Below are 48442 nucleotides of genomic sequence, written 5' to 3'. Positions count from 1 at the left end.
ATCTGGGCCGCGGTCGGCGGCCGCGGCTCGCTGGTCGGCCCCATCATCGGCGCCTTCTCGGTGAACGGCTTGAAGAGCTGGTTCACCGGCGCCTTCCCCGATCTCTGGCTGTATGCGCTGGGCCTGATCTTCATCCTGGTGACGCTGTTCATGCCGCAGGGGATCCTGGGGCTGGCAAGCAATCTGAAAAACAAACTGAAAAGCAAGCCGGAACGCCAATCCGAGCCTGAAGCCAGCAGCAAGGAGGCGACATGAGTCAGCGCATCAGCCCCATCTACGATCCGGCGCAGCCGTCGGAAAACGTCGACAACACCCGCCATGCCGACTACGGCACCTCGTATGCGCGCATCAAGCCGGAAGGCGTCGACACTACCCACGGCGCCATCCTCTATCTGGAAAACATTACGGTATCGTTTGACGGCTTCAAGGCGCTGAACAATCTCAACCTGGATATTTCGGTGGGCGAACTGCGCTGCATCATCGGTCCTAACGGCGCCGGCAAGACCACCATGATGGACGTCATCACCGGCAAGACCCGCCCGACCGCCGGCACCGCCTTCTTCGGCCAGAGCATCGACCTGACCAGGCTGACCGAGTACGACATCGCCCACGCCGGCATCGGCCGCAAGTTCCAGCGGCCGACGGTGTTCGAACAGCACACCGTGTTCGAGAACCTGGAGCTGGCGATGAAGATGGACAAGCGGGTCAAGACCACCTTGTTTTCACGCCTGAGTTCGGAACATGTCGACAAGATCGACGCCTGCCTGCGCCTGATCCGCCTCAACGGCAACGAACGGCGGCTGGCCGGCCTGCTGTCGCACGGGCAGAAGCAATGGCTGGAAATCGGCATGCTGCTGATGCAGGAACCGCAGTTGCTGCTGCTGGACGAACCGGTAGCCGGCATGTCGGATGCGGAAACGGCGCGCACCGCGGAACTGCTCAACGAATTGCGCGGCAAGCATTCGATCATGGTGGTCGAGCACGACATGGGCTTTGTCGCCGAGATCGCCCAGCAGGGCAAGGTCACGGTGCTGCACGAAGGCTCGGTGCTGGCAGCAGGCAAGATGTCGGAAGTCCAGGCCGACGAACGGGTAATCGAAGTCTATCTTGGGCGCTAGAACAACATGTTAAACGTTGACCAACTGAATCAGTACTACGGCTCCTCGCACACTCTGCGCGGCATTTCGCTGTCGCTGGAAAAAGGCAAATGCCTGGCCCTGCTTGGCCGCAACGGCGTCGGCAAAACCACCTTGCTGAAATGCCTGATGGGGGTGCTACCGAGCGCCAGCGGCAAGATCATGCTGGAAGACCGCGACATTACCAGCCTGAAGCCGCATCAGCGCGCTGCTCTGGGGATTGCCTATGTGCCGCAGGGGCGCGAAATCTTTGCCCGCCTGTCGGTGGAAGAAAACCTGCTGATGGGCATGGCCACCAAATCCGGCAAGCAAGCTTTGCTGATCAAGGAAGAAGTGTACGAGCTGTTTCCGGTGCTGAAAGAAATGCTGCAGCGGCGCGGCGGCGACCTCTCCGGCGGCCAGCAGCAGCAGCTGGCGATCGCCCGCGCCTTGCTGGCGGAACCCAAGCTGATCATCCTGGATGAACCGACCGAAGGCATCCAGCCTTCCATCATCAAGGATATCGGCCGCGTGATCCGCCTGCTGCGCGAGCGCGGCAACATCGGCATCCTGCTATGCGAGCAGTACTTCGATTTCGCGCGCGAACTGGCCGACAATTTCGTGGTGCTGTCGCGCGGCGAGGTAGTGGCCGCCGGCGGCCATGAAAGCATGGATGACGAAAGCGTGAAACGACACTTGGCGGTATAGTGCCGCATGGATAATCTGACTCTTTCGCCGCTGCCGGACACGATGCCGGCCGAGCAAGCTCGTCACAGCGCCAACCAGGCCTGGCTGTCGCTTGCCTTTGGCGACGACCGTGGCACGACGCGCCTGCTGGAGCGCGCCCACTACGGCCCCTTGCGCGTACAAAAGGCGCTGTATCCGGAGCACCCGTCAATCTGCCATGCGATCATTGTCCATCCGCCCGGCGGCGTGGTGGGCGGTGACGAACTGACAATCAAGGCCAGCGTCGGCGCAGGCGCCCATGCGTTCCTGAGCACCCCGGGCGCCGCCAAATGGTACCAGGCCAATGGCAAAATCTCCCGCCAGCATGTGCTGCTGCAGCTTGCCGCCGGCGCAGCGCTGGAGTGGCTGCCGCAGGAAACCATTTTTTTCGACCACGCCGAGGTGGCGCTGGAACATCGGGTCGAGCTGGAGGGCGACGCCCGCTATATCGGCGGCGAAATCCTGTGTTTCGGCCGCACCGCTTCGGGCGAGTCATTCACCGGCGGCCGCATTTCGCAGCAGACCAGCATCCGCCGCGACGGCAAATTATTATGGTTTGAACAAGGCGCGCTGGGCGGCGGCAGCGCTGCCATGCAGAGCCGGCTGGGATTGGCGGATTGCAGCGTGTGCGCCACCCTGACGGTGGCCGGCAAAGCATTCCCGGCCAGCTTTGTGCAGCAGTTGCGCGACTGCGCCAGCCAGCTGTCGGACGGCCGCGCCAGCGTCGGCGCCAGTCAGGTGAAATCAGTGCTGGTATTACGTCATCTCGGGCACTCCAGCGAACTGGCGCGGCAATGGATGATGCAGGCCTGGCAAATGCTGCGTCCTGAATTACTGGGGCATGCGGCGCATATACCGCGTATCTGGAACACTTGATATGGCGACGCTGCGGGCCGTGATAAAACGCAGCACCACCCTGTCCACACAACATCAAAGTCATCGCGAAGAAAGAACAACATGGATCTGACGCCAAGAGAAAAGGACAAGCTGCTGATTTTCACCGCTGCCCTGCTGGCCGAGCGGCGCCTGGCGCGCGGCCTGAAGCTGAATTATCCGGAAGCGATAGCCCTGATCAGCGCCGCCATCATGGAAGGCGCGCGCGACGGCAAGAGCGTGGCCGAACTGATGTCCTACGGCAGCAAGATACTGACCCGGGCCGACGTCATGGACGGCATCGCCGAAATGATTCCCGACATCCAGGTCGAGGCCACCTTCCCGGATGGCAGTAAGCTGGTCACCGTGCATCATCCGATTCCCTAGAGCGGAGAAGACTCATGATCCCAGGAGAAATGCAGATCCAGGCCGGCGACATCGAACTCAATGTCGGCCGCCGCATGCACGCTGTCACGGTTGCCAACAGCGGTGACCGGCCGATCCAGATCGGCTCGCATTTTCATTTTTACGAAGTCAATCCGGCCTTGCGGTTCGAGCGCGAGGAAGCCTACGGCATGCGGCTCAACATAGCCGCCGGCACCGCGGTGCGTTTCGAACCGGGCCAGAAGCGCACGGTGGAACTGGTGGATCTGGCGGGCGACCGTATCGTCTACGGTTTCAACGGCAAGGTCATGGGCGCACTGACGAAACGGACAAAATCATGAGCAAGATCTCTAGGCATGCTTATGCCGAAATGTACGGACCGACCACCGGCGACCGCATCCGCCTGGCCGATACCGAACTCTTCATCGAAATCGAAAAGGACTACGCCACCTACGGCGAAGAAGTGAAATTCGGCGGCGGCAAGGTGATCCGCGACGGCATGGGCCAGTCGCAGCGCCTGCACAAGGATGTGATGGACACGGTGATCACCAACGCCGTGATCATCGACCACTGGGGCATCGTCAAGGCCGACATCGGCATCAAGGGCGGCAAGATCGCCGCCATCGGCAAAGCCGGCAATCCGGATATCCAGCCGGACGTCACCATGGTGATCGGCGGCGCCACCGAAATCATCGCCGGCGAAGGCAAGATCGTCACCGCCGGCGGCATCGATTCGCATATCCATTTCATCTGCCCGCAGCAGATGGAAGAGGCGCTGATGAGCGGCGTCACCACCATGCTCGGCGGCGGCACCGGCCCGGCGGCAGGCACCGCCGCCACCACCTGCACTCCCGGTCCCTGGCATCTGCATGCGATGCTGTCGGCGGCCGATGCCTTTCCGATGAACCTGGGTTTCCTCGGCAAGGGCAACATCAGCTTGCCGGGCCCGCTGGAGGAACAGGTGCGCGCCGGCGCCATCGGCCTCAAGCTGCATGAAGACTGGGGCTCGACCCCGGCCGCCATCGACAACTGCCTGAGCGTGGCCGACCGCATGGACGTGCAAGTTGCGATCCACAGCGATACCCTGAACGAAGGCGGCTTCCTGGAGCATACCCTGGCGGCGTTCCAGGACCGCACTATCCACACCTTCCATACCGAAGGCGCCGGCGGCGGCCATGCGCCGGACATCATCGCCGCGGTCGGCAACAGCAATGTGCTGCCCTCCTCCACCAATCCGACCCGGCCGTTTACCGTCAACACGCTGGACGAGCATCTCGACATGCTGATGGTTTGCCATCACCTCGATGCGGCAATCGCGGAAGACGTCGCCTTCGCCGAATCGCGCATCCGGCGCGAAACGATTGCCGCCGAAGACATCCTGCACGACATCGGCGCCATCAGCATGATGTCCTCCGATTCGCAAGCCATGGGCCGGGTCGGCGAAGTCATCATGCGCACCTGGCAAACCGCGCACAAGATGAAAGTGCAGCGCGGCGCGCTGGCGGAAGATAGCGATAGAGCAGATAACTTCCGGGTCAAGCGCTATATCGCCAAGTACACCATCAATCCCGCCATCACCCACGGCATCGCGCATGTGGTGGGTTCGATCGAAGTCGGCAAGATTGCCGACCTGGTGCTGTGGAAACCGGCCTTCTTCGGCGTCAAGCCATCCACCATCCTCAAGAGCGGCATGATCGCAGCGGCGCAGATGGGCGATCCGAATGCTTCCATTCCGACGCCGCAGCCGGTGCACTATCGCATGATGTTCGGCGCCTATGGCGGCGGCCTCAAGACTTCGCTGACGTTTGTTTCGCAAGCGGCTTACGACGACGGCATCGCCGAGCGCTTGAAACTGAACAAGCCGGTGATCGCGATCAAAGACGTGCGCCATCTGCGCAAGCATCACATGATTCACAACGGCGCCACGCCGCACATGGAAGTCAATCCGGAAACCTATGAAGTACGGGCTGACGGCGAACTGCTGGTATGTGAGCCGGCCAGCGTGCTGCCGATGGCGCAACGCTATTTCCTATTCTGAATTTCTCATTCACGGCACAAGATGTTAATCCTAAATACCAAAGTAGAACACGCGGACCTGATCGAAGGCGAACTGATCCTGCCTTACGATTTGCGTGAAAAGAGCCGCCTGCGCGCGACGCTCAGCAACGGTGAGGAAGTCGGCGTATTCACCGTGCGCGGCACGGTACTGCGCCATGGCGATCTGATCAAGGGCATGGACGACAGCGGCAGAGAACGCGTGGTCAAGGTGCTGGCGGCAGCCGAAACCACCTACCGCATCGAGTGCCAAAGCCCGCATGCCCTGCTGCGCTGCGCTTTCCACCTGGGCAACCGCCACACGCAGGCGCACGTCGGCGACGGCTTCCTGCGCATCCGCAAGGACCCGGTGCTGAAGGAAATGCTGGAGGGTCTGCAGGCCAAGGTGACCGAAGAACTGGCGGCGTTCGAGCCGGAATCCGGCGCTTATGGACACGGCAGCGGCGACCACCATCACCATCGCGACAATCTGCTGGCGCCGGTGCCGTTGCGCCAGAAGATCCATCGCCCCGGCGACGCCGACGGCAACTGAGCGCTCACTTAAACCAATGCATGACATGCAAGCGACCGCGCTGCTCCACCTGCTGCAACTGGCCAGCCCGTCGCTGCCGATAGGCGCTTACAGCTATTCGCAAGGACTGGAGACAGCCATCGACAAAGGCTGGGTCAAGGATCCGGCATCGGCGCGCGGCTGGATCTGCGAGCATTTGCAGCAAGTAGTAGCGTTGTTCGAAGCGCCTGTGACATGGCGCCTGCTGCAGGCCTTCGAGCGCCGCGACAGCGACGCCGTGCAGCACTGGACTGAACGCTTCATCGCCGCCCGCGACAGCGCCGAGTTTCGCGCCGAAACCATACAGATGGGCTATTCGCTGGGCAAACTGGCGATCGAACTGCAGATCGGCGACGCCGCCCTGCTGGCCATCCTGCAGGCGCAGCCGGAACTGCCGCTGCCGACCGCCTACGCCTATACCGCAGTGGCCTTGCAAGTGCCGCACGAGGCTGCCTTGCTGGGCATGCTGTTTTCCTGGGCCGAGAACCAGGTGCTGGTATGCGTCAAGACCATCCCGCTTGGACAGGTCGCCGGCCAGCGCCTGCTGCTTTCCTTGCAGGCGGAACTGCAGCTGGCCGCCGAGCGTGCCCGACAACTGGCCGATCACGAATTATCAAATTGGGCGCCCGGCCTGTCGCTGCTGTCGATGCAGCACGAAGAACAATACAGCCGTCTGTATCGCTCTTGAATTGCTCCTGAAACCAAACACTCACTATTTTTTAAGCGAACCTCAACATGAGCACTTCCTCCACATCCAATCCCCTGCGCGTCGGCATCGGCGGCCCGGTCGGCTCCGGCAAGACCGCATTGTGCGAAATGCTGTGCAAAGGCATGCGCAACCATTACGACATGGCGGTCATCACCAACGACATCTACACCAAGGAAGACATGGAAATCCTGCTGCGCGCCGATGCGCTGCCGGCGGAACGCCTGATGGGCGTGGAAACCGGCGGCTGTCCGCACACCGCCATCCGCGAAGACGCTTCGATCAACCTGGAAGCGATCGCGCGCATGAGCGCGGATTTTCCGAACCTGGACCTGATCCTGCTGGAATCCGGCGGCGACAACCTGGCCGCCACCTTCAGCCCGGAACTGTCCGACCTCACCATCTACGTGATCGACGTCGCCGGCGGTGAAAAGATCCCGCGCAAGGGCGGCCCCGGCATTACCCGCTCCGACCTGCTGATCATCAACAAGACCGACCTGGCGCCGTATGTCGGCGCCAATCTGGATGTGATGGCGCACGACGCCAAAAGAATGCGCGGCGAACGGCCGTTCATTTTCACCAACCTGCGCAGCGGCGACGGCGTCGAACAAGTGATCGCTTTTATCCGTAAACAAGGATTACTTGATCAAGCTAAATGAGCAATCCAAATAAGTGAGTAGGGTGGGCACGCTTTTGTGCCCACGCGGATGGCGCAACAGCGTGGGCACAAAAGCGTGTCCACCCTACCTTTTTCCTCACAGAAGAATCTGAACACCCACTTTTTCACAGGAGTCAGCCATGTCCCATCTATCCGTAAAAACCTGCGGCCGCCTCAGCGCCTTAGCCATCGCCGCACTCGGCATCGGCTCCGCCTTCGCCCATCCCGGTCATCCCGACGCCTTCGGCTTCAACGACGGCTTCGCCCATCCGTTCAGCGGCCTCGACCATTTGCTGGCGATGCTGGCGGTCGGTCTGTGGGCAGCGCAAAACAAGCGCTCTGCGCTATGGCTGTTGCTGCTGGCGTTTCCGCTGATGATGGTGGCCGGAGCCCTGCTGGCGTTCGCCGGTGTGGCGCTGCCGGGAGTGGAAACCGGCATCGCGGCTTCGGTCGCAGTGCTCGGGCTGCTGATCGCTTTCGCCATCCGCATGCCGCTATGGGCCAGCGCCACCGTGGTGTCGGTATTTGCCGTGTTCCATGGCTATGCCCACGGTAGTGAACTGCCGCATGGCGCATCGGCGCTGTGGTATGGCGTCGGCTTTGTCGCCGCCACCGTCCTGCTGCATTTGTCGGGGCTGACGATCGGGCTGGTCGCCAGACAGAAAATGGCGTCGCAGGCGGTGCGGGTTGGCGGCATTGCCATTGCCGCGGTTGGCGGTTACCTGTTAAGCGGGGCGCTCTGACGCACTGGTGGGCGGTAACAACCCACTAGTCCATGGCGGGGCGGCGCATCTGCCCGTGCGACGCGGAATCGTGCTCGACCGTGCTTTGCATCGGCGCAACCGGATCGGCGCCGCCGGCAACGAGCAACGCGATCGATGCAAACGTTGTCACCCACCGCGGGCAATCCGACTCCGGCCGCTCCGCAGCCGCCTCGACCAGCGCACAACCAAGCGCTGCGTGATTGGCCAGCATCTCAGCGGTAAGCTGTTGCACCAGCTTGTGTTTCACGGCGACACCTTCGGTCCGGGTCCGCCGCGCCTGTGGCTCTCCTCATTTGCCGTCGACTCCTGGTCGGATCGCTCCATCAGCAGCCGCAGCCAGTGTGAACCTGCTCCAACGGCCCCAGCGCGCGGCTTTTCTTCGTTGCGGCTCTCCCACATGGACCAGCTGCGATCCTTCCACAGACTCTTCATATCCGCTTTTTGCTGCGCACGCATCTGAACGTTATCGGCGTGCGCCACTATCTTTTCGAACTGCACCAACAGTTCGGGATCGTCCTTTGTCTCTTCTTTCAAACGATGCCAGAGGCCTCGCAGATTCCAGCGCCGAAAACGCATGTATGCCGTGTTCCACTTGCCGAATTCAGTCGGCAGATTGCGCCATCGATGTGTGCCTGCATACCAGAATACCGCCTCGACGAACAATCTATTGTCGCGCCCCTGCATGCCCGGATCTCCCTTTTTTCCAAGCAACAGCGGCTCCAGTTTTTCCCATTGCTCATCTGTGAGTATCATTTTTCACCTGTGATGGTTTTCAATAAAACGTGTCGGCATGTGGGGCGAGGATGTATGGCGCGCCAGGAGATGCCACTGCCCGCGTCTTGGCATCGAGTATCTTGAGATAAGTTCCGGGCGACATTTTCTTCTGCTGGCGAAACACCCGGCAAAAATGCGACTGCTCGGAAAATCCGCAACGCCAGCCAATCTCAGCCAGAGACAGAGCCTGCGCCTCCTTGACCGCGAGCAAACGGGTCGCGGCATCCAGCCGGATGTCACGCAGGAGGCTGTGAAAGCTGGCGCCTTCTGCATTCAGGAAGACGTGATGGACATTCCGTACCGACATGCCGAAGGCATCGGCCAGGGTTTGCGCTGTCACGCTTGCATCGTGATAATTCTGCTTCAGCCACAGCACCATGCCGCGGTGCAGTTCGGCGCGCTGCCGGAGATTGCGCACCTTGCTGCTTTCCGTTTTTGGCAACCCCACTTCTTTGAACGCGAAACGCATCAGGCAAGCGATTTGATCGGCCATCAATGCCTGTTCATAAAGGCTCGTCGATGCTTGCAAGGTCTCGATACCGAGGTTGCCAAGATATGCGGACAGCATCGCCCCCCAGCCGCGATCGCCCTTGAGCACATGGGCGACGCAGCCTTCGACATGGGGAATCCAATGGCTGGCGAAAGCCTCGCTCAGGGAAACCATGCGTGCAACAGTGGCCCGCTCTTGCACACTGGAAGAGAGACGGTGCGCATCGATCAGCACCATGTCGCCGCTGGCGACCTCGACCGTGCGGCCAAACTGCTTCAACACGTGACGGCCGTCCTCCACCAACAGCAGATGGAAGCGCAGCGACGGCATGCTTCGCATCAGAGATTGGGTCCGGTCGACGGCAGCTTCCTGTACGGAATAGCGCGTCACGACAACGGCCCCCAGGGACGTCGATTCGGTACCTCCGCCGAATGCCGCCTGCTGCCGGCATCCTCCCTCCGGCATATGCAGACGGCGGCCGCGCCCCTTGGTCCAGCATTCCAGCTTGAAGCGTTCAGGCGGGCTCTTTGAAGTAAAAGCGTGGTTTTTCAAACTTTCCATTTGCATACCTATAGCAATCCGATGAAAAATTTCGGCATGCCTGATCCAGGCAGTGCACGGCCAAGCGCAGCTGCAAATAACTACATCCGCGTTGTTTTCATGGTTACCCATCCATCCGATCCCGTAAATGGGTCAAATGTCCCATCCGGGAGCGGGCATGCTGTATTTTGAGTGGCGGCATCAGGCCTGAGGCCCCATCGCCACGGGCTGCGATAGACCTGTTCGCGGCTTCGGCGTTGTGGCCGCAACGAATGTCTACACGTCGTGACGCTTGCGAAGCATTTACTACATCTGCTATTTGAGCAAGGCGATCAGCTTTGATCTCTTATGCACGCCAAGTTGCGCATAAATCTTTCCAAGTTGATTACGCACTGTCTTTTCTGCGATATTCAAGGTTCGGCCGATTGTTTTGTCATCCATGCCGGCGGCGAGGTGGCGGACGATGGATCTTTGTTGCGCAGTCAATGCATCCAGTTCTAACGGCGACCTTTCCGACTTCAGATAAAAATGAGCAAGCAATAAATCATTCAGCAGCGGCGTCATCAGTTTCAGCGCTTCGAGATGCCAGTCGCTCAACGGCCCTTCGACTCCGGAAAAGCTGAAATAGCAGCCTGCATTGGCTTTGATATTGAGTACGCCATGGGCAACCACGTTACCCAAGCCAAAACGCTGGATCTCGTCGATCTCGAAAGCGCTGGCATAGGCAGGCGGATTTTCCGGATCTATGAAAAATGGCTGCCGGCTCGTACGCCACCATTTGATGGAGCTGCGGTCCGCCGTCTCATAAGCCGTTGGCAGGTAGTCTAAAAAAACCTGGTCGTGGCCACTTGCCAACACATGCGTTGTCTTCACTTGGCCGACAGTCAACTCTCCATAACCGAGAATGACGGCTTGATACGGAAAGAATTTTTTCAATGGGCCTTCGAGCCACGCCAACAGCGTGGCGGGCGTCGCCAGCGGATCAGCAATCACGGCAAGCCATGCGCGCAAGTCAGTTTCGGTAAGATGCTTCATGTGATAATTTTCCTCTTCCTGCTATCAACAAATAGCTTGGCATGGGGAACCGCAAGATTGTTTTTCTCCCACTGCCGGATCCTTGCAAACATGTTAATGTCACAACCGACAAGGCCGATTCTACCTATTTAGACTGGAAACATCATGACTTCATCGATTGCTTATCGCATTCCGGGACGCGCGCGCGACCTGGGCGAACTGGTAGTGCGCCGCGTGCTGCCCGCCGGCCATCACCAGAGCGTCGGCCCGTTCCTGTTCTTCGACCATATGGGGCCGGTCGAATTTGCCAGCGGCCAGGGCATAGACGTGCGGCCGCATCCGCATATCGGCCTGGCCACGGTCACCTATCTGTTTGAAGGTGCGATCCGTCACCATGACAGCCTCGGCAACGATCAGGAAATCATCCCCGGCGACGTCAACTGGATGACTGCCGGCCGCGGCATCGTCCATGCCGAACGGACACCGGCCGCGCAACGCGCCAAAGGCTGGCGCCTGCACGGCATCCAGACCTGGGTAGCGCTGCCGCTGGCCGACGAGGAGTGTGCGCCAGCCTTTGCCCATCATCCGGCCGCCAGCCTGCCGCTGATCCAAGGCGAAGGCTACCAGTTGCGAGTAATCGCCGGCCGCGCCTTCGGCCAGGAAGCGCCGGTCAAGATCAGTTCGCCGACCTTGTATGTGGCCGCGGAAATGACCGCAGGCGCGCAGTTCACGTTGACGCCGGAATATCCGCAGCAAGCCGTGTATGTCGCCAGCGGCAGCGTCACCGTCGACGGCGAAGCGCTGGAACTGGGCGTGCTGGCGGTGCTGCAGCCTGACGTGGCAGTCAGGATTGCGGCCAGCGAAGCGGCCCAGGTCATGCTGCTGGGCGGCGCGCCTATCGACGGCCCGCGCTCGATCTGGTGGAATTTCGTCGCCAGCCGGCCGGAACTGATCGAGACCGCCAAGCAGAACTGGCGTGAACTGCGCTTCGACCCGGTGCCGGGCGATCCCGAATGGATTCCCTTGCCGGAGGCGTGAGCACGAGCCGGCAACGCGCCCCAGACGGGGCGTTTTTCATTTTCCGGGCACATCGCGCATCCCTCACCTGCAGGGCGGCATGAAAATGCGCATTTCTCCGTAGTTTTCTCCAATATGATGTTGCCAAAATACAATGCTACGGCGACAATAAGACACTAATGCAATGATGCAGGGGTTCCCCTCGCAGCGCATGTTTTCCGTAAAAATGGCGCGCGAATCGTGTGCGCCGTCTGGTAGCTTGAATTTTGTGCCACATCACATCAGGGATACTTATGCCGCGTTCAGCGACGACTTTGGCAATCATGTTAACTACCTCACTCCTGACCGCAGCAGCCGGCGCCGCGAATGCCGAAAACACCCCGCTGCAGATTATCGCTGCCGCCGGAAAATCGGTGTGCCAGTCCACGGTCCGCCAGTTTGGCGAAACCTCGCAAAAGATCGAGCTGTGCGTCTCGCAAGGCGATTTCGCGCATGACGTTTATGTGCTGAAGATCAATGGCGACCCGATTCTCAAAGGCATTGACGACGAGACTGCCAAAGGTATTGTCTCGACTAACCAGGGCGAAAAAATCAGCCTGACTTGCGCACCGCAACTGGAGGAGCCGACCCAGGTGGCGCCGGAAAAAATCGAAGCAATGCAAAAGCTGATGCCGGCGCTGTCCGCCGACGAAGCGAAAAAGGCTGCGATCTCATTAGATGCAGTTGAGGTAGGCCGCTTGTGCACCGCCCAGCGCGGAAGCAACTCCTTGATAGACGTACAGGTTACATTCCACTGAAGCGTCGGCAGCCAGGCAACATCGATTTCCTTGCCGGCGGCAGCTGATAATGTGAGACGATGCAACTTCCGTTGCCGCCGCAACGTTACATAAACTGGAAAGCGATTATGACCCGCAGCGTCCTCGATGAAGCCCACATCCACCCCGCCATCCGCCAGGCCATCACCGATAGCCATGCCGACATCGTCCGCGAGGTGCAAGACGCCATCGCGAGCAACAAGGTAGTTGTGGTCGGCATGACGCAGAATCCTTTTCCGCGCAAAGCGCGCAAGGCACTGGATGCAATTTCCGCTCCCTACAAATACCTTGAATATGGCAGCTACCTGGGCCAGTGGAAGCGCCGCAATGCACTCAAGATGTGGACCGGCTGGCCGACTTTCCCGATGATATTCGTCAACGGCACACTGGTAGGCGGCGCCAACGACTTGCAGCGCCTGATCGATAGCGACGAGTTTGCGCGAATGGTTGCCGGCTGAGACGGACTGAACTATTGCAAGGCCGGAGCTCGTCGAAAAACATTGAGCCGCTCAGGCTGAACCCGAGGGCTACCAGATATAAGGCAGCAAGCGGTAGCGAACCTTCTGGCAATACTCTACGTATCCCGGCAAATTCTGCCGCAGGAATTTTTCCTCATGCAGCAGCCGCCAGATCAGCGTCGGCATGAACAGCAGCAGCACCAGCAAACCCAGCCACGAGCCCAGCGCCAGCGGCATGCCGACCAGCAGCGGAAAAACGCCGGCATACATGGGGTGCCGCACCAGCGCGTACGGCCCGCTTGAAATGACTTGCTGCCCTGCGGTGACCTGGATCGTCGATGCCGCGTAGGTATTCGCCTTGAGCACAATGAACACCAGCAGGAAGCTAAAGGCGACCAGTACATCTCCGGCCAGCGACACATAGGGGGGCGCCGGCGACCAGCCGAAACGATGATCGAGAGCGGGGACGACGATCAAGGCAATGAACCCTGCCATGGCAAACAACATCACGCGCTTTTGCGTGCTTTCCTTTTCTGCCGTCGGCCCCGCTTTCATGCGCCGCTCAAGTAGCGCCGGATCTCTTACCGCCAGATATACGGTGACGGCCGACGACGCTCCCACGAAAACGGCCATGAACAGCCATCCCTGCCAGTAATCCAGAGTCCCGGCGGGGATAAAGAGCAAGGCCGCCAGCGTAATGGCGCCGAGCAGGCTTGCCTTCAATGCCCGAAAGTTTAGCGTATTCACGTCACAATGATAGTACTGTCCGCTCCGAAAGTCTTTGCGACGCACGAACCGGCCATATAGAAATGGGGCAATACGCGTTATAGTTTCGCATCTGCCTGAAGCGAGAACCTCATGCATCAAGCTGCCGACATCTACAGATGCCGTGCATGCTTCCCCAAGATAGCCATCCAGAAGCCCATTCCTGCTTATGTTCCAATTGCCTGTAATTGAAACCAAACGAACCATTCTGACCATCCTGCACCCTGACATGGCGCCTCTGTTGCTCGCCTACAAGATGGCAAACAAGGAACATCTGGCGCCATGGGAACCGATAAGAGACAGCGATTTTTATACTGCTGAATCTTGCCGTCAGCGCTGTGAATCGGCCTATCAGGCATTCATCGGCGGCACTGCCGTCAGTTTCATTGCGCTTGAACGCAAGTCGAACAAAATGATCGCCGGCTGTAATTTCACCAATATTGTCAGAGGGCCTCTGCAGGGGTGTTACCTGGGTTATTCAGTGCATCGGGAGTTCGAAGGCCAGGGGCTGATGCAAGAGGTCGCGGAGGCAGCGATACGGTACGTATTCGAAGAGCTCGGACTACATCGCATCATGGCGAATCACCTGCCATCCAACCTGAGAAGCCAGAAATTGCTGGCAAGGCTGGGATTCGAGCGCGAGGGCTATGCCAGGGCCTATTTGAAAATTGCGGGAAAATGGGAAGATATGGTTCTTAATTCCCTGATTAATTCGGAAGCGTAAACCGCCTCCCTTGAGCACGCATAGTGTGTTCACAGCTGCATTCAGCGACTATTTCTACCTTTTCAAGGCTTCGATGGACAAGCAACTGATATTCATTTGTTTCCTGACCTTCGTCATCCACATCATTGGCACCCTGGCATATTCCGTACGCATCGCCGGGATCAGGACCCGACGGATTGCCGTTTCGCTTGCGCTGTTCAGTATCCTTGTCCTGGTCTCGCGGACGTCGAATTCGTTTCTTGGACCCTTCCTGGCCAAGCGGGTCGAATCGAATATCGGCAGCCAGCTTGCCGCAGAAGGCCTGCTTTCCGACTTCCGCTGGCTGCTAGTCTCCGCTTCGCTTGCGACCATCGTCGGCGCGTTGCTGATTCCGACTTTTCAGCGCGTGTTTTGCCGGGCCGTCGAGCATTTTCAAGTGCATCGCTCGGTGCCGAAACTGATCCTGCACGGGTTCTTCAAGGGCGGCCTGTCCTATATTAAAGACGTCGCAAGTCTGCCGCGGAGCGCGAATGTCGCCGCACTGCGCGATAGCGGCAGCGTCTCTCTGTCCATGACCTCGCTCAACGTTGCTGCTGTTGCGCTCTGGACCGTGGGCGTATTTGCCGCGCTCTATGCCGGCGCCCTGGACCCGAGCGTCCGCGTGACATCCAGTACGCTTTCGTCAATCATCAACGGCGGCGCCACCGTCATGATGGCGGTATTCATTGATCCGCATATGTCGGGTATGACTGATGACGTGATCGAAGGCCGGGTGAGCGAATCGCAGTTTCGGCGCGCAGTAGTCTGGCTGGTGGGCAGTCGGCTGGCAGGGACTGTGCTTGCCCAGCTGCTGCTGGTCCCCTCTTCGATGCTGATTGTGGGCGTGGCGAAATCTCTGTAGTAATGACTTTTGCTTGGCAGCCATAGTGATGTGATTGCGATGCGTGCAGCATTTGGGCTACCGACTTTACTTCTATTGCGCGCGCCTACCATCAATTCGATGGTATTCTGAAAAGTGCCTGCCCTGCAGGCGTTGGACGCATTTCCGTTGAATGCACCAACTGAATGGATGTTCCAGAGTCGCTAACCACAAACCGCCATCCAAGATACGCGAGGAGCAGCCGTGACATATTCCACAGTTAAGCGCTGGCACGAGATCGTCAAGTCGCGCGACATCGCTTCCCTAAAAGCATTGCTCGCCGATGATGTGATCTTTGAATCACCGGTTGTCCACACGCCCCAAAACGGCAGCGCGATCACCGCCAAATACCTTGCCGCCGCCCTGCACGTCTTGAATAACGATACCTTCGAATACTTGAACGAATGGCTCGGGCCCGATTCCGCAGTGCTGGAATTCGAAACAACCTGTGACGGAATCCTGATCAATGGCGTAGACATGATCAAGTGGAACGACGAGGGTCTGATTACCCACTTTAAAGTGATGATCCGACCACTAAAGGCAGTCAATAAAATTCACGAATTGATGGGCCAGATGCTCAGGCTTGATGCGGCACAACAGCGATAGAAATGATATTCCGCCGCCATTGAAGCTGCGATATGCGATATGCGCGATGCAGTTTTGGCGGCTTCAGAACTTGCCGCCCAATTTTCGGCGCCAGTTAATTTGCACTGCACACCTGAGTCACTTTATACCGCAAAAGAATGCTCCGACTCGCCAAAATCTCTGATGCGCCGGAAATATTGCAAACCCGCATACGTGCAATTCGGGCGCAGGCCTCTTTGCATTATCCAAGGGAAGAGATAGAAGACTGGTGCACCTCTCGAACCGCCGAAACATATCACACTGCGATTGAACGGAAAGCCATCCTCGTAGAAGAGATCAATGGAAATATCGTCGCATTCGGTCAATTGAATCCAGAGACAGCATTCGTCGAGGCCATCTATGTCAGTCCGTCTCAATTCCGGCAAGGCATTGGCCTGAAGATCCTGCGCGCGCTTGAAGCCATGGCATCTTCATGTGGAATCAAAGCGCTTACTCTTGAAGCTTCTCTCAACGCCATTCAGTTCTACCGTCGGGCCGGGTACGTTCCTATCTTCGAAGAAGAACATTCATCCGCCCCAAAGACTGCTTCGGCGACTCTTCGCATGCGTCATGAAATTCCGGCGCCCGCTGCCGGAAGCTGGCAATTCGTTCCGATCGCAAACAAACAGTGAAATCCGATAACCATGCTGACGCCATCCCAAATCGATTTACTGATAACGCAACGCTCAATCTCCGGCCGGCAACCCTGGGCCAGCAACGACTCGCAAAAGATCGACGACTTCTATCGTACCGTCTGCGCTGCTGTTGCTCAATCCAGCGGCGCACTCTCGCGCATCGAATGGAGCCATTACGGCTCGGGATACGCTTCCTTCATCGACGCCTGGTTCTACAAACCCGAAGTAGGATTCAAGGTCGACGAAGCGCTTGGCAAAGGCGGTGAATACAAAGGCTTGGTTGTCTTGCTGAGCCGCCTCTCGCCCTACTTCGTTTTCATGGAAGGCGAGAAGCGTTGGCATACCAAAGGCGGCAGCAGCTACCTGCCGGAAAGCGCCATGCTGGACCGGCTGCTGGCGCCGGCTATCGTGACGTTGGCGGCAGAGGTGCAAGCGATCCTGGAAAAACATGGCTTGGTCAGGCTGTTCAAGGCCGATCTGTCGACAGCGCTGGCGCCGGAGATCGAAGTTCCTACCATCCTGGCCGATCAGTTTACTGAATACGATGCGCTTTACTATTGGGAAGATTAAGCGTGCAAAACCGCAGCAGCTTCAAGCCGCCGATGGCCATGCAACGCCGGTCAATTGCTCCGACACTTCCCACAGGCGGACGCCGATAGCGGTATCGCGCGCCGCTTCCCCGACCCTGGCGTCGCCGACCTCCCCTTTCATTTCCATGAAACCTTGCGGGCCGTAATAGCCGGCTGGCCGCGCCTGCGGTGCAGTCGCCGCGAACAAGGTCGGCAAGGCGCCGGCGGCGGCCGACTGCGATGCAATCGGCTCGAGCAGCTTGCCGATGCGTTCCAGCAGCGACCGACTGTTGCGTCCCAGGCCGGGACCGGCGCTCTGCAGTCCGGTCCTGGCGTAGCCTGGATGGGCGGCATTGCTCATCAGGCCCCAGCCGAAGGCCTTGCTGCGCCGTTCCAGCTCGAAGGCGAACATCAGCATGGCCAGCTTGGACTGGGCGTAGGCTGGCCAGGGCTGGTATTTTTTCTGCCATTGCAGATCGTCGAAATGGATCGCTGCCTGGATGCGGTGGGCGCCGCTGCTGAGATTAACCACTCTTGCCTGCCGCCCATTGCGCAGCAAGGGCAGCAGCTGTGCGGTCAAGGCAAAATGGCTGAGATAGTTGGTGCCCAGCTGGAGTTCAAAACCGTCCACGGTCTGGTGGCGGGTGGGCGGCATCATCACGCCGGCATTGTTCACCAGCAGGTCGAGGCCGTCGGTTTCACCGCTGAGGCGCTCGGCGAACGCTTGCACCGAGGCCAGGCTGGCAAGATCCAGATCGGCATAGCGGATCTGCGCCGCCGGGACGCTGGCGCGGATGGCGGCCAGCGCAGCTGCGCCCTTGGCCGGGTTGCGTCCGGTCAGCAGCACCTCGGCGCCGGCCTGCGCCAGCGCCAGTGCGGTTTCATAACCGAGGCCGCCGGTAGCGCCGGTGATCAGCACCCTGCGTCCGGCCTGCTGCGGAATATCCTGCGTGCTCCAGCTGTTCATCATTCCACCTCGCTGACAGGAAACGGCGGCAGCGGCGCGTCGGCGTCGACATCGGTGGCCACGCTGACCGTGCGCCAGGCCGCGGCGTCGCTGTTGCGGACTGCCTCGGCGGCGCCGAAATAATGCAAGGCATCGCTGCCGAGCAGCAGATGCGCCGGCGGATTGTCATGGGCGGCGATGCCCAACACCACTTGCGCCACCTTGGCCGGATCGCCGGCGGCCTTGCCGGCGTAGGCCGCCAGCATCTCGGCCAGGCGGCCGACCGTCGGCTGGTAGTCCGCCAGCAGTTCCGGCAGCCGGCTGCCGGCGATATCGGCCCAGTCGGTGCGCATGCCGCCTGGCTCCAGCGAGATCACTTTGATGCCGAGCGGGGTGACTTCCTGCGCCAGCACTTCGGTGAAGCCGCCCACCGCCCATTTGGCTGACTGATAAGCGCTCAGCCCCGGCGTTCCGGTGCGGCCGCCGACCGACGAGATATTGATGATATGGCCGCTGCGCTGCGCGCGCATGGTGGGCAAGACGGCGCGCGTGAGGTTCACTACGCCATAGAAATTGGCGTCGATCTGGGCGCGAAAATCCTCATCGGCAGTCTGTTCGAACGGTGCGAGATGGCCAAAGCCGGCATTGTTGACCAGCACATCGAGCCGGCCGAAGGCGCTGAGGGCGAGCTGCACCGCGGCCTGCGCCGCTTTGGCGTCGGTCACGTCGAGCGCAGCGATGCGTACCTGTTCACCATAGCGCGCCTGCAAATCAGACAGGCGGCTGATGTCGCGCGCAGTGGCGACCAGCCTGTGGCCGGCGGCCAGCACCGCTTCAGCAATATGCAGCCCGAGTCCGCGGGCGCTGCCAGTAATTAACCAGACTTTAGACATTGCGTTATTCATGTTCAAGCTCCTTGAAGGAATATAAAATGAGTGCTTACACACTCAACTAAATAATAAAATAAAACGGCTCATTTTTTTGAAACAGCCCCCCAGAACGCGTCAAACCCGGCCTGCTTGTAATGCTCAAGCGCCGCCGGTTCGCGCGCAATGAAGGACAAGGTGGTCTCGGCCAGCGATTCCATGATGCCGGCGATGAACGCCGCCGACTGGTTGTCAGCGCCGCTGGCGGCAAGGATTTCATCCAGCATGGCACTGACTTCGCGAAACGCCGCCCCGCCCTCTTGCTTGCTGGCAGCGGTGATACGGTCCGACACTGTCAGCTGGCTCATTGCCTTGCGCTGCAAGGGCTGGCCCGCACCCCACTCGATATAACGGTCCCACACATGGCGGCAACGTACTTTCAAGCTCTTGGCGGATGGCAGGCCGGTGGTCATGACGCTGGCCAGGTCAGCCTTGATCCACAGGTACAGCTCGTTGAGCAGCACATTTTTGTCGGCAAAATAAGTGAACACGGTACCCTCGGCAACCCCGGCCTGCTTGGCGATTTTCGCGACCGGGCCGCTGACGCCCTGCTCCGCAATCAATGCCGCGGCGGCAGCCAGGATGGCGTGACGTTTTTCTTCACTGAGAGGCCTTGCCACATCTGCTCCATTAATTGAGTGCTTACTCAAGCATATAAGATATCGGGACAATTTGCAAGCGCCGGCCATGATCGATTGTTGATCATGGCCGGCAGCACCAGTTGTCATCAGGCAGCGCCATCGGCGCTATCTCAGAACTGAACCACGGCTTTGCCCCGACCCTGCCCGGAGTGGCCATAGTCGATCGCGTCTCCTGCGTGGTCCAATTGGAACAGACTTGCCACCTCGGCCTTGATCTCCCCGCGCAGCACCAGCGCGGCAATCGCGGCCAGCCGCTGCGGTTCGGGCCGCATCTGGAACCACAGGCCGGTGCGATTGGCAGGCGTGCGTGCAGTCAGCTCCGGTGCGGCGGTCGATACCAGCACGCCGGCGTCGCGCAGCACCGGCCACAGCAGGTCTAGCGCTGGGCCGCCGGCCAGGTCCAGCACCAGATCGACGCTGGCGGCCAGATCCGCGAACGGCTGCGCAGTACGATAATCGATGACCAGGTCGGCGCCCAGCGCAGCAACATACTCCAGGTTGCGCGCCGATGCCGTGGCGATCACGCGCGCGCCGGCACGCTTGGCCAGCTGCACCGCCATGCTGCCGACACCGCCGGCGGCCCCCTGCATCAGGACGGTCTGGCCGGCTGTCAGCTTTCCGCTCTCGAACAGGGCTTGCCATGCGGTCAGGCCCGCTACCGGCAACGAGGCGGCGACGGTATCAGGCAAGCTGTCCGGCGTCGGCGTCAGCAAACCCGCATCGATCTCGACATAGTCTGCGAACGCACCCAGCGTTGGCATGAAGCCGAACACCCGCGTGCCGACAACGAAGCCATCGACGCCGGCGCCGACGGCATGCACCGTACCTGCCAGTTCCGCCCCCAGCGTGATCGGAAACGGCAGCGGGAAATAATCCTTCAAGACGCCTTCCCTGATTTTGCGGTCTATGGCATTGACGCCGGCTGCATGTACCCGCACCACGACCTTGCCCGCAGCGGGCTGGGGGATATCGATCAAGTCGATGCTGGTGACTTCTTGATTGCCGTAGCTGTGGATGCGTACTGCTTTGTTGAGTTGTTTCATGATTTTCTCCGGTTGTTGAGACTCCAGAATAGTTGTCTCACAGAAGATCCGATAGACGATAAAATGACACTATCCGTCTCAAATATGGAACATCATGGATCTCAATGCCTTGCGTGAATTCACCATGGTCGCCCTGCATGGCGGTTTCGGCGCCGCCAGCCGCCAGGCCGGCATCCCCAAGGCCAGCCTGTCGCGCCGCATCAGGCAATTGGAAGACGAACTCGGCGTGCGCCTGATCGATCGCAGCAGCCATGCCTTCCGCCTGACGCCGGAAGGCGAGTTGCTGCGGCAAGACGCGGCGCCCCTGATTGCAGAACTGGCGCAGCTGCGGGAACGCATGCATCCGGACCAGGAGCCGCGCGGACCGCTGCGCATCAGCGCGCCGATGCTGCTGGCTCATTCGACGCTGGGCGCGCTGGCGGCGCAATACCGCAAGCGCTATCCGCAGGTGCAGCTGGAGATTGTCGGCGAAGACCGTTTTGTCGACCTGATCACGGAAGGTTACGACGCCATCATCCGCGTCAATCCGAAGGAAGACGCGGACTATATCGGCCGCTGCTTTTTGCGCGAACGGCAGGTGCTGGCGATCAGCAGCGCCGCCGGCCAGCTCGAACATGCCCGGCCGCTGCCGCTGGTCTGCCTGCCGCAGCGCGCAGACCAGCGGCAGCTGGCCATCCAGCGCGACGGCCGGAAAATGACGCTGGAAACGGCCACGGTGCTCGCGCTGTCCTCGCCGTTCATGATCCGCGACGCCGTGCTGGCCGGCGCCGGCGCCGGTATCCTGCCGCCGTCGCTGATACGCCAGGAATTGCAGGATGGGCGGCTGCGCGAAATCGGCGCGCTGGCCGATAGCGAAGCAGAAATCTGGCTGCTGTACCCGTCGCGGCGACATGTCAGCAGCAGGTTGCGGGCATTTTCCGATCTGCTGCTGGAGACCTTTCCGGATGCCAGGATGCGCTGATCCAGCGCAAGCCGCGTTTCAGCGGCTGGAGCGGGAATCCTCGGCCTGCAGCTTCGGCTTCCACAAAGACCAGCCGAGATTCATGCCGGCGGCGGCGGTCAGGATGGCGGCAGCGCCAAACAGCTGGCTCAGCTGCAAGCGATGGCCGAAAGCCAGGTAATCGACCAGGATGGCGACGATCGGGTAGATGAAGGAAAGCGAACCGGTCAGGTGCGTCGGCAGCTTCTGGATCGCGCCGTACAGCAGGATGTACATCAGCCCGGTATGCACCACCCCCACCGTCAGCAAGATGCTCCAGGCATGAGCGCCGGACGGCAATGCCGACCAGTGTGCGAACGGCGCCAGCATCAGGATGCCGACGCAGACCTGGATCAGGGCGATCAGGTGCGGCGGCGTGCCGGCCAGTTTCTTGGTGATGATGGCGGCGACCGCATAGCAAAACGCCGCGCCCAGCGCCATCACGATACCGGCAAAATAATTGCTGCCGCCGCCACCGCCTTCCGGCTTCCCTTGCACGATCAGCAGCATGCCGATAAAGGCCAGCGCCAGCCAGGTCAGCTTGGCGACAGTCAGCCGTTCCGAGAAAAACACGGCGCCGAGCGCCACCAGCATGAAGGGCTGGGTGTTGTACACCGCCGTCGAAATCGCAATCGTCGCACGCGAGTAGGAAACGAACAGCAGCAGCCAGTTGAGCACGATCGCCACGCCGCCGAGCGCCGCCAGGGCCAGCAGGCGCCAGTTGAACGCGCCGCGCAGCAATCCCAGCGCCGCGCACACCGCCAGCAGCGTCGCTGCGCCGAAGACGCAGCGCCAGAACACCACGTCCAGCACCGGCTGGCCCGAGACCACCACGAACCAGCCTATGGTGCCGGAGATCACCATCGCCGCCGTCATCTCTAACGTGCCGCTTACTTTCTTGTCCATGCCTCGTCCCTGGAAAACGTCAGGAATTGATAATCGCATTTAGTCGTGGGGGTTTCCATGCCTGTGAAAAGGATTTTTGTCGGATTTGCCTTACTATATAAGGCAAGGTGGAAAATTTTCCAAGGAATCGAAAATGCTCAACAATATGGACCAGCGCATCCTGGAAATACTGCAGGGCGATGCGCGCATTTCGCTGAAAGACCTGGCCGCGCAAGTCGGCCTGTCCTCCCCCAGCGTCTCTGAACGGCTGCAGCGCCTGGAAGAACGCGGCGTCATCCGCGCTTTCACCATCGACATCGATCCGCAAGCGCTGGGCTACCAGCTGCAAGCCATCGTCCGCATCCGCCCGCTGCCCGGCAAGCTGCAAGCGGTGCAGAAACTGATCGAACAGACGCCCGAATTCTGCGAATGCGACAAGGTGACCGGCGAGGATTGCTTCATCGCCCGCCTGTTCGTCCGCTCCATCGCCCAGCTCGACCAGATCATCGACCGCATCGCCGACAAGGCCGAGACCAACACCGCCATCGTCAAGGCGCAGCCGATCAAGCGCCGGCCGCCGCCGTTCGGACTGGCCTGAGCGGCCTGTATTCTAAGTTGTGTAGGATGGGCACGCTTTTGTGCCCACGCTGTATCGGTATCCGCGTGGGCACAAAAGCGTGCCCATCCTACACACTGAGCGGCCGGTTCTTCATTCGTCGTTGAGAGCCGCGAAGCGCTGCGCCAGATAATCCAGCAGGCTGCGCACTGACGGCAGCAAGCCGCGGCGCGAAGGAAACACGGCATGGATGATATCGTTGCGCGGCGCCCAGCCGGGCAGCAGGCGCAGCAAGCTGCCATCGGCCAGTTGATCGCGCACCATCATGCTCGGCAGCTGCACGATGCCGACCCCGGCCCGCGCCGCATCGCGCAAGGCGATCATGTCGCCGGTGAGGAAGCGCGGCGTGTGGTGCACGCTGGCTTGCGCGCCATCCGGTCCCTGCAGGTTCCAGACATGGGTCTGCTGCGGCGTCCCCAGCGCCAGGCTCGGCCAGTCGTAGAGATCGGCCGGCGCGCGCGGCAATGTCCGCCCCATGCACAGCGAACGGCTGGCGACCAGGCACTGGCCGCGCTCGGCCAGCACCCGCAGCACCAGGTCGCTGTCGGCCAGCGGCGGCGGCCGCACCCGGATCGCAATGTCAATCGCTTCCGCCACCAGGTCGACGCGGCGGTTAGTGGCTTCCAGGTGCAGCGTGACACGCGGATGGCTGACCATGAAATCGGCCAGCATGACGCTGACATTCGCCTGCAGCAAAGTGACCGGGCAACTGATGCGGACCACGCCACGCGGTTCGGCGCGGGTGATGTCGATTGCATCCTGGGCACACTCGGCTTCCACCAGCATCGCCTTGCAGTGCTCGTAGTAAGTCTGGCCGACTTCCGTCACTGAAAAGCGGCGCGTGGTACGTTGCAGCAGCCTGACTCCCAGCCTTTCCTCCAGCAGCGCGACGCGCCGGCTGAGCTTGGACTTGGGCATGCCGAGCGCGCGGCCGGCCGGGGCAAAGCCGCCATGTTCGACTACCTGGGCATAGTAGTAGAGGTCGTTCAGGTCCTGCATCCCGCTCTCCTCATCGTTCACAATATAGAACACTGAATATGAATTTTACACTCTACCGCCGCCATCGTTCCTGCCCTATCATTCTTGCATCAACAGCTTTTGCAACCTTTACCAGGAGATGGCAATGAAAAAAGTCCTCGGCGTCTATAGCGCCCCCCGCCCACACTGGGTCGGCGACGGTTTTCCGGTACGTTCGATGTTTTCCTATAACAGCCACGGCAAGCAACTGAGCCCGTTCCTGCTGCTGGACCATGCCGGACCGGTCGATTTCACTCCGGCCAAGAAGCCGCGCGGCGTCGGCCAGCATCCGCACCGCGGCTTTGAAACCGTGACCATCGTCTACAAGGGCGAAGTGGCGCATCGCGACTCGACCGGCCAAGGCGGCCTGATCGGTCCCGGCGACGTGCAGTGGATGACCGCCGGCGCCGGCATCTTGCATGAGGAGTTTCATTCGGAAGAGTTCACCCGCAGCGGCGGCGCCATGGAAATGGTGCAGCTGTGGGTCAACCTGCCAGCCAAGGACAAGATGACGGCGCCTGGCTACCAAGCCATCCGCAACGCCGACATCCCGGTAGTGGCATTGCCGGACAAGGCTGGCACGGTGCGTGTGATCGCCGGCAGTTTCGGCGGCCAAGCCGGACCTGCGCACACCTACAGCCCCATGAACGTGTGGGACCTGCGGCTGGCGCAAGGCAGCGTGACTGAACTGACGCTGCCGGACGGCTGGAACTCGGCCCTGATCGTGCTGCATGGTACGGTGCTGGTGAACGGCGAAACCGTCAGCCGCGAATCGCAGATGGTCCTGCTGGACGCCAACGGCAGCAAGCTCGCGCTGGAGGCCAACAACGACGCTGTGGTGCTGCTGCTGAGCGGCGAGCCTATCGATGAGCCTATCGTCGGCCATGGCCCGTTCGTGATGAACAGCGAGGAAGAAATCGTCCAGGCTTTCACGGACTTCAAGAACGGGCGCTTTGTGCCAAAAGCAGCGCAGCAGTAATCCGCCAGCTTGCTGTAAGCAATACCCTGCCGCCCCAAAAGGCCGGCAGGGTATTTTTATATCTGTATTCCCCGATTCGGCTGATCCGCCTGAACCGCTCAAAATATTTCCTTAAAGATATTTTTTGGCAGATGCATCAAACTACCGCGCCCCACTCCGGTGCAGCCAGCATTTCCCCTTCCTCATTGCATGTCAATCGCTAACATTTTGTTGGTGCTAAAACCCAACTGCGAATAAACTTCATCCTTTGAGATGAAATTTCATCCCTCGGGATGGATGCAACCGTCATCCAGGCCAGCATAGCCCGCCAAAAATTGGCAATCTGCAAACGAATTCAGTGAATTCAGCGCGCCCTTAAGCTTGGTGAAAGCAAACACCAATATCATGTGGCGGCACCAACCAACGCATCAACCGCTAGGAGAGTTACAGTGACTGCAAGTAAATCGACCATCATCTACACCCTGACCGACGAAGCGCCGCTGCTGGCGACCGCTTCCTTCCTGCCTATCATCAAGACTTTCGCCGCACCGGCAGGTATCGACGTCGTCAAGAGCGACATTTCGGTGGCCGCGCGGATTCTTGCCGAATTCTCCGACAACCTCAAGCCCGAACAGAAAGTGCCGGACAACCTGGCCGAACTGGGCCGCCTGACCCAGCTGCCGGAAACCAACATCATCAAGCTGCCGAACATCAGCACCTCGGTGCCGCAACTGATCGCGGCGATCCGCGAACTGCAGACCAGCGGCTACAACATCCCTGACTTCCCGGAAGATCCGAAGTCGGATGAAGACAAGGCGATCCAGAAGCGTTACTCGAAAATCATCGGCAGCGCCGTCAACCCGGTCCTGCGCGAAGGCAATTCCGACCGCCGCGCGCCAGCTGCAGTCAAGCGCTATGCGCGCAAGCATCCGCACTCGATGTCGAAATGGAGCCCTGCTTCGCGCACCCACGTTTCGCACATGCACGGCGGCGATTTCTACGCCAGCGAAAAATGCATGACGCTGGCCGAAGCCTGCGACGTCCGCATGGAACTGGTGACCAAGGCCGGCGAAACCATCGTCCTCAAGAACAAGGTATCGCTGCTGGCCGGCGAAATCATCGACAGCATGTTCATGAGCAAGAAGGCCCTGTGCGCCTTCTACGAAGAACAGATGGAAGATGCGCGCGAAACCGGCGTCATGCTGTCGCTGCACGTCAAGGCGACCATGATGAAGGTGTCGCACCCTATCGTGTTCGGCCATGCCGTGAAGATTTTCTACAAGGACGCTTTCGCCAAGCACGGCAAGCTGTTCGAGGAACTGGGCGTGAACGCCAACAACGGTCTCTCCAGCGTCTACGAAAAGATCGCTACCCTGCCGGAATCCAAGCGCGATGAAGTGATCAAGGACCTGCACGCCTGCCACGAACATCGTCCGGAACTGGCGATGGTCGATTCGGCCAAGGGTATCTCCAACCTGCATGCGCCGAACGACGTTATCGTCGACGCTTCGATGCCGGCCATGATCCGCCTGGGCGGCAAGATGTGGGGCGCCGACGGCCGTCCGAAGGACACCAAGGCGGTGATTCCGGAAAGCACTTTCGCCCGCATCTATCAAGAGATGATCAACTTCTGCAAGACCAACGGCGCTTTCGATCCGACCACCATGGGCACCGTGCCGAACGTCGGCCTGATGGCGCAGAAGGCGGAAGAATACGGTTCGCACGACAAGACCTTTGAAGTGCCGGCCGACGGCGTGGCGCGCATTGTCAAGCTGGATGGCAGCGTGCTGCTGGAACAGAACGTCGAGCAAGGCGACATCTGGCGCATGTGCCAGGTCAAGGACGAGCCGATCCGCGACTGGGTCAAGCTGGCGGTGAACCGCGCGCGCCTGTCCGGCATGCCGGCGATTTTCTGGCTGGACGAGTACCGTCCGCATGAAGCCGAACTGATCAAGAAGGTGCGCGCCTACCTGAAAGAATACGACCTCACCGGTCTTGACATCCAGATCATGTCGCAGGTACGCGCCATGCGTTACACGCTGGAACGCGTGATCCGCGGCAAGGACACCATTTCAGTCACCGGCAACATCCTGCGCGACTACCTGACCGACCTGTTCCCGATCATGGAACTGGGCACCAGCGCCAAGATGCTCTCGATCGTTCCGCTGATGGCGGGCGGCGGCATGTTTGAAACCGGCGCCGGCGGCTCCGCGCCTAAGCACGTCAAGCAGCTGGTAGAAGAAAACCACCTGCGCTGGGATTCGCTGGGCGAGTTCCTGGCGCTGGCGGTTTCGCTGGAAGACATGGGCATCAAGACCGGCAACAACAAGGCCAAGATCCTGGCGAAAACCCTGGACGACGCCACCGGCAAGCTGCTCGACAACAACCAGTCGCCATCGCCGCGCACCGGCGAACTGGACAACCGCGGCAGCCAGTTTTACCTGGCCCTGTACTGGGCGCAGGCGCTGGCGGCGCAGACCGAAGACAAGGAACTGCAAGCGCATTTCGCAGTGCTGGCCAAGACACTGACCGAGAACGAGCAAAAGATCGCCGCCGAACTCAAGGACGTGCAAGGCCATGCAGTGGACATCGGCGGCTACTTCCTGCCTGACCCGAAGAAGATGGAAGCCATCATGTGCCCAAGTCCCACCTTCAATGCAGCGTTGAGCGCCGCGCGCGTCTGAAGATAAAGCAGCCGGACCGATCTGTGCCGGCAAGCCGTGATTGCCGGATGCAGATCCGGCACACATGAAAAACGCCCCGTTCGCGTGAGCAAACGGGGCGTTTTTTTACCTCTGGCAGATGACAGTGATTTGCTGCGCTTTAGCGATGCGCTGCCAATGGCGGCATGTTTGCCGATAAAGGAGATGACTCCCGAAACCCAGCCCTATCTGGAAAGTGGCTCCGGCGAAAGGTGAATCAACTCGTTTATCGGCTCCCGCAAGGGAAACCGCCAGGCTCAAGAAAATGCCGTCGACAGCAGCATCCATACCGATAAAGGAGAAGACTCCCGAGACCCAGTCCTATCTGGAAAGTGGCCCCGGCGAAAGGTGAATCTACTCGTTTATCGGCTTTCGCATGGGAAATGGCGGCGCCCGAAAATGCGGCGGATGCCGGCATTTTCACCGATAAAGGAGATGACTCCCAAGACCCAGTCCTATCTGGAAAGTGGCCTCGGCGAAAGGTGAATCAGCTCGTGTATCGGTTCCAGGGAAAGCGATAGTGCCGCGTGTGCGGTACTCCATAACAATCGCACAGACGTGGAAAAACCACATTGCGCATCAGGAGAAAAATCAAGGTGGGATTTTCTTACTGAACCGACCAGGAAGGTAATAATACCTTCCTGGCCTGGCATTTGGAGCGGGAGAAGAGGCTCGAACTCTCGACCTCAACCTTGGCAAGGTTGCGCTCTACCAACTGAGCTACTCCCGCGTAAGGAGTTTTTGGAGGCGGGGGTCGGGATCGAACCGGCGTAAACGGCTTTGCAGGCCGCTGCATAACCACTTTGCTACCCCGCCAGGGGTGTTGCGCCAAAATACTAAATCAATATTGGTGTATCACCTTCTACAACCAATATCTCGTTCAAGCTTAATAAAAAAAGGAAGCTTTACCAGCTTCCTTTTTTTGAATCTGGAGCGGGAGAAGAGGCTCGAACTCTCGACCTCAACCTTGGCAAGGTTGCGCTCTACCAACTGAGCTACTCCCGCATTTTGTTTCTTTTTACTACGCCATTTCTGCATCAACTACAGAGACGACATTATAGTTGATCTACAGAGTTTGTCAACGAAATTTGAATTTTTTCACCAACTTTTTTCAAATCACCGACTTTTACTTCACTGCTTGTTGTTTTCGCCGCTTGCCGCGGTGCTCTCCGCGGTACTCTCTTTAATCAGAGGCCAGGCTTTACGTAAATAGTAAAACATCGACCAGACCGTGAGCACTGCTGCAATCCACAAAAGCACCTGCCCCCAGAATCGAGTGCTGATGCCAAACAGATCGCCATAATACAACAACATTGGGATTGCTACCATCTGTGCGGTGGTTTTAATTTTGCCGATGGAGCTGACCGCCACCGATTTCGAGGCGCCGATCTGCGCCATCCATTCACGCAAGGCGCTGATTGCAATCTCGCGGCCAATGATCACGAAAGCGATGATCGGATCGACCCGCCCCAGGTGCACCAGCACCAGCAAGGCGCCAGCCACCATCAGCTTGTCCGCGACCGGGTCGAGGAAGGCGCCGAAGGCCGAAGTCTGGTTCCAGCGGCGCGCCAGGAATCCGTCGAACCAGTCGGTGACGGCGGCGACGATAAAGATGATGGTCGAAGCCAGGCCCAATTGCAAAGTCGAGAAATTCGAAAAACCGAGATCAGGAAGATAGAAAACGCCAACCACCAGCGGGATCAGTGCGACCCGCAGCCAGGTCAGTAAAATCGGAATATTAAATGGCATAAATAGTTTTATTGGTAAGGAGCCCGACGTCCATGTGCTAATTATCTAGGAGTATGCAGCCGTTGGGAAATAAAACCTGCAAAAGCGACAAGCTGAACCGCAATTGCAACACATGCCGTGTTCCCGCAGGGTGGACACGTCTTTGCGCCCCCGACTATCTTGATCCGCCAGCGCTCTTTGCAAGAGCGCCGCCGGATTCAATGCAATTGCCGATAGATTTCCTCCGCCAGCTGCCGCGAAATGCCTTCCACCGAAGCGATATCCTCGATGCTGGCATCCGCCACGCCACGCAGGCCGCCGAAGCGTGCCAGCAGCTTCTGGCGGCGTTTGGCGCCGATGCCTTCGATCTCTTCCAGCCGCGAACTCTGGCGCGTCTTGGCGCGCTTGGCGCGCATGCCGGTGATGGCGAAGCGGTGCGCCTCGTCGCGGATCTGGGCGATCAGCATCAGTGCGGCCGACTCCTTGCCCAGCTCGCGCGCCGCCCGGCCGTCGGCGAAGATCAGGGTTTCCAGGCCGACCTTGCGCCCTTCTCCCTTGGCGACGCCGACGATCAGGCCGATGTCCAGCCCCAGTTCGGCCAGCACCTGGCGCGCCATTTCGACCTGGCCCTTGCCGCCGTCGATCAGGACGATATCGGGCATGAGGTTGGACGTAATGCCGTCGCCATTCGCCACTTTTTCATAGCGTCGCATCAGCACCTGGCGCATCGCCGCGTAATCGTCGCCGGGGATGATGTCCTTGATATTGTAACGACGGTATTCACCGTTCTGCATGGCGTGATGATGGAACACCACGCAGGAAGCCTGGGTCGCCTCGCCCGAGGTGTGGCTGATATCGAAACACTCTGCGCGCAGGCTGTCGATATCTTCGACCTCAAGCCCGAGGACTTCGACCAGCGCCCGCGTGCGGGCCTGCTGCGAACCCTGCTCCGACAACAGCCGGGCCAGTGAAATCTCGGCGCCCTTGTGCGCCATTTCCAGCCACTGGCGGCGCTGCCCTTGCGGCTGGAACAGCAGGTTGATGCGATGGCCGCATTGCTCCATCAGCGCCACCATCAGCGCCGGTTCGTCGAACTCGGTGTTGAGGATCAGGATGCCGGGAATGAACATGTCGATGTAGTGTTGCGCCAGGAAAGCCTTCAGCACCGCCGCCTCGATAGACTCGCCTGAAACTTCCTCCGGATTCGACAAGGCGCCATCGACATGACTAGGAAAATAAGCGCGGTCGCCCAGGTGGCGGCCGCCGCGCACCATCGCCAGGTTGACGCAGGCACGCCCGCCCTGGACGATGACGGCGATGATGTCGATATCGCTGTCGCCCACGGTTTCCATGCTTTGCTGGTGCAGCACGCGCGACAGCGAGGTGATCTGGTTGCGCACGCCGGCGGCCTGCTCGAACTTGAGTTCGGCGGCATAGGCATGCATCTTCTGCTCCAGCGTGGACAGTACTTCTGTCTGGCGGCCGCGCAGGAACTTGGCGGCATTGTCGACATCGGTCAGGTAGTCTTCATGGCTGACCAGCTTGACGCAAGGCGCGCTGCAACGCTGGATCTGGTGCAGCAGGCAGGGCCGGGTGCGGTTGGCGAAGACGCTGTCCTCGCAGGTGCGCAGCAGGAATACCTTTTGCAGGATCTGCATCGATTCCTTGACCGCCCAGGCATTCGGAAACGGGCCGAAGTACTGGTTCTTCTTGTCGACCGCGCCGCGGTAGTAGGCCATGCGCGGATATTCCTGGCTGCTGATCTTCAGGTAGGGATAGGATTTATCGTCGCGGAACAGGATGTTGTAGCGCGGCTGCAGCGACTTGATCAGATTGCTTTCCAGGATCAGCGCCTCGGCTTCGCTGCGCGTCACTGTCGTTTCCAGACGGGCGATGCGCTCCACCATCATGGCGGTGCGCGGGCTGGCCAGGTTCTTCTGGAAATAGCTCGATACGCGCTTCTTCAGGTCGCGCGCCTTGCCGACGTAGAGGATATTGTCGGCAGCGTCGAAATAGCGATACACGCCGGGCAGGTTCGGCAGCTTGGCGACGGTTTCCAGCACCAGTGCACGCGGATCGGGCAGTTCAGCTTCTTCGGTCATGGGTCCGCTCGCTCAGGCCGGCAACGACTGCGCCAGCGACCTTGCGGCCTGGTAGCGGGCGTCGGCCTGCAATGCATCCCAGCCGAGCGCCGCGCTTTGCGGCAGCAGCGCCATCAGGCGGGCGCGCGAAGCGACGGCACGAACGTCGTCCACAGCGTTGCCGAGTCCGCTCAGCAACTGGTCGGCCTTGTCTGGCGAATTGCAGATCAGGACCACGTCGCAGCCGGCCTGCAATGCCGCCTTGGCGCCGTCCAGCACGCCGCCGGCGGAACTGGCCGCCTGCATGCTGAGATCGTCGCTGAAAATCACGCCGCCGAAACCGATATCCTGACGCAGGATCTCCAGCCATTTTTTTGAAAATCCGGCCGAATGCTGGTCCACCTTGGCATAGATTACATGCGCCGGCATCACCGCCGCCAGGCTCATGCCGAGCCAATCGTAGGGCTTGATGTCTTCTTCCATGATCTGTTCCAGGCTGCGCTGGTCGATCGGCAGCGACAGATGGGAATCGCCCTCGACGAAGCCATGGCCAGGGAAATGCTTGCCGCAGTTGGCCATGCCGGCCAGCGCCAAGCCGTGGTTCAGGCTCTTCGCCAGCAAGGTCACCACGCGCGGATCGCGGTGGAAAGCACGGTCACCGATGACGGTGGAGTCGCCGTAATCGAGATCCAGCACCGGCGTAAACGACAGGTCGACGCCGCAGGCGCGCAGCTCGCTGGCCAGCACGAAGCCGACCGCGGTGGCGGCCTTGGTGGCGGCCAACACGTCTTTATCCCACAGCTGCCCGAGCAGGCGCATCGCCGGCAGGCGGGTGAAACCGTCAGTGCGGAAGCGCTGGACGCGGCCGCCTTCGTGGTCGACCGCGATCAGGATACCGGGACGTGCTGCATGGATCGCAGCAGTCAGCGCGCACAGCTGGGCACGATCCTGGTAATTACGGGTAAACAGGATCACGCCGCCGGTCAGCGGGTGCCGGATGCGGCGGATATCGTCCGCGCTCAGGCTGGCGCCGACCACGTCCAGCATGACCGGACCCAGCGGTTGTTTTTCTACGGAATTACCACCACTCATTTTTGCTCCACAATGACGAAGGCGACCGCATATTCGGCCTCATCGGTGATCGATACCTGCGCAGTCAGGCCCTTCTGTTGCATGTATTCTTCCAGCGCCGGATTGACCACCACGATCGGCTTGCCGCTGGGCGCGTTCAAGGTCTGCATGGCGCGCCAGGTCATCGGCATCTTCATGCCCAGCCCGAGCGCCTTGGAAAACGCTTCCTTGGCGGCAAAGCGGGTAGCCAGGAAACGAATCCCGCGCGCTTCCACCTTGGCTTTGCGCCGCAGATATTTTTCCATCTCTTGCGGGCCGAGGATCTTTTGCGCGAAGCGCTCGCCATTGCGCTGCAGCGCCGCGGCGATGCGCGGGATCTGGATGATGTCGGTGCCGATGCCGTAGATCATGCTGATTTTCCTGTTGAAAAATTCATAAACTGCGTTAAAACCTTCCACGGATTTTCGTCGCGCTTAGGCCACGCAGCTAACTGGGGTCGGGGTGTAGTTCTGCGCGCTTTTTGCAGAAGCTTCACTCCGACCCCACTTAGCGGGCTACGTAGTACTGCCGGTCTTTCTCCGAATCCGTCATCTGGGGTCGGAGTAATTTACGACGATAAAACCGTCGTAAAAAAACTCTGACCCCAGATGACTCTGTCAGCTTAGCACCCTACTTTGCCAAGTTCGCTAGTCGTGCTTTCACCATTAGCGCCTTCATTTCACTGACCGCAGCCTGCCAGCCGACAAACACTGCATGCGCTACGACAGCGTGGCCGATGTTCAGTTCGACGATATCAGGAATCGCGGCGATCGCCTGGACGTTGGTGTAATGCAGGCCGTGGCCGGCATTCACCTTGAGGCCGCGCCGCATGCCCTCTTGCACCGCCTGTTGCACCCGTTCCAGTTCCGCGCGCTGTTCCGTTTCGTCATGCGCTTCGGCATAACGGCCGGTGTGCAGTTCGATCACCGGCGCCCCGGCTTCGGCGGCAGCCTGGATCTGGTCGGCTTCGGGATCGATGAACAGGCTCACGCGTATGCCCTCGCCTTGCAGCTGGCGTACCGCCGCCTGCACCAGGGCGAAATGCTTGACGACGTCGAGCCCGCCTTCGGTGGTCAGCTCGTGCCGGCTTTCCGGCACCAGGCAGGAATCGTGCGGCTTGATCTTGCAGGAAAAATCGATCATTTCCTGGGTCACCGCGGCTTCCAGGTTCATCCGTGTGCGCAGCTGCGGACGAATCAGTTCGACATCGGCGTCGCGGATGTGGCGGCGGTCTTCGCGCAGGTGCAGGGTGATAGCGTCGGCGCCCGCTTCTTCCGCCAGCAGCGCCGCCCGCAACGGATCCGGATAGGTGGTGCCGCGCGCATTGCGCAGCGTGGCGACGTGGTCGATATTGATGCCAAGGTCGATAATCGACGATGTTGGGTTGAGATAGCTCATCGTAGGCTTAGTGGTTGGATGGGTTTATCGAGTATCAAGATTGCATTAATTCTGCCGTGCTGGCAATGCTTCCGGCGCGACAGGACGCTGCCAGTTCAGGACAAAGAACGCTATCGCGCCCGCCACCAGCCCCCAGAACGCAGCGCCGACGCCAAACAGCGTGACACCCGAAGCAGTCACCAGGAAAGTGATCAGCGCCGCTTCGCGCTGGCTGTCGTTGGCCATCGCCATGGTCAGGCTGTTGGCGATGGTGCCGAACAGCGCCAGGCCGGCAATCGCCAGCATCAGTTCTTGCGGGAAGGCGGCAAACAAGGCGCCGACGGTGGCGCCGAACAAGCCCACCAGCAGATAAAAGCCGCCGGCCGCCACCGCCGCCCAATAGCGCTTGGCGGGATCCTCGTGTGCTTCCTTGCCCATGCAGATGGCGGCGGTGATCGCCGCCAGGTTGAGCGAGAAGCAGCCGAACGGCGCCAGCACCAGCGTGGTCAGCCCGGTCCAGGTCAGCAGCTGGGAAATCGGCGTGCGGTAGCCGGAAGCGCGGATCACCGCCACGCCGGGTGCATTCTGCGAAGCCATGGTGACCACGAACAAGGGAATGCCGACGCCGATGATGGTGGACCAGGAAAAGCTCGGCATGGTGAATACCGGCGCCGCCCAGGCGAAATGGAAATGTTCGAAATGCAGCAGGCCGCGGCTGGCCGCCAGCCCGACGCCGATCAGCAGCACGATGATGATGGCATAACGCGGCAGCCAGCGCTTGCACAGCAGATAGACCATAAACATGGCGAACACCATGAGGAACTGCGGCTTCATGGCGACGAAGACGTTCATGCCGAAATGCGCCAGGATGCCGGCCAGCATGGCGGCGGCAATCGACAGCGGGATCTTGCCCATGGCGCGCTCGAACCAGCCGGTGACGCCGCACAAGGTGACCAGGGCGGCAGCGAACATGAATGCGCCGATCGCTTCTGCCATTGGAATACCGGAAAGGCTGGTGACCAGCAAGGCCGCGCCTGGCGTTGACCAGGCGGTGACCACTGGGGCTTTATAACGCAGCGACAGACCGATGCAGGTCAGCCCCATGCCGAGGCCCAGCGCCAGCATCCAGGAACTGATTTGCTGCGGCGTGGCGCCGGCAGCCGCCGCCGCTTGCAAGACGATCACCGCGGAACTCGTGAAACCTACCAGCACCGTGACAAAACCGGCGGCAACGCTAGACCAGGGGAAGTTTTTCATCGGCTATCTGCTATGGCTATCTGCTATTCGGGCGGCTGCTTGCTCTGTTCTATAACTGCATCAGGTCGATCAGGATCTGGCGAGTGTTCAAGGGCGCGCCGCCCAGGTGATGCGCCAGCAGGAAGCGCATCAGCACCTTGCTTTGCGCCTGGGTGGCGGGATCGCTGTAATCCTCACGCTCCATGTCGAGCAAGGTCTTGCCGCTGACGCGCGGCCAGGCGTCGGCCGCGCGTGCCAGGCGCGGGCCGCGCTCGGGGTCGACCACGTAGCTTTCGGCCGGATCGACCGGCTGACCGCTGCTGGTGCAGCGGGTGAAATCGCCGGCCACGCCGGTCTGCTTGAGCAGCGCTCTTTCAAACTGACGCAGGACAATGGGGGCCGGCTCCAGATGCGCCAGCTGATTGAGCGTGGTGACGTAATGATTGAACAGGACGGCATGCGGATCGTCGCGCGCCACCAGCTTGACCAGCAATTCATTGAGGTAGAAGCCGCACAGCAGCGCCGACTTTTCCAGCGGCAGCAGGCCGCCCACCCATTCGGCGGCGATCAAGGTGCGGATTTCGGCTTTGCCGCTCCAGCTCAGCGAGAGCGGCTGGAAGGTTTGCAGGACGCCGCGCAATTTGGAGAGCGGCCGCTTGGCGCCTTTGGCGACCAGGGCGATGCGGCCGTAGTCGCGCGTAAAGACATCGATGATCAGGCTGGTTTCGCGGTGCGGATAGCTGTGCAGCACGAAGCCGGGCTGGGCGGTGACGCGGGTATCGCGTTCCGGCGTCCTGGCGCGCCGCTTGGGTGCGGCCGCAGCCGGGCCAGGGGCAACGCTGATCAGTACTGCGCTATCCTCCGGCAGTGCTTGCTCGGCATCGGCTTCAGCGATGATCGCATTCATGTCTGGCAGGTGGCTGGCGGGTGGTTCGGGCGGCTCGAATGGCTTACTCGTAGCCGTAAGCGCGCAATCCGGCTTCATTGTCGGCCCAGCCGGATTTCACCTTGACCCAGATTTCCAGGTAAACCGGACCGCCGAACAGACGCTCCATGTCGAGCCGGGCCTGGGTGGAAATATCCTTGAGGCGCGCGCCCTTCTGGCCGATTACCATCGATTTGTGGGTGTCGCGTTCCACCAGGATCGCCGCAAACACGCGGCGCAGATTGCCTTCCAGCTCGAATTTCTCGATCAGGACGGTGCTGGTGTACGGCAGCTCATCGCCGACGAAACGGAATACTTTTTCACGGACGATTTCGGCGGCAAGGAATTTTTCGCTGCGGTCGGTAATGTCGTCCTCGCCGAACATCGGCGGATTGGCCGGCAGGTGCTTGCGGATCTCGCCCTGCAGGTTGTCCAGCTGGAAACGCAGTTTGGCCGATACCGGCACCACCGCGGCAAAGTCGCGCATGGCGGCGATCTTCTGCGCGAACGGCAGCAGCACGGCCTTGTCCTTGACGCGGTCCGACTTGTTGATGACCAGGATGCACGGCACGTTGGCCGGCAACAGCGCCATCACTTGCTGGTCGGCCGGACCGAAAGTGCCGGCTTCGATGATGTACAGGATGACGTCGGCCGCAGTCAGCGTGGTGGTCACGGTGCGGTTCAGCGTCTTGTTCAGCGCATTCGAGTGGCGGGTCTGGAAACCGGGCGTATCGACGTAGACGAACTGGGTATCGGCGACGGTCTGGATACCGGTGATCCGGTGCCGCGTGGTTTGCGCCTTGCGCGAGGTAATGCTGACCTTGGCCCCGATCAGTTCATTCATCAGGGTCGACTTGCCTACATTGGGGCGACCGACAATCGCGATATAGCCGCAACGAAAATCAGCTGCCGGCGATGCTGCGCTTGGTGCCTGGGGTGTAGAGTCTGTCATGCGGTTTTCGATTTACTCGTAGTATGGGGTGCTGCACTAGGGGTGGATACAGTCGCCGCGGCAGGACTACCCGCTGCAGCGACAGATTCGATGGCGGCATGGGCTGCCGCTGTGCCGGTCTTGGCCGAGACGGCTGGAGCAACGCCTTCGGCGCTGCCGTTGGCGGCCTTGGCTGCCGCTTTCAGCGGCGCCTCCGCCAGCGCTTTTTCCTTGGCCGCGGCGGCGGTCTTGCCGCTGACGGCTTCTGCCGACAGCGCTGCGGCGGCGCTGGCCGCCTCCGGCGCGTCCGGCTGGATAGTGGCAATGCCGCTCAGTTTCAGCTGCGCAGTACGCGGCTTGGCTTTCTTGGCAGCCGAGGGAGCTTTGACAAAGGCTTTTTGCACCGCCTCCAGCGCCAGCTTGGCTGCTGCCTGCTCGCCGGCGCGACGGCTGCCGCCGCTGCCGAACACCTGGATATCCAGCTTGGGCACCAGGCATTCGATTTCAAATTCCTGGTTGTGCGCGGCGCCATGCGTCGCCACCACATTGTATTGCGGCAAAGCGATCTTTTTCCCTTGCAGGTATTCCTGCAGCAGGGTCTTGGCATCCTTGCCCAAGGTTTTGGGATCGACCGTATCCAGGATCGGGATATACAGAGCGCGGATCACATCCCGTGCGGCGTCGAAGCCGGCATCCAGGAAGATCGCACCAAACAAGGCTTCCAGCGTATCGGCCAGGATCGAGGGACGGCGGAAGCCACCCGATTTCAACTCGCCCTCGCCCAGCCGCAGGAATTGCGACAACTCCAGCCTTTGCGCGATTTCATATAACGATTGCTGCTTGACCAGATTGGCCCGCACCCGCGACAGGTCGCCTTCGTCTATCTTGGTGTAGCGGTCGAACAGCAGGGACGCAACCACGCAGTTGAGAATCGAATCGCCAAGGAACTCCAAACGCTCGTTATGCAAGGTGCTATGGCTGCGATGCGTCAAGGCCTGCTGCAAGAGCGTAGCATCCTTAAAAGTGTGGCCTAGCCGATTTTGCAATAACATGAGGTCCATTTTTTTCGCCGGCCCAGGAGGCCGCCGTCTGCTGCCGTTGTTGTTTGATGCGGTTATTCGATGCTGCTATTCGACGCTATTATTCGACACTTCTATTCAATTATATTGCTGTTTTACTATTTCGCCGTGCTGCCGGCATAGTCGATCAGCAAGCTGACCGGCCCGACCAGCGGAATCTTTTTCTGGTACGCAAAGCTGATCTGGATATCATCGCCGTTCTTGCTGATGTCCAGGTCCTTGCCTGAAATCGCATCGATATAGCCCACTTCAGCCTGCTTGTTAAACGCGTTCTGGATTTCCTGCACCGTGGTGCCGGCCGTCTTGGCGCTGACAATTGCCTTCTTGATCGAAAAATATTCGATCGTGGTCGGCGTCACCTTGGCGACCAGCACGCCGATACAGCCCAGTATTGCCAAAACAACGATCAAGCCAAATAATGTGATGCCTTGCTGCTTGCGTGGTGCTCCAGACATTCTTGTCATCCCTGACTCCGCTTTCGATTTATTTGATTTATTTAAAGAAAGTACCAATACGCTTGAAATTACCCAGGTTCATCCAGACCAGGAATGCCTTTCCAACAATATTTTCATCCGGCACGAATCCCCAGTAACGGCTGTCTTCGCTATTATCCCGATTATCCCCCATCATGAAATAATTTCCAGCAGGAACTGTGCAGGTGAAGCCCTCCGGGTTATAGGAACAGGCATCCTTGTTAGGAAAATCCATCACGCTTTCCAGCGAAATCGGCGGCCGGTTGCTGCGCACCGCGATCGTATGTTGCACATTTGACAGGTTCTCCGTGTACTGCTGGGAGTAATCCAGGCTGTCTTCATTCAGGTAATCAGGCAACGGCGCATAAGAAAGAGCTTGACCATTAATTGTTAAGCGCTTGTTTTGGTAAGTTATTTTATCACCGGGTACCCCAACCACGCGTTTGATGTAGTCGAGCGACATATCCTTCGGATATTTGAACACCATCACGTCGCCGCGCTGCGGATGATTCATCTCGATCACTTTTTTATTGATGATCGGCAGACGGATGCCGTAAGTGAATTTATTCACCAGGATCAGGTCGCCCACCAGCAGGGTCGGCACCATCGAACTGGATGGAATCTTGAACGGCTCATACAGGAACGAGCGCAGGAAGAACACCATGGCGATCACCGGGAAGAAGCTGCCTGAATACTCGACCCAGGTCGGCTGGCGCAGCAGGTCTGCTTCCAGCGCGCCGCGGCCGCTGTTTTCCAGCTTGATGCCGTCAGCGCTCAGCTTGGCGTTGCGCGCATCGAATTCGGCCAGCGCGGCGTCGGCCTTGGCGCGCCGTTGCCGGCTCAAGACAAAGCGGTCATAAAACCAGATGACGCCGGTGACAATGGTCAGGACAAACAGAATTAATGCGAAATTTCCTAAGATCGATTGCAATGTCATTTTTCATCCACTTGTAAGATTGCCAGGAATGCTTCTTGCGGGATCTCGACGGAACCCACCTGCTTCATGCGTTTTTTACCGGCCTTCTGCTTTTCCAGCAGTTTGCGCTTGCGGCTGATGTCGCCGCCGTAGCACTTGGCCAGCACGTTCTTGCGCAGCGCCTTGACGTTCTCGCGCGAAATGATGTTGGCGCCGATGGCGGCCTGGATCGCGACGTCGAACATCTGGCGCGGAATCAGTTCGCGCATCTTGGCGGCCACGGCGCGGCCGCGGTACTGGCTGTTGGCGCGGTGGACGATGATCGCCAGGGCGTCGACTTTTTCGCTGTTGATCAGCATGTCGACCTTGACCACGTCGGCCGAGCGGTATTCCTTGAACTCGTAGTCCATCGAGGCATAGCCGCGCGAGGTCGATTTCAGGCGGTCGAAGAAATCCAGCACCACTTCGGCCATCGGAATTTCATAGGTCAGCTTGACCTGCTTGCCGTGGTAGCTCATGTCGATCTGCTGCCCGCGCTTCTGGGTGCAAAGGGTGATGACCGAGCCCACATATTCTTGCGGCATGTACAGGTTGACCGTGACGATAGGCTCGCGCACTTCTTCGATATTCGACGGATCCGGCATCTTCGACGGATTGTCGACCAGCATGATGGTGCCGTCGCGCTTGACTACTTCGTAGATCACGGTCGGCGCGGTGGTGATCAGGTCCATGTCGAACTCGCGCTCGAGACGTTCCTGCACGATTTCCATGTGCAGCAAGCCGAGGAAACCGCAGCGGAAGCCGAAGCCCAGCGCCTGCGAGACTTCCGGTTCGTATTGCAGGGCGGCGTCGTTCAGCTTGAGTTTTTCCAGCGAGTCGCGCAGCGCATCGTACTGGTTGGCTTCGACCGGGAACAGGCCGGCGAACACTTGCGGCTGCACTTCCTTGAAGCCAGGCAGGGCTTCGGCCGCAGGCTTGGATGCCAGCGTGACCGTGTCGCCCACCTTGGCGGCCTTCAATTCCTTGATGCCGGCGATGATGAAACCGACCTGGCCGGCCGACAGCGATTCGCGCGACTGCGATTTCGGCGTGAACACGCCGACGCTTTCGGTCAGATGCTGGGAGCCGGTGGCCATCAGCAGGATCTTGTCCTTCGGCCGCAGCGTGCCGTTCTTGATACGCACCAGCATGACGACGCCGACATAGTTGTCGAACCAGGAATCGACGATCAGCGCTTGCAAAGGCGCATCCGGATCGCCCTTCGGCGGCGGCACCTTGACGATCAGCGACTCCAGCACTTCGCGCACGCCGAGGCCGGTCTTGGCCGAGCAGTGCACGGCATCGTGGGCGTCAATGCCGATCACGTCTTCGATTTCGGCAATCGCGTTGTCCGGATCGGCCGACGGCAGGTCGATCTTGTTCAGCACCGGCACCACTTCCACGCCCAGATCGAGCGCGGTATAGCAGTTGGCCACGGTTTGCGCTTCCACCCCTTGCGAGGCATCGACCACCAGCAGCGCGCCTTCGCAGGCCGACAGCGAGCGGCTGACTTCGTAGCTGAAGTCGACGTGGCCCGGAGTGTCGATCAGGTTCAGGTTATAGATCTGTCCATCCATCGCCTTGTAGGTCAGCGCCGCGGTCTGGGCCTTGATGGTGATGCCGCGCTCGCGCTCGATATCCATGGAGTCCAGTACCTGAGCCTCCATCTCACGGTCGGACAAGCCGCCGCAAGACTGGATGATACGGTCCGCCAGGGTGGATTTACCGTGGTCGATGTGGGCGATGATGGAGAAATTACGGATGTTGTTCATTGACAGACGCGATTACAAAAAAAGCGCTCTGAGCCGGGCTCAGTGCGGTGTCTTGTGTTTGGCGGCACAAAGGAATTTTTACTCCACGACCGGCACGCATCGGAGCGATAGTAAACTATCGCGAGAATGCGCAACGGCGGTTGGGGCAAAAAGACGAGCTGTGCCGGCAAGTACGAAACACTGCACTTGTGTCCCAGGCGAGCGCCTTTTATGACAGGTTATTCAGTGCCGCCATTTTACCGGATTTCAGAGGTGAAAACCGACAAATCAGCGGCCTGAGAGTATTGCCTTCCAGTATAACAAGGAAAGCAGAATATCAACATACTCCTACAAGTATCTTAAAAACACCTTAAGAACAGCCTGATACCGGGCTGTTTTTGAAAATTGATGCCGGGGTATAGGCACACAAGGCGTGTTTGGCGCGAATCGGGCAGGCACGACAGGCTGCCGCTCGCCCATTGAAAATAAAACAACAGGAGATTTGAGCGGCGGCCCCGCCTATTCGCTCAAAAACTGCTTTACCGCCCCGGCATCCAGGAAATAGTGACAAAGCTGGATCGCCTCCCCGTCATCCCTGCTGCCCACCAGGACCGGCACCAGCTCATCGTATTGCGCCACCAGCCCGGGATCGGCATCGACATCGGTCACATCGACGGTAAACCAGCCGGCATCGTCCTCGTTCGCAGGCCGCAAGGCCAGCAGCGCCTGCAGCATGTCTTCGCAAAGATGGCAGTAAGAACGGCTATATAAAATGAAGTGTTTTTTTGACATGCATCCACATTATTAAAAAATGCCGGACCGGGAAAACAAAAAGCTGCAGACCGGTAGGATCTGCAGCTTCAGGCAAGCAATAGCGCTAATCTCAGTTATTCGGACGCAACGGTACGAATTGCGAAGATTCGCCGCGGCGCACCAGCAGCACTGCCATCTTCTTCGATTCCAGCTTGGCTACCAGAGCGTTGAACTGCTTGGCGTCCTTGATATCGGTGTTGTTCAGGCGCTGCACCACGTCGCCGGCACGCAAGCCGACCTTGGCCGCGCTGCCTTCCGCCGATTCAACCAGAACGCCGCCGTCGACGCCCAGTTCTTTCTTCTTGGCTTCGCTCAGATCGCTGACGATCAGGCCAAGCGCATTGGCAACCTGCTGCTCTTTCTTCGGCTTGGCGTCATCATCCGTGGCGACCTTGTCGGCGGCCAGTTCCGTGATCATGATCGGGAAGTCGCGGCTGGCGCCCTTGCGCCAGACGCTGATGGTGCCGCGCGCACCGGGCTTGGTATTGCCTACCAGGCGCGGCAGGTCATTGGCTTTTTCGATCGCCGTGCCGTTGAATTTCAAGATGATGTCGCCCGCCTGCAGGCCAGCCTTGGCGGCCGGACCATCCGCTTCCACCCGCGCGACCAGCGCGCCTTCGGCCTTGGGCAGGCCTAGCGACTCAGCCACATCCTTGGTGACTTCGCCGATCTGCACGCCGATGCGGCCGCGGGTCACCTTGCCCGAAGCTTTCAACTGGTCAGAGACGCGCATCGCTTCATCGATGGGCACGGCAAACGAAATCCCCATGAAGCCGCCGGAACGGCTATAGATCTGCGAATTGATGCCGACTACTTCGCCGCGCATATTGATCAGCGGACCGCCGGAATTGCCTGGATTGACCGCAACGTCGGTCTGGATCAGCGGCAGGTAGTCGCCGGTGTCGCGCGCCTTGGCGGAAATGATGCCGGCGGTCACGGTATTCTCCAGGCCGAACGGCGAACCGATCGCCAGCACCCATTCGCCAGCCTTGATCTTATCGGAATCGCCCATGGTCAGGCGCGGCAGGTTGGCGCCATCGATCTTCAGCAAGGCGACGTCGCTGCGGGTATCCGCACCGATTACCTTGGCCTTGAATTCACGCTTGTCGGTCAGCGTGACATACACTTCGCTGGCGCCGTCGATCACGTGAGCATTGGTCATCACATAGCCGTCGGCGGAGATCACGAAACCGGAACCGACGCCGCGCGGCACTTCTTCCTGCGCCTTCGGATCAACCTTGCGGCCGCGCTGGCCAGGGGCCTGTGGACGCGGCATGTTGGGCACGGGAACGCCAAAGAAGCGACGGAAGAACTCCTGCATCTCGTCGTCGCTCGGGTCGCCCGAATCGCCCTGGCCGGACTTGATTTTTTCGGTAGTGCGGATATTGACTACTGCCGGCCCGGTCTTTTCTACGATGTCAGTAAAATCCGGCAGGCCGGAGACCGGTGCGGCGATTGCCTGTGGGCCGATGCCGACCATGGCTGGAACAAAAAAAGCGGCAGTCGCACTGACTGCCATTGCAGATAAAACACCACGAACCGGCCCAAGCATTTTCATAGTCATAAAGTTTTATTTGTTTTTGAGTTCAATCGAATTCGCCACCTGCTTCATCGCTGCTGGCGGCACGTCACCAACAATCGTCAGCCAGTAATCCCCCTGCCGCTTGCCGACGATGCTCAGCGCGCCCTGTTGCAAGGAGCCCTCGGTACGGCTTTGGCTGCCCGGTTCGATGAATATCGAAATCGCCACCAGTCCGTCCGAAAAAATCAATTGCGATACTTCGCGCCGCGCTGCCGGCGGCACGCTGGCGCCGTTCTTGGCCGGCGGGCCTTCGATCACCAGGCGTTTCAGCTCGCGCACCTTCTTGAAACCGGGCGGCATGCCACTGACGCTCCACTCGTTCAGCGCGGCCGGATTGATGACATTGCTTTCCGTATGCCAGGTATTGGTGCTGCCAAAACTCGGCCGCAGGCCGCGGCGATCGACGTTGCCTATGCCAATCTGGGTAAATGAAATCTGCTCGATGATTTCATTCTTGCCATTCAGGGTCTGCACGCGCAGCAGCAGAGAAGAGTTCTTTTCCGCCCATAGCTTGTAGCCGTAGCGCATATTGTCTTTCGGCTCCAGCAGCACCGCCTGGCAATCGAAGCCGGCAACGCGCCCGGTTTCGCCCATCTTGATATTGTAGTATTCGTTCAAGTCCGAAGGCAACGCCCCCAGGATGGCAGGAAAACCGTCCTGGGTGACGCGCTTTTCGACGATCTTGGTTTTCGTCTCCGGCAGGTAGCCGGTGACATCTTCATTGCGCCGGATATACTCGCGCGGCTGACCGTCGAGGATTTCCAGTTTTTCTATTTCATTGCGGCCTTCGAGCACATGCGTAATACGTGAAGTGCGTATCTGGTTCGCCTGCTGATAGATGAAGGTGCCGGAATAGTTCAGTTTTTGCGCCGCCGACTGAATCTTCCTCAGCAAGGCTTGCGCTTCCTGCTTGTCCGCGCCATTTCCGGCATCCGTGCTTTGCGCCTGAGCGGAAAGCACGATCATCGACAGCAATACTCCCAGCAATACTCCCGGCAAAACTCGCGCCTGCCGCATATTAGTTATCAGCATCAGGTGCAAATTTGGCTGGCCGTGCATACTGCGCAGCGCTATAAAGGGAAGGAGAGAAACGTTGATGCGCCGACAGATATTCATCCATCCGCGAATCACGCAACACTTCTCCGGCATGCGTCATGACACGAACGTCGCCAGCATTAGACGCCAGGGCCAGTTGCGGGGTTGCCACCGCAGCAGGCGCCGGAGCGCTGACAACCGCCAGTTGCGGCGAAATGATGAACGCAGCGGCTGCGACTGCCGCCGCCGCCATGCCTGGCAGGGCAAAGCGCTTGATGCTGCGTCTGCCGGCCGCCACGCCGATATGTACAGGCTGGCCGCCACCGACAGCAATCTGCTCGGATGGCTGTGCGGTGACGGCCAGCGGCGCAGCAATGATCGTCGGCTCGGCATCCAGCCGCGCCGCCATGCGCGCGGAAAAATCCGAACTCATGCTCAGCGCCATGTCGTCCGAACGCAGGATATCGCCTATCTGGTGATAGACATCCCATGTATCGCGGCTTTCCGCTTGACGCAAGGCCGCCAGCGCCATGTCAATGTAGGCGCTGGATAACTCCCCATCAGCCAAGGCAGAAATCTGCTCTTGGGTCATATCTTTGGTATTCATAAGTCACCTTAAAACCTGGCCAACCCCTTCGTTCCCGAAAAACCACTATCTTTTTTACCAACGTTTGTCGATGGCCGTACCCAGCAATGGCCTCAACTTATCTGCGATAGCTTCCCGTGCCCTAAATATCCGACTGCGTACCGTACCTATGGGACACCCCATTGCCTCAGCAATTTCGTCATAACTCAAACCCTCGATCTCGCGCAAGGTGATGGCCGTACGCAGCTCTGCCGGCAAAGCCTCCATTGCAGTATTCACGGTTTGTGCTATCTGCTTGGTGGCCAGCAAAGATTCAGGAGTGTTTATATCCCTTAGTTGCTCGCCGTCGTCAAAAGTTTCTGCTTCTTCTGAATTTGCCTCAGTCGAGGTCGGCGCCCTGCGCCCCTGGGTCACCAAATAATTCTTAGCAGTATTAATGCCAATCCGATACAGCCAGGTGTAAAAGGCCGAGTCGCCCCGGAACTGAGGCAGCGCCCGGTAAGCTTTGATAAAAGCTTCCTGCACAACATCCTCGGCTTCTGCCTGATCGCGCACCAGACGCGAAACAAGACGCATTAGCTTTCGCTGGTATTTGAGAACCAGCAGCTCGAACGCCTTCTTATCGCCGCGCTGTACGCGCTCGACAAGCAGTTGATCAATTTCGCGTTCTGTCGTCAAACCCCATTCCCTTGTTTTGTTGCGACCTGCATACGGGACCGGACATAGATAGTAAGCAATAGCATAAGTTCAATGAAAATCTTATTCATTAGCCAAGCCGGCGATCCCGGTTTTGTGCGTGCTGCTGCGGTGTGCTGCAATCCAGCGGCAAGCCACGGACAAAACTCTAAAAGTATCGTTAGAAACGCAATCAGGCAGTATAGCGATTGTTCGGACCGAGCCGCTAGCCAATCGGAGGCGCAGCAACAGTAAATATGACCAGATGGTGGTGCTTTCAAGCAATTGCGCCGGCACCAGCGTCGGTCTTAAGATTTGATTGCCTTTTTTAGCGGCAATATCAGCCAGCCTGATCTGGCCGTCGGCGCCGATCTCGACTTGAATGGCGCAGCGTTCTCGATAGTAGCGCAGCATGCCGTAAATAGCTGCCGCAAGGCATAGTGTGGCCAGAACAACACGTGCCGGCAATAGCAGAGTGCCTACAACGCCGGCGGCAATCAGAACGCCGGCAAGGCCGGTCAGCGTGCACTGTATCGCCACCAGCGCCAGCAATAGTCTGGATGGTTTGACAACCGCGGAGAGTGCGATCGACATGAGGCTAGCTCAAGGCGAAATTTGAACCGGTCGCCATGGAGACCGGTTCAAAGTCGTTTTGCAAATGCTTAGATTTTGCCAAAAACCAGGGTGCCATTCGTGCCGCCAAAGCCGAATGAGTTTTTGACAGCGATGTCAATCTTCATGTCCCGCGCGGTATTGGCGCAGTAGTCAAGATCGCACTCAGGATCCTGATTGAAGATATTGGTGGTCGGCGGCGAAATCTGGTTATGCAGGGCCAGTACCGTAAATACCGACTCCAGCCCGCCTGCGCCGCCCAGCAAATGTCCCGTCATCGACTTGGTGGAGTTCACCACCAGCTTGTAGGCGTGATCGCCGAAAGCCGCCTTGATGGCATCGGTTTCATTCTTGTCGCCCAGCGGCGTCGAAGTCCCGTGCGCATTCAGGTACTGCACCTGGTCGGCATTGACGCCGGCATCGCGCAAGGCATTGCCGACACAGCGGCGCGGGCCGTCCAGGCTTGGCGCCGTCATGTGATAGGCATCGCCGCTCATGCCGAAGCCGAGCAGTTCCGCATAGATCTTGGCGCCGCGCGCCTTGGCGTGTTCGTATTCTTCGAGCACCAGTACGCCGGCGCCCTCACCCAATACGAAACCGTCACGGTCCTTGTCCCAGGGACGGGAAGCCGTGGCAGGATCGTCGTTGCGCGCCGACAAGGCACGCGCCGAGGCAAAACCGCCAACGCCCAGCGGCGATACGCTGGATTCTGCACCACCGGCAATCATCACGTCGGCGTCGCCGTACTGAATCATGCGGCCGGCTGCACCAATGCAATGCAGGCCCGTGGTACAGGCAGTGACTATCGCCAGATTCGGTCCCTTCAGACCGTATTTGATCGACAGGTTGCCGGAAATCATGTTGATGATCGATGCCGGGATGAAGAACGGACTGATGCGGCGCGGGCCGCGGTTAGTCAGTTCGGCGTGTGTTTCTTCGATCAAAGGCAAGCCACCAATGCCGGAGCCGATGATGACGCCTATCCGCTCAGCATTAGTTTCAGTTACTTCCAGGCCACTGTCTTGCATCGCCTGCATTCCCGCCGCCATGCCATAGTGGATAAAGGTATCCATATGCCGGGCTTCTTTGGCCGGAATGTAATCTTCGATATTGAAGCCTTTGACTTCCCCCGCAAAACGCGTGGTAAAGGCAGTGGCGTCAAACTTGGTGATGGTTGCGATACCCGATTTGCCTGAGATAATCGCACTCCACGCATCGGCAATAGTATTGCCGACCGGTGAAATGCAACCCAGGCCGGTTATCACAACGCGGCGTTCACGTGTGCGGCTCAAGCGGTTCTCCTGGATACATTCAAAGCGTGCTTAGGCTGCCTTGACGTGGGCCTTAGCGTAATCAATTGCCTGTTGCACTGTAGTGATCTTTTCAGCTTGTTCGTCAGGGATTTCCATTTCGAACTCATCTTCCAGCGCCATCACCAATTCAACGGTGTCGAGCGAATCAGCACCCAGATCGTCGACAAACGACGACTCGATCTTGATGTCAGCTTCTGCGACGCCCAGTTGCTCAGCGACGATTTTTTTAACGCGTTGTTCGATATCGGACATGTGATGCCTCCATTAGGTTACAGAAAGTGCGCGCATTTTAGCAGGTTTGCGCATTGAAAAT

Annotated in this window: 53 protein-coding genes, 3 tRNA genes and 1 pseudogene; 23 read left to right on the top strand and 34 right to left on the bottom strand. The window is 59.5% G+C overall.

All coding sequences use genetic code 11. The features are described from left to right. The 11 genes and pseudogenes from VNZ65_RS02230 to VNZ65_RS02180 form a co-directional block, all read left to right on the top strand. Positions 1 to 255 (top strand): annotated as a pseudogene (locus VNZ65_RS02230) (urea ABC transporter permease subunit UrtC); the annotation flags it as partial. Continuing rightward, entirely contained in the window at positions 252 to 1118 is an 867-nt protein-coding gene (gene urtD, locus VNZ65_RS02225; RefSeq protein WP_325665638.1) for an urea ABC transporter ATP-binding protein UrtD, read from the top strand. The pseudogene VNZ65_RS02230 and the gene urtD, both read left to right, overlap by 4 nt. 6 nt (positions 1119 to 1124) lie before the next feature. Further along, a complete protein-coding gene (urtE, locus tag VNZ65_RS02220) occupies positions 1125 to 1823 on the top strand; it encodes an urea ABC transporter ATP-binding subunit UrtE (RefSeq protein WP_325665636.1) in 699 nt (232 codons plus the stop codon). Positions 1824 to 1829: 6 nt separating this feature from the next. After that, a complete protein-coding gene (locus tag VNZ65_RS02215) occupies positions 1830 to 2717 on the top strand; it encodes an urease accessory protein UreD (protein ID WP_325665634.1) in 888 nt (295 codons plus the stop codon). 81 nt (positions 2718 to 2798) lie between these two features. Then, entirely contained in the window at positions 2799 to 3101 is a 303-nt protein-coding gene (locus VNZ65_RS02210) for an urease subunit gamma (protein ID WP_325665632.1), read from the top strand. Positions 3102 to 3115: 14 nt separating this feature from the next. Continuing rightward, entirely contained in the window at positions 3116 to 3439 is a 324-nt protein-coding gene (locus VNZ65_RS02205; RefSeq protein ID WP_325665630.1) for an urease subunit beta, read from the top strand. Then, the gene (gene ureC / locus VNZ65_RS02200) at positions 3436 to 5136 is read left to right on the top strand and encodes an urease subunit alpha (protein WP_325665628.1); all 1701 of its coding nucleotides are present in this window, start codon (positions 3436 to 3438) and stop codon (positions 5134 to 5136) included. The genes VNZ65_RS02205 and ureC overlap by 4 nt, the downstream gene beginning before the upstream one ends. 21 nt (positions 5137 to 5157) lie before the next feature. Next, the gene (ureE, locus tag VNZ65_RS02195; RefSeq protein WP_325665626.1) at positions 5158 to 5685 is read left to right on the top strand and encodes an urease accessory protein UreE; all 528 of its coding nucleotides are present in this window, start codon (positions 5158 to 5160) and stop codon (positions 5683 to 5685) included. A gap of 25 nt (positions 5686 to 5710) precedes the next feature. Next, positions 5711 to 6391 carry an urease accessory protein UreF gene (locus tag VNZ65_RS02190; protein ID WP_325665624.1) on the top strand — a complete coding sequence of 227 codons (681 nt, stop codon included), beginning with the start codon at positions 5711 to 5713 and terminating at the stop codon, positions 6389 to 6391. A gap of 47 nt (positions 6392 to 6438) precedes the next feature. Next, positions 6439 to 7068: an urease accessory protein UreG gene (ureG, locus tag VNZ65_RS02185; RefSeq protein WP_325665622.1), complete on the top strand. Its 630-nt coding sequence runs from the start codon at positions 6439 to 6441 to the stop codon at positions 7066 to 7068. A 139-nt stretch (positions 7069 to 7207) separates the two neighbouring features. After that, complete coding sequence (locus tag VNZ65_RS02180; RefSeq protein WP_325665620.1) at positions 7208 to 7810, top strand: HupE/UreJ family protein; 603 nt, start codon at positions 7208 to 7210, stop codon at positions 7808 to 7810. A 25-nt stretch (positions 7811 to 7835) separates the two neighbouring features. Here VNZ65_RS02180 and VNZ65_RS02175 read toward each other — a convergent pair whose 3' ends face one another. From VNZ65_RS02175 to VNZ65_RS02160, 4 genes are all read right to left on the bottom strand, one after another. Further along, complete coding sequence (locus tag VNZ65_RS02175) at positions 7836 to 8078, bottom strand: hypothetical protein (RefSeq protein ID WP_325665618.1); 243 nt, start codon at positions 8076 to 8078, stop codon at positions 7836 to 7838. Continuing rightward, positions 8075 to 8584, bottom strand: a complete 510-nt coding sequence (locus VNZ65_RS02170) for a transposase (protein ID WP_325665616.1) — start codon at positions 8582 to 8584, stop codon at positions 8075 to 8077. Before VNZ65_RS02170 ends, VNZ65_RS02175 begins: the two co-directional genes overlap by 4 nt. A gap of 19 nt (positions 8585 to 8603) precedes the next feature. Further along, entirely contained in the window at positions 8604 to 9656 is a 1053-nt protein-coding gene (locus VNZ65_RS02165) for a helix-turn-helix transcriptional regulator (protein WP_325665614.1), read from the bottom strand. 294 nt (positions 9657 to 9950) lie between these two features. Beyond that, positions 9951 to 10670 (bottom strand): helix-turn-helix transcriptional regulator, encoded by a 720-nt coding sequence (locus VNZ65_RS02160; protein ID WP_325665612.1) that lies wholly within the window; start codon positions 10668 to 10670, stop codon positions 9951 to 9953. A gap of 144 nt (positions 10671 to 10814) precedes the next feature. Here VNZ65_RS02160 and VNZ65_RS02155 point away from each other — a divergent pair, with 144 nt between their 5' ends. The 3 genes from VNZ65_RS02155 to VNZ65_RS02145 all read left to right on the top strand — a co-directional run bounded on the left by VNZ65_RS02155 (position 10815) and on the right by VNZ65_RS02145 (position 12939). Then, positions 10815 to 11687 carry a pirin family protein gene (locus VNZ65_RS02155; RefSeq protein ID WP_325665610.1) on the top strand — a complete coding sequence of 291 codons (873 nt, stop codon included), beginning with the start codon at positions 10815 to 10817 and terminating at the stop codon, positions 11685 to 11687. Positions 11688 to 11989: 302 nt separating this feature from the next. Further along, on the top strand, positions 11990 to 12463 hold the full coding sequence (locus VNZ65_RS02150; RefSeq protein WP_325665608.1) for a hypothetical protein: 474 nt from the start codon (positions 11990 to 11992) through the stop codon (positions 12461 to 12463). A 107-nt stretch (positions 12464 to 12570) separates the two neighbouring features. Next, entirely contained in the window at positions 12571 to 12939 is a 369-nt protein-coding gene (locus VNZ65_RS02145) for a glutaredoxin domain-containing protein (protein WP_325665606.1), read from the top strand. Between the two features lie 69 nt (positions 12940 to 13008). Here VNZ65_RS02145 and VNZ65_RS02140 read toward each other — a convergent pair whose 3' ends face one another. Continuing rightward, positions 13009 to 13731, bottom strand: a complete 723-nt coding sequence (locus VNZ65_RS02140; RefSeq protein ID WP_325665604.1) for an isoprenylcysteine carboxylmethyltransferase family protein — start codon at positions 13729 to 13731, stop codon at positions 13009 to 13011. A gap of 142 nt (positions 13732 to 13873) precedes the next feature. Between VNZ65_RS02140 and VNZ65_RS02135 the strand changes: the two genes are divergently transcribed. From VNZ65_RS02135 to VNZ65_RS02115, 5 genes are all read left to right on the top strand, one after another. Beyond that, positions 13874 to 14428, top strand: a complete 555-nt coding sequence (locus VNZ65_RS02135) for a GNAT family N-acetyltransferase (protein ID WP_325665602.1) — start codon at positions 13874 to 13876, stop codon at positions 14426 to 14428. A 73-nt stretch (positions 14429 to 14501) separates the two neighbouring features. Continuing rightward, a complete protein-coding gene (locus VNZ65_RS02130; protein ID WP_325665600.1) occupies positions 14502 to 15308 on the top strand; it encodes a lipid II flippase Amj family protein in 807 nt (268 codons plus the stop codon). A gap of 222 nt (positions 15309 to 15530) precedes the next feature. Beyond that, the gene (locus tag VNZ65_RS02125; RefSeq protein ID WP_325665598.1) at positions 15531 to 15932 is read left to right on the top strand and encodes a nuclear transport factor 2 family protein; all 402 of its coding nucleotides are present in this window, start codon (positions 15531 to 15533) and stop codon (positions 15930 to 15932) included. A 137-nt stretch (positions 15933 to 16069) separates the two neighbouring features. Further along, complete coding sequence (locus VNZ65_RS02120) at positions 16070 to 16582, top strand: GNAT family N-acetyltransferase (RefSeq protein WP_325665596.1); 513 nt, start codon at positions 16070 to 16072, stop codon at positions 16580 to 16582. A 12-nt stretch (positions 16583 to 16594) separates the two neighbouring features. Then, a complete protein-coding gene (locus tag VNZ65_RS02115; RefSeq protein ID WP_325665594.1) occupies positions 16595 to 17155 on the top strand; it encodes a hypothetical protein in 561 nt (186 codons plus the stop codon). Positions 17156 to 17176: 21 nt separating this feature from the next. Here the strand turns inward: VNZ65_RS02115 and VNZ65_RS02110 are convergent, their stop codons facing one another. From VNZ65_RS02110 to VNZ65_RS02095, 4 genes are all read right to left on the bottom strand, one after another. Then, complete coding sequence (locus tag VNZ65_RS02110) at positions 17177 to 18124, bottom strand: SDR family oxidoreductase (RefSeq protein WP_325665592.1); 948 nt, start codon at positions 18122 to 18124, stop codon at positions 17177 to 17179. Further along, positions 18121 to 18993: an oxidoreductase gene (locus tag VNZ65_RS02105; protein WP_325665640.1), complete on the bottom strand. Its 873-nt coding sequence runs from the start codon at positions 18991 to 18993 to the stop codon at positions 18121 to 18123. The genes VNZ65_RS02110 and VNZ65_RS02105 overlap by 4 nt, the downstream gene beginning before the upstream one ends. 80 nt (positions 18994 to 19073) lie before the next feature. Further along, positions 19074 to 19646: a TetR/AcrR family transcriptional regulator gene (locus VNZ65_RS02100; protein ID WP_325665590.1), complete on the bottom strand. Its 573-nt coding sequence runs from the start codon at positions 19644 to 19646 to the stop codon at positions 19074 to 19076. 131 nt (positions 19647 to 19777) lie between these two features. Continuing rightward, positions 19778 to 20710, bottom strand: a complete 933-nt coding sequence (locus VNZ65_RS02095) for an NADP-dependent oxidoreductase (RefSeq protein WP_325665588.1) — start codon at positions 20708 to 20710, stop codon at positions 19778 to 19780. Positions 20711 to 20804: 94 nt separating this feature from the next. Here VNZ65_RS02095 and VNZ65_RS02090 point away from each other — a divergent pair, with 94 nt between their 5' ends. Continuing rightward, positions 20805 to 21671: a LysR family transcriptional regulator gene (locus VNZ65_RS02090; protein ID WP_325665586.1), complete on the top strand. Its 867-nt coding sequence runs from the start codon at positions 20805 to 20807 to the stop codon at positions 21669 to 21671. Positions 21672 to 21689: 18 nt separating this feature from the next. Here the strand turns inward: VNZ65_RS02090 and VNZ65_RS02085 are convergent, their stop codons facing one another. Continuing rightward, on the bottom strand, positions 21690 to 22595 hold the full coding sequence (locus tag VNZ65_RS02085; RefSeq protein ID WP_325665584.1) for a DMT family transporter: 906 nt from the start codon (positions 22593 to 22595) through the stop codon (positions 21690 to 21692). Between the two features lie 133 nt (positions 22596 to 22728). On the opposite strand from VNZ65_RS02085, the gene VNZ65_RS02080 reads away from it, so the two are divergent. Continuing rightward, entirely contained in the window at positions 22729 to 23172 is a 444-nt protein-coding gene (locus tag VNZ65_RS02080) for an Lrp/AsnC family transcriptional regulator (protein WP_325665582.1), read from the top strand. Between the two features lie 111 nt (positions 23173 to 23283). Here VNZ65_RS02080 and VNZ65_RS02075 read toward each other — a convergent pair whose 3' ends face one another. Then, complete coding sequence (locus tag VNZ65_RS02075; RefSeq protein ID WP_325665580.1) at positions 23284 to 24189, bottom strand: LysR family transcriptional regulator; 906 nt, start codon at positions 24187 to 24189, stop codon at positions 23284 to 23286. Positions 24190 to 24313: 124 nt separating this feature from the next. On the opposite strand from VNZ65_RS02075, the gene VNZ65_RS02070 reads away from it, so the two are divergent. Both VNZ65_RS02070 and VNZ65_RS02065 read left to right on the top strand, forming a co-directional pair. Then, positions 24314 to 25186: a pirin family protein gene (locus VNZ65_RS02070; RefSeq protein WP_325665578.1), complete on the top strand. Its 873-nt coding sequence runs from the start codon at positions 24314 to 24316 to the stop codon at positions 25184 to 25186. Positions 25187 to 25614: 428 nt separating this feature from the next. Then, positions 25615 to 27849 carry an NADP-dependent isocitrate dehydrogenase gene (locus VNZ65_RS02065; RefSeq protein WP_325665576.1) on the top strand — a complete coding sequence of 745 codons (2235 nt, stop codon included), beginning with the start codon at positions 25615 to 25617 and terminating at the stop codon, positions 27847 to 27849. 672 nt (positions 27850 to 28521) lie between these two features. On the opposite strand, the gene VNZ65_RS02060 is transcribed toward VNZ65_RS02065, so the two are convergent. The 23 genes from VNZ65_RS02060 to acpP form a co-directional block, all read right to left on the bottom strand. Next, positions 28522 to 28597, bottom strand: a tRNA-Gly gene (locus VNZ65_RS02060). Between the two features lie 12 nt (positions 28598 to 28609). Then, a tRNA-Cys gene (locus tag VNZ65_RS02055) sits at positions 28610 to 28683 on the bottom strand. 113 nt (positions 28684 to 28796) lie between these two features. Beyond that, a tRNA-Gly gene (locus tag VNZ65_RS02050) sits at positions 28797 to 28872 on the bottom strand. A gap of 126 nt (positions 28873 to 28998) precedes the next feature. Beyond that, the gene (gene pgsA, locus VNZ65_RS02045) at positions 28999 to 29616 is read right to left on the bottom strand and encodes a CDP-diacylglycerol--glycerol-3-phosphate 3-phosphatidyltransferase (protein WP_325665574.1); all 618 of its coding nucleotides are present in this window, start codon (positions 29614 to 29616) and stop codon (positions 28999 to 29001) included. A 197-nt stretch (positions 29617 to 29813) separates the two neighbouring features. Continuing rightward, positions 29814 to 31697, bottom strand: a complete 1884-nt coding sequence (gene uvrC / locus VNZ65_RS02040; protein ID WP_325665572.1) for an excinuclease ABC subunit UvrC — start codon at positions 31695 to 31697, stop codon at positions 29814 to 29816. 12 nt (positions 31698 to 31709) lie between these two features. Beyond that, positions 31710 to 32768 carry a beta-N-acetylhexosaminidase gene (gene nagZ, locus VNZ65_RS02035; RefSeq protein WP_325665570.1) on the bottom strand — a complete coding sequence of 353 codons (1059 nt, stop codon included), beginning with the start codon at positions 32766 to 32768 and terminating at the stop codon, positions 31710 to 31712. Beyond that, positions 32765 to 33157: a holo-ACP synthase gene (gene acpS / locus VNZ65_RS02030; RefSeq protein WP_325665568.1), complete on the bottom strand. Its 393-nt coding sequence runs from the start codon at positions 33155 to 33157 to the stop codon at positions 32765 to 32767. Before acpS ends, nagZ begins: the two co-directional genes overlap by 4 nt. Positions 33158 to 33416: 259 nt before the next feature. Then, positions 33417 to 34184, bottom strand: coding sequence for a pyridoxine 5'-phosphate synthase (gene pdxJ, locus VNZ65_RS02025; protein ID WP_325665566.1), 768 nt, complete (start codon positions 34182 to 34184; stop codon positions 33417 to 33419). A gap of 45 nt (positions 34185 to 34229) precedes the next feature. After that, on the bottom strand, positions 34230 to 35420 hold the full coding sequence (locus tag VNZ65_RS02020) for a benzoate/H(+) symporter BenE family transporter (RefSeq protein ID WP_325665564.1): 1191 nt from the start codon (positions 35418 to 35420) through the stop codon (positions 34230 to 34232). 49 nt (positions 35421 to 35469) lie between these two features. After that, positions 35470 to 36306, bottom strand: a complete 837-nt coding sequence (recO, locus tag VNZ65_RS02015; protein ID WP_325665562.1) for a DNA repair protein RecO — start codon at positions 36304 to 36306, stop codon at positions 35470 to 35472. A 43-nt stretch (positions 36307 to 36349) separates the two neighbouring features. Further along, positions 36350 to 37276: a GTPase Era gene (era, locus tag VNZ65_RS02010; RefSeq protein WP_061939078.1), complete on the bottom strand. Its 927-nt coding sequence runs from the start codon at positions 37274 to 37276 to the stop codon at positions 36350 to 36352. Next, entirely contained in the window at positions 37273 to 38316 is a 1044-nt protein-coding gene (gene rnc, locus VNZ65_RS02005; protein WP_325665560.1) for a ribonuclease III, read from the bottom strand. Before rnc ends, era begins: the two co-directional genes overlap by 4 nt. Before the next feature lie 116 nt (positions 38317 to 38432). Further along, entirely contained in the window at positions 38433 to 38798 is a 366-nt protein-coding gene (locus VNZ65_RS02000; protein WP_325665558.1) for a DUF4845 domain-containing protein, read from the bottom strand. A 28-nt stretch (positions 38799 to 38826) separates the two neighbouring features. Next, on the bottom strand, positions 38827 to 39744 hold the full coding sequence (lepB, locus tag VNZ65_RS01995; RefSeq protein WP_325665556.1) for a signal peptidase I: 918 nt from the start codon (positions 39742 to 39744) through the stop codon (positions 38827 to 38829). Then, complete coding sequence (gene lepA, locus VNZ65_RS01990; RefSeq protein ID WP_061939070.1) at positions 39741 to 41534, bottom strand: translation elongation factor 4; 1794 nt, start codon at positions 41532 to 41534, stop codon at positions 39741 to 39743. Before lepA ends, lepB begins: the two co-directional genes overlap by 4 nt. Before the next feature lie 498 nt (positions 41535 to 42032). Next, on the bottom strand, positions 42033 to 42305 hold the full coding sequence (locus tag VNZ65_RS01985; RefSeq protein WP_325665553.1) for a glutaredoxin family protein: 273 nt from the start codon (positions 42303 to 42305) through the stop codon (positions 42033 to 42035). 91 nt (positions 42306 to 42396) lie between these two features. After that, on the bottom strand, positions 42397 to 43845 hold the full coding sequence (locus VNZ65_RS01980; protein WP_325665551.1) for a DegQ family serine endoprotease: 1449 nt from the start codon (positions 43843 to 43845) through the stop codon (positions 42397 to 42399). A 51-nt stretch (positions 43846 to 43896) separates the two neighbouring features. Then, positions 43897 to 44949 (bottom strand): MucB/RseB C-terminal domain-containing protein, encoded by a 1053-nt coding sequence (locus VNZ65_RS01975; protein ID WP_414649019.1) that lies wholly within the window; start codon positions 44947 to 44949, stop codon positions 43897 to 43899. Beyond that, a complete protein-coding gene (locus VNZ65_RS01970) occupies positions 44927 to 45550 on the bottom strand; it encodes a sigma-E factor negative regulatory protein (protein WP_325665547.1) in 624 nt (207 codons plus the stop codon). Before VNZ65_RS01970 ends, VNZ65_RS01975 begins: the two co-directional genes overlap by 23 nt. A 54-nt stretch (positions 45551 to 45604) precedes the next feature. Then, positions 45605 to 46207 carry an RNA polymerase sigma factor RpoE gene (gene rpoE, locus VNZ65_RS01965; protein ID WP_061939062.1) on the bottom strand — a complete coding sequence of 201 codons (603 nt, stop codon included), beginning with the start codon at positions 46205 to 46207 and terminating at the stop codon, positions 45605 to 45607. 81 nt (positions 46208 to 46288) lie between these two features. After that, the gene (locus VNZ65_RS01960) at positions 46289 to 46798 is read right to left on the bottom strand and encodes a protein YgfX (protein WP_325665543.1); all 510 of its coding nucleotides are present in this window, start codon (positions 46796 to 46798) and stop codon (positions 46289 to 46291) included. A gap of 68 nt (positions 46799 to 46866) precedes the next feature. Further along, the gene (gene fabF / locus VNZ65_RS01955; RefSeq protein ID WP_325665541.1) at positions 46867 to 48108 is read right to left on the bottom strand and encodes a beta-ketoacyl-ACP synthase II; all 1242 of its coding nucleotides are present in this window, start codon (positions 48106 to 48108) and stop codon (positions 46867 to 46869) included. Positions 48109 to 48138: 30 nt separating this feature from the next. Further along, positions 48139 to 48381, bottom strand: a complete 243-nt coding sequence (gene acpP / locus VNZ65_RS01950) for an acyl carrier protein (RefSeq protein ID WP_011871492.1) — start codon at positions 48379 to 48381, stop codon at positions 48139 to 48141. Between the last annotated feature and the right edge of the window lie 61 nt (positions 48382 to 48442).

It is taken from the genome of Collimonas sp., from assembly GCF_035566555.1.
GTDB lineage: Bacteria > Pseudomonadota > Gammaproteobacteria > Burkholderiales > Burkholderiaceae_D > Collimonas.
This window is presented reverse-complemented; position numbering and strand designations above follow the sequence as displayed.

Bases quoted from the DNA above. Each gene is read 5' to 3' on its own strand.
- VNZ65_RS01970 (WP_325665547.1), bottom strand. From the start codon at position 45,550: ATGAATACCAAAGATATGACCCAAGAGCAGATTTCTGCCTTGGCTGAT.
- uvrC (WP_325665572.1), bottom strand. From the start codon at position 31,697: ATGACCGAAGAAGCTGAACTGCCCGATCCGCGTGCACTGGTGCTGGAA.
- VNZ65_RS02145 (WP_325665606.1), top strand. From the start codon at position 12,571: ATGACCCGCAGCGTCCTCGATGAAGCCCACATCCACCCCGCCATCCGC.
- VNZ65_RS01980 (WP_325665551.1), bottom strand. From the start codon at position 43,845: ATGGCAGTCAGTGCGACTGCCGCTTTTTTTGTTCCAGCCATGGTCGGC.
- pgsA (WP_325665574.1), bottom strand. From the start codon at position 29,616: ATGCCATTTAATATTCCGATTTTACTGACCTGGCTGCGGGTCGCACTG.
- acpP (WP_011871492.1), bottom strand. From the start codon at position 48,381: ATGTCCGATATCGAACAACGCGTTAAAAAAATCGTCGCTGAGCAACTG.
- VNZ65_RS02085 (WP_325665584.1), bottom strand. From the start codon at position 22,595: ATGGACAAGAAAGTAAGCGGCACGTTAGAGATGACGGCGGCGATGGTG.
- urtD (WP_325665638.1), top strand. From the start codon at position 252: ATGAGTCAGCGCATCAGCCCCATCTACGATCCGGCGCAGCCGTCGGAA.
- VNZ65_RS02070 (WP_325665578.1), top strand. From the start codon at position 24,314: ATGAAAAAAGTCCTCGGCGTCTATAGCGCCCCCCGCCCACACTGGGTC.
- VNZ65_RS02155 (WP_325665610.1), top strand. From the start codon at position 10,815: ATGACTTCATCGATTGCTTATCGCATTCCGGGACGCGCGCGCGACCTG.
- VNZ65_RS02120 (WP_325665596.1), top strand. From the start codon at position 16,070: ATGCTCCGACTCGCCAAAATCTCTGATGCGCCGGAAATATTGCAAACC.
- VNZ65_RS02165 (WP_325665614.1), bottom strand. From the start codon at position 9,656: ATGGAAAGTTTGAAAAACCACGCTTTTACTTCAAAGAGCCCGCCTGAA.
- ureG (WP_325665622.1), top strand. From the start codon at position 6,439: ATGAGCACTTCCTCCACATCCAATCCCCTGCGCGTCGGCATCGGCGGC.
- VNZ65_RS02215 (WP_325665634.1), top strand. From the start codon at position 1,830: ATGGATAATCTGACTCTTTCGCCGCTGCCGGACACGATGCCGGCCGAG.
- VNZ65_RS02115 (WP_325665594.1), top strand. From the start codon at position 16,595: ATGCTGACGCCATCCCAAATCGATTTACTGATAACGCAACGCTCAATC.
- VNZ65_RS02000 (WP_325665558.1), bottom strand. From the start codon at position 38,798: ATGACAAGAATGTCTGGAGCACCACGCAAGCAGCAAGGCATCACATTA.
- urtE (WP_325665636.1), top strand. From the start codon at position 1,125: ATGTTAAACGTTGACCAACTGAATCAGTACTACGGCTCCTCGCACACT.
- lepA (WP_061939070.1), bottom strand. From the start codon at position 41,534: ATGAACAACATCCGTAATTTCTCCATCATCGCCCACATCGACCACGGT.
- ureC (WP_325665628.1), top strand. From the start codon at position 3,436: ATGAGCAAGATCTCTAGGCATGCTTATGCCGAAATGTACGGACCGACC.
- VNZ65_RS02210 (WP_325665632.1), top strand. From the start codon at position 2,799: ATGGATCTGACGCCAAGAGAAAAGGACAAGCTGCTGATTTTCACCGCT.
- recO (WP_325665562.1), bottom strand. From the start codon at position 36,306: ATGAATGCGATCATCGCTGAAGCCGATGCCGAGCAAGCACTGCCGGAG.
- VNZ65_RS02090 (WP_325665586.1), top strand. From the start codon at position 20,805: ATGGATCTCAATGCCTTGCGTGAATTCACCATGGTCGCCCTGCATGGC.
- VNZ65_RS02080 (WP_325665582.1), top strand. From the start codon at position 22,729: ATGCTCAACAATATGGACCAGCGCATCCTGGAAATACTGCAGGGCGAT.
- lepB (WP_325665556.1), bottom strand. From the start codon at position 39,744: ATGACATTGCAATCGATCTTAGGAAATTTCGCATTAATTCTGTTTGTC.
- VNZ65_RS02205 (WP_325665630.1), top strand. From the start codon at position 3,116: ATGATCCCAGGAGAAATGCAGATCCAGGCCGGCGACATCGAACTCAAT.
- era (WP_061939078.1), bottom strand. From the start codon at position 37,276: ATGACAGACTCTACACCCCAGGCACCAAGCGCAGCATCGCCGGCAGCT.
- VNZ65_RS02110 (WP_325665592.1), bottom strand. From the start codon at position 18,124: ATGATGAACAGCTGGAGCACGCAGGATATTCCGCAGCAGGCCGGACGC.
- VNZ65_RS02150 (WP_325665608.1), top strand. From the start codon at position 11,990: ATGTTAACTACCTCACTCCTGACCGCAGCAGCCGGCGCCGCGAATGCC.
- VNZ65_RS02160 (WP_325665612.1), bottom strand. From the start codon at position 10,670: ATGAAGCATCTTACCGAAACTGACTTGCGCGCATGGCTTGCCGTGATT.
- ureE (WP_325665626.1), top strand. From the start codon at position 5,158: ATGTTAATCCTAAATACCAAAGTAGAACACGCGGACCTGATCGAAGGC.
- VNZ65_RS02135 (WP_325665602.1), top strand. From the start codon at position 13,874: ATGTTCCAATTGCCTGTAATTGAAACCAAACGAACCATTCTGACCATC.
- pdxJ (WP_325665566.1), bottom strand. From the start codon at position 34,184: ATGAGCTATCTCAACCCAACATCGTCGATTATCGACCTTGGCATCAAT.
- acpS (WP_325665568.1), bottom strand. From the start codon at position 33,157: ATGATCTACGGCATCGGCACCGACATCATCCAGATCCCGCGCATCGCC.
- VNZ65_RS02130 (WP_325665600.1), top strand. From the start codon at position 14,502: ATGGACAAGCAACTGATATTCATTTGTTTCCTGACCTTCGTCATCCAC.
- VNZ65_RS02170 (WP_325665616.1), bottom strand. From the start codon at position 8,584: ATGATACTCACAGATGAGCAATGGGAAAAACTGGAGCCGCTGTTGCTT.
- nagZ (WP_325665570.1), bottom strand. From the start codon at position 32,768: ATGAGTGGTGGTAATTCCGTAGAAAAACAACCGCTGGGTCCGGTCATG.
- VNZ65_RS02105 (WP_325665640.1), bottom strand. From the start codon at position 18,993: ATGTCTAAAGTCTGGTTAATTACTGGCAGCGCCCGCGGACTCGGGCTG.
- VNZ65_RS02095 (WP_325665588.1), bottom strand. From the start codon at position 20,710: ATGAAACAACTCAACAAAGCAGTACGCATCCACAGCTACGGCAATCAA.
- VNZ65_RS02020 (WP_325665564.1), bottom strand. From the start codon at position 35,420: ATGAAAAACTTCCCCTGGTCTAGCGTTGCCGCCGGTTTTGTCACGGTG.
- VNZ65_RS01985 (WP_325665553.1), bottom strand. From the start codon at position 42,305: ATGTCAAAAAAACACTTCATTTTATATAGCCGTTCTTACTGCCATCTT.
- VNZ65_RS02075 (WP_325665580.1), bottom strand. From the start codon at position 24,189: ATGCAGGACCTGAACGACCTCTACTACTATGCCCAGGTAGTCGAACAT.
- VNZ65_RS01960 (WP_325665543.1), bottom strand. From the start codon at position 46,798: ATGTCGATCGCACTCTCCGCGGTTGTCAAACCATCCAGACTATTGCTG.
- VNZ65_RS02190 (WP_325665624.1), top strand. From the start codon at position 5,711: ATGCAAGCGACCGCGCTGCTCCACCTGCTGCAACTGGCCAGCCCGTCG.
- VNZ65_RS02180 (WP_325665620.1), top strand. From the start codon at position 7,208: ATGTCCCATCTATCCGTAAAAACCTGCGGCCGCCTCAGCGCCTTAGCC.
- rnc (WP_325665560.1), bottom strand. From the start codon at position 38,316: ATGGACCTCATGTTATTGCAAAATCGGCTAGGCCACACTTTTAAGGAT.